The organism is Gemmiger qucibialis, from assembly GCF_027689445.1.
Lineage (GTDB): Bacteria > Bacillota > Clostridia > Oscillospirales > Ruminococcaceae > Gemmiger > Gemmiger qucibialis.
Genome location: NZ_JAQFEN010000005.1, coordinates 137,298 through 194,968, shown reverse-complemented (window position 1 = coordinate 194,968; position 57,671 = coordinate 137,298). Strand labels below are relative to the sequence as shown.

General features: G+C 54.3%; 53 protein-coding genes, 1 tRNA gene and 2 pseudogenes (1 of these 56 only partly in view). 9 read left to right on the top strand and 47 right to left on the bottom strand.

What is annotated here, in order from left to right:
• The 13 genes from PG062_RS09795 to PG062_RS09735 form a co-directional block, all read right to left on the bottom strand.
• Nucleotides 1–1,220 carry the 5' portion of an ATP-dependent DNA helicase gene (locus PG062_RS09795; RefSeq protein WP_270752148.1) on the bottom strand. Its footprint begins 700 nt before the window's first position, so 1,220 of the gene's 1,920 nt are visible here — the first part of the coding sequence; the start codon lies at nt 1,218–1,220; its stop codon lies beyond the left edge, outside the window.
• A gap of 381 nt (nt 1,221–1,601) precedes the next feature.
• Nucleotides 1,602–1,925 carry an HTH domain-containing protein gene (locus PG062_RS09790; protein ID WP_270462240.1) on the bottom strand — a complete coding sequence of 108 codons (324 nt, stop codon included), beginning with the start codon at nt 1,923–1,925 and terminating at the stop codon, nt 1,602–1,604.
• A 539-nt stretch (nt 1,926–2,464) separates the two neighbouring features.
• A complete protein-coding gene (locus PG062_RS09785; protein ID WP_270752147.1) occupies nt 2,465–3,370 on the bottom strand; it encodes a type I phosphomannose isomerase catalytic subunit in 906 nt (301 codons plus the stop codon).
• 216 nt (nt 3,371–3,586) lie between these two features.
• Nucleotides 3,587–5,275 carry a phospho-sugar mutase gene (locus PG062_RS09780; RefSeq protein WP_456298757.1) on the bottom strand — a complete coding sequence of 563 codons (1,689 nt, stop codon included), beginning with the start codon at nt 5,273–5,275 and terminating at the stop codon, nt 3,587–3,589.
• Nucleotides 5,272–6,216, bottom strand: a complete 945-nt coding sequence (locus tag PG062_RS09775) for an ROK family protein (RefSeq protein ID WP_270752146.1) — start codon at nt 6,214–6,216, stop codon at nt 5,272–5,274. The genes PG062_RS09780 and PG062_RS09775 overlap by 4 nt, the downstream gene beginning before the upstream one ends.
• 22 nt (nt 6,217–6,238) lie before the next feature.
• The gene (locus tag PG062_RS09770) at nt 6,239–8,839 is read right to left on the bottom strand and encodes a glycoside hydrolase family 3 C-terminal domain-containing protein (protein WP_270752145.1); all 2,601 of its coding nucleotides are present in this window, start codon (nt 8,837–8,839) and stop codon (nt 6,239–6,241) included.
• Nucleotides 8,840–8,852: 13 nt separating this feature from the next.
• A complete protein-coding gene (locus tag PG062_RS09765) occupies nt 8,853–10,130 on the bottom strand; it encodes an MFS transporter (protein ID WP_270752143.1) in 1,278 nt (425 codons plus the stop codon).
• 3 nt (nt 10,131–10,133) lie between these two features.
• Nucleotides 10,134–11,981, bottom strand: a complete 1,848-nt coding sequence (locus PG062_RS09760; protein ID WP_270752182.1) for a glycoside hydrolase family 20 zincin-like fold domain-containing protein — start codon at nt 11,979–11,981, stop codon at nt 10,134–10,136.
• Between the two features lie 77 nt (nt 11,982–12,058).
• Nucleotides 12,059–15,160, bottom strand: a complete 3,102-nt coding sequence (locus PG062_RS09755) for an alpha-mannosidase (protein ID WP_333559406.1) — start codon at nt 15,158–15,160, stop codon at nt 12,059–12,061.
• Nucleotides 15,161–15,308: 148 nt separating this feature from the next.
• On the bottom strand, nt 15,309–16,298 hold the full coding sequence (locus tag PG062_RS09750) for a glycoside hydrolase family 130 protein (RefSeq protein WP_270752142.1): 990 nt from the start codon (nt 16,296–16,298) through the stop codon (nt 15,309–15,311).
• Nucleotides 16,299–16,402: 104 nt separating this feature from the next.
• Complete coding sequence (locus tag PG062_RS09745) at nt 16,403–17,899, bottom strand: ABC transporter substrate-binding protein (RefSeq protein WP_270752141.1); 1,497 nt, start codon at nt 17,897–17,899, stop codon at nt 16,403–16,405.
• A gap of 146 nt (nt 17,900–18,045) precedes the next feature.
• A complete protein-coding gene (locus PG062_RS09740; RefSeq protein WP_270752140.1) occupies nt 18,046–19,011 on the bottom strand; it encodes a carbohydrate ABC transporter permease in 966 nt (321 codons plus the stop codon).
• Between the two features lie 18 nt (nt 19,012–19,029).
• Nucleotides 19,030–20,001 (bottom strand): ABC transporter permease, encoded by a 972-nt coding sequence (locus PG062_RS09735; RefSeq protein WP_270752139.1) that lies wholly within the window; start codon nt 19,999–20,001, stop codon nt 19,030–19,032.
• A gap of 325 nt (nt 20,002–20,326) precedes the next feature.
• On the opposite strand from PG062_RS09735, the gene PG062_RS09730 reads away from it, so the two are divergent.
• Nucleotides 20,327–21,397 carry a LacI family DNA-binding transcriptional regulator gene (locus PG062_RS09730; RefSeq protein WP_113999103.1) on the top strand — a complete coding sequence of 357 codons (1,071 nt, stop codon included), beginning with the start codon at nt 20,327–20,329 and terminating at the stop codon, nt 21,395–21,397.
• A 101-nt stretch (nt 21,398–21,498) separates the two neighbouring features.
• Here PG062_RS09730 and PG062_RS09725 read toward each other — a convergent pair.
• The 7 genes and pseudogenes from PG062_RS09725 to PG062_RS09695 form a co-directional block, all read right to left on the bottom strand.
• Nucleotides 21,499–21,648, bottom strand: a pseudogene (locus PG062_RS09725) (IS3 family transposase); the annotation flags it as partial.
• A 590-nt stretch (nt 21,649–22,238) separates the two neighbouring features.
• Nucleotides 22,239–23,243: an ABC transporter permease gene (locus PG062_RS09720; protein ID WP_270752138.1), complete on the bottom strand. Its 1,005-nt coding sequence runs from the start codon at nt 23,241–23,243 to the stop codon at nt 22,239–22,241.
• Nucleotides 23,240–24,799 (bottom strand): coiled-coil domain-containing protein, encoded by a 1,560-nt coding sequence (locus tag PG062_RS09715; protein ID WP_270752137.1) that lies wholly within the window; start codon nt 24,797–24,799, stop codon nt 23,240–23,242. Before PG062_RS09715 ends, PG062_RS09720 begins: the two co-directional genes overlap by 4 nt.
• Nucleotides 24,800–24,816: 17 nt before the next feature.
• On the bottom strand, nt 24,817–25,671 hold the full coding sequence (locus PG062_RS09710; RefSeq protein WP_270752136.1) for a carbohydrate ABC transporter permease: 855 nt from the start codon (nt 25,669–25,671) through the stop codon (nt 24,817–24,819).
• On the bottom strand, nt 25,668–26,537 hold the full coding sequence (locus PG062_RS09705) for a carbohydrate ABC transporter permease (protein WP_078785195.1): 870 nt from the start codon (nt 26,535–26,537) through the stop codon (nt 25,668–25,670). The genes PG062_RS09710 and PG062_RS09705 overlap by 4 nt, the downstream gene beginning before the upstream one ends.
• 421 nt (nt 26,538–26,958) lie before the next feature.
• Nucleotides 26,959–28,275, bottom strand: a complete 1,317-nt coding sequence (locus PG062_RS09700) for a sensor histidine kinase (protein WP_270752135.1) — start codon at nt 28,273–28,275, stop codon at nt 26,959–26,961.
• Nucleotides 28,244–28,930 carry a response regulator transcription factor gene (locus tag PG062_RS09695; RefSeq protein ID WP_159447036.1) on the bottom strand — a complete coding sequence of 229 codons (687 nt, stop codon included), beginning with the start codon at nt 28,928–28,930 and terminating at the stop codon, nt 28,244–28,246. Before PG062_RS09695 ends, PG062_RS09700 begins: the two co-directional genes overlap by 32 nt.
• A 210-nt stretch (nt 28,931–29,140) precedes the next feature.
• On the opposite strand from PG062_RS09695, the gene PG062_RS09690 reads away from it, so the two are divergent.
• On the top strand, nt 29,141–31,312 hold the full coding sequence (locus PG062_RS09690; protein ID WP_270752134.1) for an extracellular solute-binding protein: 2,172 nt from the start codon (nt 29,141–29,143) through the stop codon (nt 31,310–31,312).
• Nucleotides 31,313–31,584: 272 nt separating this feature from the next.
• On the opposite strand, the gene PG062_RS09685 is transcribed toward PG062_RS09690, so the two are convergent.
• Together PG062_RS09685 and srtB are read right to left on the bottom strand one after the other, a co-directional pair.
• Nucleotides 31,585–33,273, bottom strand: coding sequence for a M23 family metallopeptidase (locus tag PG062_RS09685; RefSeq protein ID WP_270752133.1), 1,689 nt, complete (start codon nt 33,271–33,273; stop codon nt 31,585–31,587).
• A gap of 4 nt (nt 33,274–33,277) precedes the next feature.
• The gene (gene srtB / locus PG062_RS09680; RefSeq protein ID WP_270752132.1) at nt 33,278–34,024 is read right to left on the bottom strand and encodes a class B sortase; all 747 of its coding nucleotides are present in this window, start codon (nt 34,022–34,024) and stop codon (nt 33,278–33,280) included.
• Nucleotides 34,025–34,106: 82 nt separating this feature from the next.
• Here srtB and PG062_RS09675 point away from each other — a divergent pair, with 82 nt between their 5' ends.
• The 5 genes and pseudogenes from PG062_RS09675 to PG062_RS09655 all read left to right on the top strand — a co-directional run.
• Complete coding sequence (locus PG062_RS09675; RefSeq protein WP_205505329.1) at nt 34,107–34,316, top strand: hypothetical protein; 210 nt, start codon at nt 34,107–34,109, stop codon at nt 34,314–34,316.
• Entirely contained in the window at nt 34,304–34,972 is a 669-nt protein-coding gene (locus PG062_RS09670; RefSeq protein WP_270752131.1) for a nucleotidyltransferase domain-containing protein, read from the top strand. The genes PG062_RS09675 and PG062_RS09670 overlap by 13 nt, the downstream gene beginning before the upstream one ends.
• 213 nt (nt 34,973–35,185) lie before the next feature.
• Nucleotides 35,186–35,626 carry a LytTR family DNA-binding domain-containing protein gene (locus PG062_RS09665; protein WP_270752130.1) on the top strand — a complete coding sequence of 147 codons (441 nt, stop codon included), beginning with the start codon at nt 35,186–35,188 and terminating at the stop codon, nt 35,624–35,626.
• A 10-nt stretch (nt 35,627–35,636) separates the two neighbouring features.
• The gene (locus tag PG062_RS09660; RefSeq protein ID WP_270752129.1) at nt 35,637–36,101 is read left to right on the top strand and encodes a DUF3021 domain-containing protein; all 465 of its coding nucleotides are present in this window, start codon (nt 35,637–35,639) and stop codon (nt 36,099–36,101) included.
• A 115-nt stretch (nt 36,102–36,216) separates the two neighbouring features.
• Nucleotides 36,217–36,333: pseudogene (locus PG062_RS09655) on the top strand (DUF3848 domain-containing protein); the annotation flags it as partial.
• 98 nt (nt 36,334–36,431) lie between these two features.
• Here the strand turns inward: PG062_RS09655 and PG062_RS09650 are convergent.
• Complete coding sequence (locus tag PG062_RS09650; RefSeq protein WP_408611410.1) at nt 36,432–38,768, bottom strand: VirB4-like conjugal transfer ATPase, CD1110 family; 2,337 nt, start codon at nt 38,766–38,768, stop codon at nt 36,432–36,434.
• Complete coding sequence (locus PG062_RS09645; RefSeq protein ID WP_270752178.1) at nt 38,765–39,151, bottom strand: PrgI family protein; 387 nt, start codon at nt 39,149–39,151, stop codon at nt 38,765–38,767. The genes PG062_RS09650 and PG062_RS09645 overlap by 4 nt, the downstream gene beginning before the upstream one ends.
• Before the next feature lie 82 nt (nt 39,152–39,233).
• Between PG062_RS09645 and PG062_RS09640 the strand changes: the two genes are divergently transcribed.
• Nucleotides 39,234–39,476, top strand: coding sequence for a type II toxin-antitoxin system Phd/YefM family antitoxin (locus PG062_RS09640; protein ID WP_078785336.1), 243 nt, complete (start codon nt 39,234–39,236; stop codon nt 39,474–39,476).
• Nucleotides 39,473–39,850: a type II toxin-antitoxin system death-on-curing family toxin gene (locus PG062_RS09635; RefSeq protein ID WP_270752128.1), complete on the top strand. Its 378-nt coding sequence runs from the start codon at nt 39,473–39,475 to the stop codon at nt 39,848–39,850. Before PG062_RS09640 ends, PG062_RS09635 begins: the two co-directional genes overlap by 4 nt.
• A 37-nt stretch (nt 39,851–39,887) precedes the next feature.
• On the opposite strand, the gene PG062_RS09630 is transcribed toward PG062_RS09635, so the two are convergent.
• The 23 genes from PG062_RS09630 to PG062_RS09520 all read right to left on the bottom strand — a co-directional run bounded on the left by PG062_RS09630 (nt 39,888) and on the right by PG062_RS09520 (nt 57,626).
• Nucleotides 39,888–40,724, bottom strand: coding sequence for a VirB6/TrbL-like conjugal transfer protein, CD1112 family (locus tag PG062_RS09630; protein ID WP_256273105.1), 837 nt, complete (start codon nt 40,722–40,724; stop codon nt 39,888–39,890).
• A 33-nt stretch (nt 40,725–40,757) separates the two neighbouring features.
• The gene (locus tag PG062_RS09625) at nt 40,758–41,078 is read right to left on the bottom strand and encodes a hypothetical protein (RefSeq protein WP_270752127.1); all 321 of its coding nucleotides are present in this window, start codon (nt 41,076–41,078) and stop codon (nt 40,758–40,760) included.
• Nucleotides 41,075–42,832, bottom strand: a complete 1,758-nt coding sequence (locus PG062_RS09620) for a VirD4-like conjugal transfer protein, CD1115 family (protein ID WP_408611411.1) — start codon at nt 42,830–42,832, stop codon at nt 41,075–41,077. The genes PG062_RS09625 and PG062_RS09620 overlap by 4 nt, the downstream gene beginning before the upstream one ends.
• Before the next feature lie 39 nt (nt 42,833–42,871).
• Nucleotides 42,872–43,687: a DUF4240 domain-containing protein gene (locus tag PG062_RS09615; protein ID WP_270752177.1), complete on the bottom strand. Its 816-nt coding sequence runs from the start codon at nt 43,685–43,687 to the stop codon at nt 42,872–42,874.
• Nucleotides 43,688–43,692: 5 nt separating this feature from the next.
• Complete coding sequence (locus tag PG062_RS09610; protein WP_270752124.1) at nt 43,693–43,998, bottom strand: hypothetical protein; 306 nt, start codon at nt 43,996–43,998, stop codon at nt 43,693–43,695.
• 82 nt (nt 43,999–44,080) lie between these two features.
• On the bottom strand, nt 44,081–44,995 hold the full coding sequence (locus PG062_RS09605; RefSeq protein ID WP_270752123.1) for an ArdC family protein: 915 nt from the start codon (nt 44,993–44,995) through the stop codon (nt 44,081–44,083).
• Nucleotides 44,996–45,736 carry a PcfB family protein gene (locus PG062_RS09600; protein ID WP_270752122.1) on the bottom strand — a complete coding sequence of 247 codons (741 nt, stop codon included), beginning with the start codon at nt 45,734–45,736 and terminating at the stop codon, nt 44,996–44,998.
• Nucleotides 45,733–45,984 carry a DUF4314 domain-containing protein gene (locus PG062_RS09595; protein ID WP_270752120.1) on the bottom strand — a complete coding sequence of 84 codons (252 nt, stop codon included), beginning with the start codon at nt 45,982–45,984 and terminating at the stop codon, nt 45,733–45,735. Before PG062_RS09595 ends, PG062_RS09600 begins: the two co-directional genes overlap by 4 nt.
• A gap of 20 nt (nt 45,985–46,004) precedes the next feature.
• Entirely contained in the window at nt 46,005–47,321 is a 1,317-nt protein-coding gene (locus PG062_RS09590) for a relaxase/mobilization nuclease domain-containing protein (protein WP_270752119.1), read from the bottom strand.
• A 17-nt stretch (nt 47,322–47,338) separates the two neighbouring features.
• Nucleotides 47,339–47,647 carry a plasmid mobilization protein gene (locus PG062_RS09585; RefSeq protein ID WP_113999134.1) on the bottom strand — a complete coding sequence of 103 codons (309 nt, stop codon included), beginning with the start codon at nt 47,645–47,647 and terminating at the stop codon, nt 47,339–47,341.
• A gap of 83 nt (nt 47,648–47,730) precedes the next feature.
• Entirely contained in the window at nt 47,731–48,069 is a 339-nt protein-coding gene (locus PG062_RS09580) for a hypothetical protein (RefSeq protein ID WP_270752118.1), read from the bottom strand.
• Between the two features lie 87 nt (nt 48,070–48,156).
• Nucleotides 48,157–48,906 (bottom strand): DNA-methyltransferase, encoded by a 750-nt coding sequence (locus tag PG062_RS09575; protein WP_333559410.1) that lies wholly within the window; start codon nt 48,904–48,906, stop codon nt 48,157–48,159.
• A gap of 66 nt (nt 48,907–48,972) precedes the next feature.
• Nucleotides 48,973–49,572, bottom strand: coding sequence for an LbetaH domain-containing protein (locus tag PG062_RS09570; RefSeq protein WP_270752114.1), 600 nt, complete (start codon nt 49,570–49,572; stop codon nt 48,973–48,975).
• 2 nt (nt 49,573–49,574) lie between these two features.
• Nucleotides 49,575–50,285 carry a hypothetical protein gene (locus PG062_RS09565; RefSeq protein WP_270752113.1) on the bottom strand — a complete coding sequence of 237 codons (711 nt, stop codon included), beginning with the start codon at nt 50,283–50,285 and terminating at the stop codon, nt 49,575–49,577.
• Entirely contained in the window at nt 50,282–51,121 is an 840-nt protein-coding gene (locus tag PG062_RS09560) for a DUF6017 domain-containing protein (protein WP_270752112.1), read from the bottom strand. The genes PG062_RS09565 and PG062_RS09560 overlap by 4 nt, the downstream gene beginning before the upstream one ends.
• A 68-nt stretch (nt 51,122–51,189) precedes the next feature.
• Nucleotides 51,190–52,134 (bottom strand): DUF3991 and TOPRIM domain-containing protein, encoded by a 945-nt coding sequence (locus PG062_RS09555; RefSeq protein ID WP_270752111.1) that lies wholly within the window; start codon nt 52,132–52,134, stop codon nt 51,190–51,192.
• Entirely contained in the window at nt 52,134–53,318 is a 1,185-nt protein-coding gene (gene metK, locus PG062_RS09550; protein WP_270752110.1) for a methionine adenosyltransferase, read from the bottom strand. The genes PG062_RS09555 and metK overlap by 1 nt, the downstream gene beginning before the upstream one ends.
• Nucleotides 53,319–53,331: 13 nt before the next feature.
• The gene (locus PG062_RS09545) at nt 53,332–53,739 is read right to left on the bottom strand and encodes a DUF3846 domain-containing protein (protein WP_270510891.1); all 408 of its coding nucleotides are present in this window, start codon (nt 53,737–53,739) and stop codon (nt 53,332–53,334) included.
• Complete coding sequence (locus PG062_RS09540; protein ID WP_270752175.1) at nt 53,720–55,660, bottom strand: SpaA isopeptide-forming pilin-related protein; 1,941 nt, start codon at nt 55,658–55,660, stop codon at nt 53,720–53,722. The genes PG062_RS09545 and PG062_RS09540 overlap by 20 nt, the downstream gene beginning before the upstream one ends.
• The gene (locus PG062_RS09535) at nt 55,593–55,820 is read right to left on the bottom strand and encodes a DNA cytosine methyltransferase (protein WP_333559404.1); all 228 of its coding nucleotides are present in this window, start codon (nt 55,818–55,820) and stop codon (nt 55,593–55,595) included. The genes PG062_RS09540 and PG062_RS09535 overlap by 68 nt, the downstream gene beginning before the upstream one ends.
• Nucleotides 55,821–56,003: 183 nt before the next feature.
• Nucleotides 56,004–56,276, bottom strand: coding sequence for a plasmid segregation centromere-binding protein ParR (locus tag PG062_RS09530; protein ID WP_270752109.1), 273 nt, complete (start codon nt 56,274–56,276; stop codon nt 56,004–56,006).
• A complete protein-coding gene (locus PG062_RS09525; RefSeq protein WP_270752108.1) occupies nt 56,273–57,202 on the bottom strand; it encodes a ParM/StbA family protein in 930 nt (309 codons plus the stop codon). The genes PG062_RS09530 and PG062_RS09525 overlap by 4 nt, the downstream gene beginning before the upstream one ends.
• Nucleotides 57,203–57,551: 349 nt before the next feature.
• Nucleotides 57,552–57,626 (bottom strand) — tRNA-Cys (locus PG062_RS09520).
• Between the last annotated feature and the right edge of the window lie 45 nt (nt 57,627–57,671).

The following is a 57,671-nucleotide window of genomic DNA, read 5'->3' as shown; positions in this document are numbered from 1 at the left end:
CTGAAATCTCCGGCTGCAGCCAATGTGCCGGAGGTCAGAATCGCGGGTTCGCGTGTATTCCACAGCGCACTGCGGAGCAGCTGCGGTACGCGGCTGCTGGCTGCGCAGAATGTAGGCTGACCGTCGGCATCGTAGTCGATGTATAAGATGCGCGTCGGCACTTCCAAAAGAAAAAGGCGCAGGAGACTTTCGGCTTCTCCCAGCCTGTTCAGCAGGTATCGCGGCACATCCGGCAACCCGCCAGCATTTTGCAACAGTGCTATACAGTCGATGAGAGCAGCGCGGCGGAACGGTGTAAGCACGAACGGTTCGCTCACTTTTCTTCGCAGCTTGGAAAACCCCTGCGTGCAGGAGAACGACAGCGTAAGGAACGCCGTCCGCAGCTGTCTGGCAAAATCCTTGTAGTGCGCCTGTTGTAATAAAAGGCACAATTCATCCATGGCGCGCGAGGATAGTGTTTCCGTGTACATCTGACGGGCGGCATCGGGCAGTTTGTGTGCCTCGTCCACCACCAGCGCCTGATAGCTGCGCAGGAGCAGCGGCCTATCTTCAAGTCGGTGCGATGCGTCTGCCAGCAAATAATTGTGATTGCAAATTTGGATGTCGGGTTTCATGGAATCTCGCAGATATTGCTGGTAGCGGCAATCCAAGCGCATAAAGCAATCTCGCGGGCAGGACCGCGGCACAGAGATTCGGCAGCGGTCATACCGGGAAAGCTCCGGAATATGATCCATGTCCAAAATGTGCGCAGCAATGTTCAGGCTGTTGGTCTGCCGTTTTCTGCTTGGCTGCACCAGCGATGCTCTTTCGGCAAGGCGGGCATCGCAGACAAAGCGTTCTTTGCCCTTGCGGACAACGGCTGTGATGGGTGCGGTAATGATACCTTCGTCCAGCAAGACAGCGGACAGGTCGGGCAGATACTCAGTAAGGATAGCGTCCTGCAAGGCAACGCTGGAAGTGGAGATAACGATAGGCAGTTTCATCCGTTCGGGACGGTTCATCTGCCAAAGAATACAGCCCACGAGGTAGGCCAGCGTCTTGCCGGTACCCACGCCTGCTTCGCACAGGGAAATTTCCTTATTATATAAGGTATCTAAAACTTCATGGCAAAGCGCGATTTGTTCCTCGCGCACCGCCATGCCGTGCCGGGGTAAAATCTCCCGGAAAATCTGTTCGGCTATGTGGTGGGATTCCGCATAGCCCGTTGGATAGGTTTGCATTTTACACCCCTGTTTTCCATCCCGTTTAAAGCAAAATGATGGGCAGCAGGCGCTTGGGGTCCTGCTGCCCACGATTTGCCCTAAACGGCAAAAGTAGATAGTTAAGAAACTGTGCCACATTTGCCGCCCGCACCCCTGACACCGGGAACACAACAGGCAGGCCACTGGCAATGGCCGTTCACTGACTTTGCCGGAGTCTTACTGCTTACAACTCCGGCTCGGTCACCCCCTCTGACGCGGGAGGCTGCAGGTGTATCATTATAGCCTTTTCCTTGGCAACATATGGTTTTGCCAAACCGCCCATCGGGTCTGCCGGAAAAGGAACGTGCCTGTTATGCTGGGTATTCAGTTGTCAAGGTGCTGGGGAACGGACTATATCCGCTAAAGAGAAAAGCGTCGGAGAATGGAGTGTGCCGCCATACGATCTTCTTCTGTTTCTGCCTCATTGTACTTCCTGCGAAGCCACTCAATTTCTATCGGTTTTAAGTATGCTGTATGAGAATTGGGTCTGCGGTTTATAAGAAAAATTCCTCCATGCGGACCGGGCTTCGTGTCAATTTCGTAAAAGTCCATAAGGTAAACAATATCATAATTGATTGTGCGGCGAGAAACGCCGAACCGTTTCGCAAAATCATCGATGCTATATTTTTTATATGTATATAAAAGCTCAATAATTTCATTGCGGCGTATTTCGACGTCAGACACTCCATCACCTCCTCTCATTTCTCTAAACCCCATCTTAAATGTAATTAGTGCAAAAACCTTGCACTAATTATTTGAACTTTTTGTGAATTTTTGAAGTTAAAAAAACACCGCCGATTTCAGTAAAGGAATCAGCGGTGTTTTGCATTAGAAGTTTTTTATTCCGACTATATGCCAATAGCGGAAAAGTTTCTGTCTCAAACAGAGAGATTCAGTGTAAGTTCTTCAATGAAATATCTCTGTACTAGTTTTTCTGCTGTTTGCAATGTATCAGGTACAGCATAAAATTTATAGCAATACCGCACAATTCCCGCCTGACGGCTTAAGCACCGTTCCGGCGGCTGCCGCACCTTGCTCGCCGTATCGGTACTTAGAATTATGCGGTATTGCCTTATATTACTTCACCTATTATTATGTGTATCCTTACCAGCTTGCTTTTATAAACTCTTTCATCTGTTTTGCTTGCGTATCCAGCACAGATTGATTTCTAAGTTGCGGTGTTTTTCTATCCCGATGTTTGCTGCCAAGCGAATAGTCTTACTTCACACCCTTGTCACCAAGGTCTGACAGGTACCGCGCACGGCATAGTTGCCGCTGCCTGCGGGCAGGAAGAAGCTGTCGCCTTTCTTGACGACCACGGTCTCACCACCGCAGGTCAGCTCACCCTCGCCGTCTGTGACGAGCAGCGAAACAAAGCTCTTCTCGTCCGCTGTGTCCTCAAACGCGCCGTTCTTGGCATCCACGGTGAAATATTCACCCTGCGCCAGATGGCTGCCGAAGTCATGCTTGACAGGTGGGGTGCGCAGGGTCACGTCCAACGCCTTCTCCACGTGCAGGGCGCGTGGCTTGCCGTCCGCCCCCACACGGCCGTAATCGTACACACGGTAGGTCACGTTGGAGTTCTGCTGTACCTCGGCAATGACAATGCCCTTGCAAATGGCGTGCAGCGTGCCGGCCGGAATAAAGAAGCAGTCACCCTTGTGCACCGGCACGGCGTTCAACACCTCGGTCAGGGTGTTATTCTTGATGCGCTCCTCAAACTCCGCCTTGGAGATTTCATGGTCAAAGCCATAGTACAGGAAGGCACCCGGCTCACAGTCCAGCACATACCACATTTCGGTCTTGCCGTACTGATGCTCGTTTTTCAGCGCGTACTCGTTGGAGGGGTGTACCTGAATGGACAGATTGTTCTTTGCGTCAATGAACTTTGTCAGGATTGGGAACTGTTCAAACTTCTCGCAGTCGGTGCCAAGGCAGCCCGGGTGGGCGGTCACATAGTCCGCCAGCGTTGTGCCGTCCGCCAGATAGCTGGGACCGTCCGGGTGGCAGGAAAGCACCCACGCCTCGGCCAGCGGGTTCAGATCGCTCTTGATGCCAAAGTCACTGCGCAGGCGGCTGCCGCCCCACAGGTAATCCTTGCAGCTGGGAGTCAATTTCAGTATATTCATATGGATCTCCTTTACCTCAAAATTTCATTTTTTACTCAGGCATCTTCTGTTTCCTGTTCTCGCAAAAAATAGCACACAATAAACGCTGACTGTGTCATGCCCAGCCAGAGTAGAAACACCGCATTCCAGCCTCGGCTATGCCGCCGATGCCCCGTGCGGTCGCAGCTGCACCAAAATAGGTTATGGCGCTCAGCACAGGGCGCTAAAATCTTCACTTTAAGCAAACCACTTCTCGGCGTCTTTCACAATTTCACATTCGACCTTTTCAGCAGCTTCTCTGTTTTCGGCACTGACAGAAATGTAAATTTTCAGTTTCGGCTCCGTGCCGGAGGGACGCACGACAATAGAGCAGTTATCTTCCAGCAGGAACTTCAGCACTTCAGACTTGGGCAGCCCGTCCAGGCCATAAGCATAATCCAGCAGCTTTACAACCTTCTTACCGCCAAACGCTTTGATATTGCCGCGGAATGCCTGCATAATGCTCTGCATCTTGGCAAAACCGGCGCTGCCGTCGAACTCGTAGCTGTGCAGGGTGTTCAGGCAGTAGCCATAGGTCTTGTACAGCTCGTCCAGCTTATCCAGCAGGCTGATGCCCTTGGTGGCGTAGTAGCTGAACATCTCGCAGATCATGTAAGCACCGTCCACGCCGTCCTTATCGCGGACGTAGGAGCCGGTCAGGTAGCCGTAGCTTTCCTCAAAGCCGAACACATAGCTGTCTGCCCTGCCCTGCTTTTCCAGCTTGCCAATCTGCTCACCGATAAACTTGAATCCCGTCAGCACATTGATTGTCCGCAAACCATAATGGGTGGCAATCTGTTCCCCCATATCCATCGTCACGATGGTCTTAACCATGACCGGGTCGGCGGGCATCTTGCCGTGCTTGACACGCTGGTTGCAAATGTAATCCAGCAACAGCATACCTGTCTGGTTGCCCGTCAGCAACTCGTACTCCCCTGCCTTGTTCTTGACGGCGATGCCCACACGGTCACAGTCGGGGTCGGTGGCAAGCAGTAAATCCGCATTGCACTTTTTGGCATACTCCATGCCCAGTGCCATAGCTTCTTTAATCTCCGGATTCGGGTACGGGCAAGTCGGGAAGTTCCCGTCCGGCTGCTCCTGCTCCTTGACCACGGTGATGTTGGTGTAGCCCATCTCCTTCAGTGTGCGGGTCACAGGCTTCAGGCCGGTGCCGTTCAGCGGGCTGTAAACAATAGCCACATCCTTATTGACTTCTTCGCCAAACAGGACAGACTGATTCTTGACCTCATTTACAAAGGCAGCGTAGACCTCATCCGGAATATACTTGACATTGCCATTTGCAAGACCAGCCTCAAAATCGCTGTACTTTACATCCGCAAAGATATCCAGCTTTTCGATTTCAGCCAGAATTTCGGCAGCTGCCTCGGTCGTAATCTGGCAGCCATCTGCGCCGTAAACCTTGTAGCCGTTGTATTTGCCGGGGTTGTGGGAAGCGGTGACCATGACACCCGCAGAGGTATGCAGATAACGGGTCGCAAAGGACACGGTAGGCACCGGCATCAGAACAGGCCAGATACTCACCTTGACCCCATTGGCTGCAAAAACACCAGCAGCGACTTTTGCGAACACGTCGCTCTTGATGCGGCTGTCATAGCCGATTGCCACAGAAGGTTCTGCAAAGTTTTTCTTCAGATAGTCAGCCAAGCCCTGCGATGCTTTTGCGACCGTGTAAATGTTCATGCGGTTGGTGCCCGCACCGATTACGCCGCGCAGACCACCCGTGCCAAAGGCAAGATCACGGTAGAAGGCATCCTCGATTTTGGCATCATCCAGCGTTTTCAGTTCGGCGGCAACATCGGCATCTGCCGTTGCATTAGCAAGCCATCGCTCATATTCTTTTTTGATGTCCATCTTAATTTTCCTCATTCCATGCGGCTTTTGGCCAGCAGGGCTGCACCGATGACCCCTGCGCGGTAGCCCAGCGTACAGGCTGTAATGCGGGTATGTTTTTTGGCAAAATCATGTCCGAACACCATGGGCTCCACGGCGGCACGCAGCGGCTTCAGCAGGTTTTCACCCTGGTTGGCTACACCGCCGGACAGCCCGATGACCTCCGGGAAAAAGATGTTAATCAGGTTGGCAATGCCTACCGCAAGATAATGAATGTAGGTATCCACAACCTGCTGTGCGGCGGCATCCCCCTGCGCAGCGGCATCAAATGCCGTGCGACCGTTCACGTCTTCCGGCTTTGCGGCCAGCACGTTCAGCGCACTTTCCGGGTGGGCAAGCCGTGCTTCTTTTGTCATGCGGATCAGTGCGGTGGCACTGGCCAGTGCCTCAAGGCATCCATGACGTCCGCAGGTGCAGCGCGGGGCGTCTGCTGTATCAAGAATCACCATGTGTCCGGCTTCGGAGGCGGCGCCGGTGTAGCCTGTCAGCAGTTTTCCGTCCAGTACAACTCCTGCGCCAACGCCGGTACCCAGAGTAACGACAACCGTACTCTGTGCGCCTTTAGCGCAGCCCGCAAGAGCCTCGCCCAATGCAGCAACATTTGCATCATTACCAACGGCAACCGGCAGACCTGTCTTTTGCGCCAGATATTCCTCCATTGCAAAATCATGCCAATCTAGGTTGTTGGAATACAGCACCGTTCCGCCGTCCACAGTTCCCGGGCATCCGACACCAACACCTGCAACGTCCTTTCCCTCCGCCAGCTGCAGGCACAGCGCTGCAATGTCATCGCAGACAGCTTCCGCCGGGCGCGGCAGGTTTGTGGGGGTGTTGGCTTCGCACAGAATTTCACCCTCGCTGTTCACAAGTGCGGCCTTGATGTTTGTGCCGCCAAGATCTACGCCCAGATACAACATACGCCGTTTCTCCTTCCTTGCTTTACTCTACGGTCAGGTCGGCGCGCAGCAGAATATTCTCTGCATTGTCGCCAAGCTGGAGTTCAAATTTTCCGGGTTCTACCCGCCATACATAATCAGGACCAAGGGTACGCAGCTGCTTTGGTCCGACAGTCAGTTCCACCCGACGGCTTTCACCGGGCGCAAGCGTCAGACGGCGGAAAGCTGCCAGCTGGCGCTCCGGCTTTACGACGGAGCTGAACATATCCCGCACATACAGCTGCGGCACGGCATCGCCGGTGTACTTGCCGGTATTGGTGACCGTGACACTGACAGTGACCGTGTCCTGCGGGTCGATCACGCTGCGGCTCAGGGCCATATCGCGGTAAGCAAATGTTGTGTAGGTCAGACCGTAGCCAAACGGATACAGCGGCAGCCAGTCCATCTCCACATAGCGTTTTCCGCCGCCGGGTCGCCGGCTGTAATGGCAGGGAATCTGCCCGACACTGCGCGGGAATGTGATGGGAAGCCGTCCACCCGGGGCTGCATCGCCAAACAGTGTTTTTGCAATAGCGGTGCCGCCCTGCTCACCGGGGAACCACGCCTCCAGAATGGCAGGCAGATGATCGTTTTCCCAATTCGCCGTAACGGGGCGTCCGCTTTGCAGCACCAGCACCACAGGGGTTCCGGTTGCATAAACAGCCTGTACCAGCTCAAGCTGTCTGCCGGGCAGGTTCAGGTCGGTGCGGTCAAAGTTCTCGCCGCTGGTCTCCTCGTTGTCGCCCATGCAAAGGATGGCGACATCCGCTTTGCGTGCAGCTTCTACTGCGGCGGGGAAATTTTCCCACCCGGCGCTGTACCCGAAAATCACGCGGGCGCCCCGCCGGTCATTGACAAACTCAATGCGGATTTTATAAGTGCGTCCGGCCTCAAAGTGGAAATCCAGTGCCTGGTCAGCGCTTTTATCTTTGCCCCAGCCATCAATCAGCAGTTTGTCATCCACGTACAGGCGCATACTGTCCTGCGTGCTCAGACCGATACAACCATCCATAGTTTTCGGCATGATGACCGAACCTGTCCATGCTACGCTGAAGCAGTTGGCATCAAGCTCCGGATGGGGCAGTGCAAAAATCCAGTTGAAGTTGACGGTGCGATCCGTGCGAACCTGCACCGGTTCGCCCTGCGGCACAGGTCCGTTATAATAGCGACCTGTCAGACCGGCTTCGCCGTTTTCATCGCGCAGCATGGACGGATCAAACGGGTGCAGCGCCTGCCCCAGAAAGTTGCAGCCGCGCTCATACAGCACCTCGGTTTCGGGGCTGACTGCAGCACGGATTCCATCCAGCACAGAAACCCCGCCTTTACGACCGCGTGTTTCGGTATAGTCGCCGTAAGAAACCGTATCAGCCGCCGGACCGATGACTGCCACGCTGCGCAGGTCTTTTCTGAGCGGCAGCAAGCCGTCATTTTTGAGCAGTACGATGGATTTCTCTGCTATTTTTTCCGCGGTAGCCAGATGTTCCGGGCAGCGCAGGATTGTATCGGCGCGTTTTTCGTCCGTATAAGGATTTTCAAACAACCCCAGTGCAAATTTCATACGCAGCACACGCCGACACGCCGTATCCAGCACCGACATCTTCATGGAACCGCTTTCAATCAGGTGGGCAATCGCTTTCTGCCAGACATCATGCGGAAAGTCGTAAAGCTGCAAGTCTACGCCTGCTTCCAGCCCAAGGCGGATGGCCTCCTCCGGCGTTTCGGCAATAAAGTGCCAGTCATACAGGCGGGAAACCGCCGTCAGGTCGCTGCGGACAAACCCCGGCATACCAAACTGCCCGCGCAGCACATCCGTTAACAGCTCATGGTCCATGGATACCGGAATACTGTCGATGGAGTTGTAGCTGCACATAGCGTCACACGCTTTGCCGTCCGCAAAAGCCGCTTCAAAGACAGGCAGGCAGTCGCTGAATACATCGTGCCGACCCATGGTGCAGGGGGCGCAGTTCAGACCTCCCACAGGGTTGCCGTAGCCGACGTAGTGCTTGGGTTCGGCAGCCACAGCGTCCGGTGCCGTCAGGTCTGTCCCCTGCATACCCAATACGGTTTCGCGTGCAAACTCAGCACAAAGGTATGTATCCTCACCATAGGATTCTTCCGCGCGACCATACCTCGGGTCACGAATCAAATCCATAACGGGGCTGTATGTTTCGTGAATCCCGCAAGCCCGGGACTCTGCCGCAATGGCGTGTCCCATCTCGCGCCCGAGTTCAGGCTCAAAGCTTGCCGCCAGACCAATTTGCTGCGGAAAACTGGTTGCGTTGTTTGTCATCAGCCCATGCAGTGCTTCCTCGCTAAAAAGGTATGGGATGCCAAGACGTGTGTTTTCTATGGCATACCGCTGCACAACATTGGCTTGGGCAGCAGTCATACCGCGCAGTTGCACACTGCCGACACTATTGTGCTGCATCAGTGCATCAAACCGCTGCATATCCACGGCTGTAACCTTGCCGTTTTCGTCCTGCGTTGTAAAATCGCCGGAATAATACTGATCTGTCTGCAGGATCTTTTCTTCAAGGGTCATCCGGCTCATCAGGTCGCTAATGCGCTCTTCTGTCGAAAGATCCGGGTTCTGGTATGGGTACATCTTTTTTCTCCCTTTATGTTACAGAGGGCAATTTTCGCCCATTTATAATCAGGTTGGCAAAACCGCCGATGCCTGCCACAAAAAACAGCAGCGAAATTGAGCTGTCCCCCATAGATTTTTCCAGCATGGGCTGGATGGCGGTTCCCACTGCGGCCGATGTGCAGGTGGCAATGCTGCTCATGGCAGCCGTTACGCCAAAGTAAGCGGTTTTGCCGCTTTCAGGACTCAATGCAAATTGCAGGTTTGTGCTTGCCAGTGATGCGCCGCCTGCACAGCCCGCCGCAACGACAATCAGAACCGGCGCAACCAAATGTGCAAAGGAAGGGCGCACAAAGGACCAGCTCAGCGTGCAGGAAAGATTCAGGAATGCAGTAAGCCAAATAACGCAGTTCCACGCAGTGCGGTCGGCCAGCCGCCCCCACACCCAGCTGCCTGCCATGCCCACAACAGCGGACACGACACCCACCGATGTGATGAAGGTGTGGCTGAGCCCCAGCACCCGCAGCTCATACACGGAAAGGAACGGAGAAGCAAAGCCGCCAGTCAGCCCGCCGATGATGCAGTAAAAAAGCAATGGACGGTAAGCAGGGTCGCGCACTGGGCGCAGAATATCCGCCGGGCGCATTTTGGAGGTGAATTTTACCGGGTTCTCTCTTACCGAAGCAAGCAGAACGGCATCCACCACAGTAAGCGACAGGCTGACAATACCGATGATAAGAAAGCCGGTATAGCCCTGCCCCTGTTCCAGATAATAATCCAGTACGCGACCAAGTGCAAGTGTTGCCGCGCTGGAAACGCAGGTTCCGATAATGCTCTTGACGGCGTAGAACTGACCGCGCCCGCCTTGGGGGGCGATGCCCAAAACCATGTGTTCCAGCCCCGGCGTAACAAGCCCCGCAGAGAAAAAGCCGATGGTATAAAGCACCAGCACCACAGCGCGGGCATGACCGGGGTCCGGCAGAGCCAGCGGTATCAGCAGGATGCTGCTGACCGAAAGCCGGAACACCACGCACATAAGCCATATAGCCAGTTTGCGGTGGTGCATCCGTTCAAACACAAAGGGCGAGATAAACTGCAGTACGCACCCGAAAGACGGTATCATGGCCGCTGCGGCGCATAAGGATACGGACGCCCCAAGGCTGCTCAAATACCCGGCCAGAAAGTTGCCGGTGGCAACGGCATAAATCACGCCGGCCACTGCGCCTTCGGCAATAATCCGGTAGCGACCCATTTCCAGTTCATTTTCGGTCGGTGTATGCGCAGGAAAAAACAGCTGATAAAGCCAGCCCATGGCTTACCTCCCGGCAGGCGCCTCCACGGTTCCGTAAGCGCGTCCGCGGAGAAGATCCGCGTAACGGCAGATTAGGTTTGTCAGAACCGACAGGCTGCTTTCTTTGCTGACCTGACGCCACTGCGCACGGTAGCGCTGCAGCCAGTCTTCCAACGCAGCTGCCATGGCATCTGCTTCGGGGCCGTGCGGGCAGCCTGCATTGAGCCATGCGCCAATACGGTTCCACAGCACAATGATGTCTGCCGTCTGGCAGAGTACCTGTACAATCTGCTTTTTGCCGGCAGGAAGGTTTACCGCAGCTGCAAGGATATCTGCCTTTGCCTTTTCTACGGCGCGGTTGGCATCGTCAATCCTTGTAAAGTCCACCTCGGAAAGGATCTCGGCGCGGGTTTTCTCATCACATTCTATCCAGTTGACGGTATTCCGCCAGTCAAAAACTTCATAATCCTGCAGCTTTGCCATCAGACCGGCAAATTGCCCGGTGGTATCGCCGTAATACAGGCGGGAAACCGCTTCGTTCAGCTCGTCAAATTCCACAGGCTCTGCATTCCAACCGAACGCTGCGCCGTACAGGATGCCCGGAATCGTCAGGCGCGGGTCATTGACATGACCATAATCGCCCCAGTCCGTGTTCAAAAGGCCGATGGCGTTGTACTTGTGTGCATGGTGGCACATGGTACGGATATTCATGTAAGAATTGTACATCAGAGGCATCCAACGGTTCCAGCCACAGACGCCGGGGCAGGCGTACTGCGTAATCCCGCTGGCGGCAATATCCCGGATCTCATTTTCCCGCTGATGCGGCAGATAGCCCCAGTTCAGGCAGATGGTTTCCTTGGGCAGCTCGGCACAGCTTTCCGGGAAGCGCCACATGATGTCCCCCCAGAACTGCGGTGTTACCCCCTGCGCAACAAGATATTCGCACAGCGCCTTCACATGGCTGAGATACAGGCTGCGCTCGCTCTGCTCCTCGGCGAGTGCCTTGCTGCGCCCCTTGCCCAAATCGAACGTTTCGTCATCACAGATATTGAATTTGCTGCTGCGGAAAAGCGGGCGGTATTCGTCAATCAGCCCTTTTACAAACCCCAGCGCATCGGGATTGGATACGTTCAGGGTATGGTGATTCCCTGCATAGGTATAACTGAACGGAATCTTTTCCGAGTCAGGCAGCTCGCAGAGGTCGCAACAGGTTTTTGTGCTGAGAATACGGTACATATGCCCGAAGGTAGACAAGGAAGGAACGAGTTCAATGTGCCGGGCTGCGCAGTAATCATCCAGCTCCATGATCTCCTGCGCGGTCAGCGGCGTATCCTCACGCCATGCTTCGCTCAGGTCACGGAAAAGATAGGTGTGCTCAATATAAAGCTGCCATTGGTTGATCTTGTAGCGGCAGAGAATATCTGCCACCTGTTTCAGGTAGTCCAGCTTCGGGACACGTCCGCGGGAGCAGTCCTGATAATAGCCTCTGTTGGCAAGATCGGGCCAGTCCTCAATTTCCAGTGCGGGCAGTACGGCTCCGTGCTGTTCAATATACTGGCACAGTGTCTGCACACCGTTGCAGAGTGCTTCATCGCTGCCGGCTTTCAGCGTGATGCATTCCGGCATAATGCTCAGCGTGTAACGGTTTTGCGGCAGGGCGGTATCCACCGTAAGTACGGCGTCACCTGCCCGGGGCTTACCGCGGGTGAACGGCACTTCCAGCCCGGCGTACTCCCGCAGGCAGCCCTGCAGCATCTGTGCATAAAGCAACGCGGCGGGTTCGGTCTGCCACAGGGTGATTCGGCTCTGATTGTCCAGCATATGAACCCCTGCAGGGTGTTCGATCTTATGTGGATTCGGAATAAACTCCATCATCATTTCCTCCAAAAAAAGGCACGGGCGGCGGGCGCATTGCCAACCGCCCGTGCAGAATGTTCGGACTTTGTTATTTAACGGATACGAATTGTCTTGATTTCATACGGCTTTACCGTAAAGGTAATCTTGCCGTCTTTGACTTCAACCGGCTCGCCGTCGGGCTGTTCCAGACAGTTGCAGCTTTCTGCCGCATGGAAGGGAAGGTTCCAGTCCAGGGTGACATTTGTCAGGCTGTTCTCGCACTCATACATACGCACAATGGCACCATCGCCATCCTCGGCGCGTTTGATGGTTTCCAGCACCACATTGGGTGCATCCAGTCCGGCAAGGCTGAAGCTTTCGCCCGGCTTTCCGCCCTGCACAGCCAACGCGGGCTGGTTCAGGAAGAACGCCTGCGGCACCGTGCCGGCCGCCTGCCATTTTTCGGCGTGCGGATAAATGGCATATGTGAAGTGGTGAACTTCCTGATCCGTGGTAGGATTCGGTTCAATACCAGACTTGATCAAGGTCAGCCCAATCACAGAATCTCTGACAGAGTGGCCGTACTTGCAGTCGTTCAGCATACTGACGCCGTAATGTCCTTCGCTCAGATCCATCCACTTCTGACCGCAGCTTTCAAAGCGCGCACGATCCCAGCTGGTGTTGGCGTGCGTCTTGCGGGTCAGGTTGCCATACTGAATTTCAAACGTAGCTTCGTCAGTATGGACATTTACCGGGAAGTGGACCTTCAGCAGGCTCTGGTGTTCATGCCAGTCCACGGTTGTAACAAACTCAATCCGGCGCTGCTTTGCATAGAAATGGATATCCTGCACCAGGGTGGAGTTGCTGTAATTGCGTTCGATGTGCAGTGTGGCGCGCACGGGACCGTTCTCCGTCCATGTGAAGTCCTGCAGGTCGGTGACATCCCAGAACTTTTCGGTATAGAAAATATCGATATCCCAGTTGTCATAATAGATGGGCTTATCCTCATATACGCGGAAGAGGTTGCCTGCCTGACCGGGCTTGAGCACTTCGCGGCGGTTCTCTTTGTCAAAGATGCCGGTCATCTGACCGTGTTCATCAAAGGTGACAGTATAGAACGGGGTGTCAATCTTATGTCCATCGGTCGCAATTTCAAAAGGCGCAGCCGAAACCTGTGCCGGTACGACCGCAAACGTTTTGCTGCCCTTGGCAGGCAGGTTGTTCAGGAACGCCACGGCACCATCGGCTGTTTTTTGTACGGGATAGATATTGCCGGCTTCGTCCTGCAAAGCCTCTGCCTTGCAATCACCCAGTTCAACCACATCGCTGCGGACAAAGCCGGTAGTGTTGTACACGGTAATGCCTTCCCCGGCGGGGGTCAGTGCATCCAGGCGCTCCTCGCGCAGTGCCGTGATTTCGGCTTCCATCTCGGCATACTCTTTTTTGGTGACTTCGTATACTTCGTGGATGGAGGAACCGGGCAGAATATCATGGAACTGATTGATGAGGATTCCATGCCACAGCTTGTCGATTTCTGCCTCTGGGTATGCGACCTTGGCTTGTGCCAGCAGGCTGAGCAGTTCCAAGTCCATCATGTGCAGCTCAATCTTACGGTTGGAACGCTTGTTGCGCGCCATGGAGGTGTATGTGCCGCGGTGATACTCAAAGTAGAGTTCACCTTCCCATGTGGGCAGGCGGCGGTTGTCCTTCACACGCTCAGCCAGCTCATCAAAGTAGGTGCGTGCAAATGCCTGACGCACTTTGGGCAGTCCCTCGATGCCCTTTTCCATACGGGTGGAGGTTTCCAGCATGGCGCGGGTCGGACCGCCGCCGCCGTCACCGTAACCGTAGGAAATCAGGATATCATTGTTGATGTCCTTCTGCTGGTAGCGGTGCCAGCCGCCGATCAGCGCATCGGGATGCAGGATGCCGTTGTAAGTCGTGAAGAAGTCGTTCTCGCTCTGACCGACCCCTAGCGTTGTAACAAGGTGGGTCAGGATTTCGGTGCCGTCAATGCCGCGCCACTTAAAGGTGTCGTAAGGCATTTTGTTGAACTGGTTCCACGCCAGCTTTGTGGTCATGAAATAATCAATGCCGCACTTTGCCATGATCTGAGGCAGCGCGCCCGAATAGCCGAATACGTCCGGCAGCCAGAGAATGCGGTTATCCACACCGAATTCTTCCTTGAAGAAACGCTTGCCGTACAGGAACTGGCGCACCAGGCTTTCGCCGCTGGTCAGGTTGCAGTCTGCTTCAACCCACATACCGCCTTCCGGTTCCCAGCGTCCCTCTGCCACGCGCTGTTTGATCTGCTCATACAGTTCGGGGTAGCGCTGCTTCAGGAAGTAATACAGCTGCGGCTGGCTGGACATAAATTTATAATCAGGGTATTCATCCATCAGTTTCAGCACAGTTGCAAAGCTGCGGCAGACCTTTTCCCGGGTCTGTGCCACAGTCCACCACCACGCCACGTCAATGTGCGTGTGACCAATGCAGCTTGCAATGACTTCCTCATGACCGGCAAGGTCGGTATAAAGCGCTTTTGCCAGATACCGGCGGGCAGCAGCAATGCTCTGATAGAAACTCTCGTTATAAGGTGTGCGCAAATCAATCAGATTGACAGCCTCGTTCAGCACGCTTTCCAGATCACGGCGGGCTTTGCCGTCCTCTTCCAACCGGGGAAAAGCCTCCAGCGGCACAACCATATCGTAGTAAAGACCCTCAATTTCGGGGTCGATTTCCCGCAGATCTACAATCAGGTTGAATTCGGTATGCAGGATTCCGGTGTAGGACTGCAATTCCAGACGGTACTTTTGACCGCCCTTGGCGCAGCGGTCCAGCAGGATGTCGCGGTGGTTCATATCCACGCCCTGTGTCACCTTGCCGTCCACAAACAGCAGGAACTGCGGGTTTTTGGCATCGTCCCACTCATCAATCTGGGTGCAGACGTGCATCCACAGCGGTTTTCCGTCCATTTCCTGCGGCACAGCCACATCCGCGCGGAACCAGTAATGCTTGTCCGGTCCGTACCAATGCATGGTGCGGCTGTCAAAGGGTTCAAACGGTGCAGGGTCTGCATCGGCATCTTCCGGGCGCAGGAAGTTGCCCGGCTTTATGAGCCAGTCGCTCGTTTCAAACTTCTGTTTTACAGAAAGCTTTTTCAGCTCATTGCAGATACCTGTGACGCGCTTGTCAAGAAAATCAATGGTGCGCATAGGTCTTTCCTTTCCCTCATAACGAGGCTTCCAGCAATTCAAAGCTGGCTGTTTTTTGCATTTTTGTTTGCGTTAGTGGAACGTATCTACACCGAAATCGTAGTATCAGCAAAATGTTATCCTGTGGCATCTCTTTGCCCCTTTAACATCAGAAAGAGTTCTTCTTGATATAGTCCAATACACGATCCACAGTGGTGAACGCCAGACCGGTCACGGTATCGGCACAGCCGTAGTACATCGCAATACGACCGGTCGCGGCATCCGTCAGGGTGGCGCAGGGGAAGGTTACGTTCGGCACGTCGCCTACACACTCATACAGCTCATGAGGAGCCAGCAGGTAATCCTTGCCGCGGTATTTTACCTTCCACGGCTCGTCAATATCCAGCAGAGCAGCACCAATGCGGTATACATAGCCGTTGCAGGTGTTGATAACACCATGGTAAATCAGCAGCCAGCCCTCATCGGTTTCAATGGGGATGGGGCCGGGGCCAATTTTCATGCTCTGCCATGCAGATTCATCGCCTTTTACAGCACCCATCATAAAGCGGTGGCGTCCCCAGTATACCATATCCTCGCTCTGGCTGACAAAAATATCGCCGAAGGGGGTATGCCCGGTATCGCTCGGGCGGCTCATCATCATGTAGCGCCCCTGAATCTTGCGCGGGAAAAGGACACCGTTACGGTTGTACGGCAGGAAGGCATTTTCCAGCTGGTGGAATGTCTTGAAGTCATCCGTCCACGCAATGCCGATGGTGGGTCCGTGGTAGCCGTTGCACCAGGTCACATAGTATTTGCCGTCCATATAGCATACACGGGGGTCATAGCGGTATTCACGGGTTGTGACCTCCGGGTCGTCCCCTACCAGATGAATCGGGGTATCCTCAATATCCCAGTGCAGACCGTCCTTGCTGAAGCCTGCGAAAATATCCATGCTGATGGACAGGCTGTCGCAGCGGAATACGCCGGCAAAGCCATCCTTGAAAGGCACAACGGCGCTGTTGAACACGCTGTTGGAACGGGTGTTGCCGTCACGACCGATGATGGGGTTTGCATCATAGCGCCAGAAAGGGGTGCGGGTGTTTGCAGGCGGTTCCTGCCACGGAATATTGGGCAGTGCGCTGCCGATGATTTTAGCCATACTTGATTCTCCTTGTGTACTTAAAATAAATCGGGAGCGGGAACTCAGCGTTCCGCTCCCGAAGGTTTCCCTGCCTGCAGGGATAGTATTTGGATTTTTAAAGATTACTTATTGGTAGCCATGAAAGCGTCAACCTGGCTCTGTGCCTCAGCAACGATCTTGTCAAAGCCGGCAGCGCGCAGTTCTTGCATCATCTGGGGAACCATAACTTCGGGATCAGCCGTACCGGTCAGCAGCTCGCCCTTGTAACGCTCTGCAATCTGGATGCAGTTTGCCAGTTCATCAGCGATGGGGGTGGTGTCGAGAGTGAAACCAAGCAGGACAGAAGGCTCAGCCTTTTCGTTCAGCTCTTTAACTTCGTCGAACTGGTTGAAATCGAAATCGTCGGTCGGGGTGATAGCGAAGAAGCTGCCCTGGGTGTAACCTGCCATAGACCAATCCGCGTTGTTCTTATGGACGAAGGTTTTGCTGTCATCGGTGTAATCCCAGTTGTCGCCCTGAACGCCGTAGTAGAACAGGTCACGGACGTAGGTGTCGGTGTTTACCAGCTGCAGGAATTCCAGTGCCTTTTCGGGATGTGCGCAGTTAGCGGAGATGCAGTTCAGAGAGCCGCGGACAGTTTCATTGGAGACGATGGTCGGGCCCCACTTCTGGGCAACGCACTCAACGCCGAGCTGCGGACCCCAGGAAGTGATTGCCGCACCGGACCAGCCCTGTGCAATGGAGCAAGCCTTGTAGTTTGCATCTTCGGGACGGGTTGCAGCGTCAGAGTTGATGATACCTTCGTTGTACCACTCATGGAAGGTTTTCAGAATCTGCTTGACGTCATCCTGCTCAACAGTAGCAACAACCTTACCCTCGCTGTCATCATAGCGCACACCCAGGGGATACAGACCGGCGCCAAGCTGGTCATACATATAGGACTGGTAGCCGCCGCCGTTTTTGTTCAGAGGGAAGGAAGCCTCGCCGTCAGTGTCCTTGATAGCCTTCAGGGGCGCAGTCAGTTCATCCAGATCGGTGATGCCCAGCTCCTTGGTATAGTCATAGCCGGCAGCCTCGATCTTTGCCTTATCCCAGACAACGTACTCGCTCTGAGAAGAATCCTTGTAGGTAGGCACACCATAAACACGTCCGCCCACTTCGCAGGCTTTCCAATAATCTTCCGGAACGGAAGCGTACAGTTCAGGAGCCGCTTCCTTGACCATATCGGTGATATCCAGGAAAGCACCGGTATTGACGTCGTTGTTATAGGTGTTGACGTTGGTGAACAGGATGTCGTATTCACCGCTGGTGTTCACAATAACATTGCGGCGGGTGTCCCAGTCGCCCCAGGAGATAACCTCCATGTCAATGTTGACGCCGATCTTATCTTCCAGATACGGGTTAATCTGTGCCAGCCATGCATCGTAGTTAGAAGGCATGCCAGAACCAACGGCCACCCACTTCAGGGTAACGACTTCATTGGAAGGAGTAGCCGTAGAGGTGCTGCTGCCATCGGTGCTGGTGGAGGCAGAAGTAGAGGAACTGCCGCCGCAGGCTGCCATGCTGAGGGCCATGGAACCGGCCATGCCCAGCGCAAGCACTTTGTTGAACTTTTTCATCTGTTTTTCTCCTTTGCTTGTGTAAAGTTGTGTATCTTCATTCCCCTTATAGGGGAACAGAACCAAATGTGGTGGGAAAATTGAATGGGCCTATTTGTTAGCATCGATGTTCTTATACAGTGTTTTTCTTTTTCAGAGTCTTTCTCTTAGCCCTTAACCGCACCAACCGTCAGACCGGAAATAAAGTACTTCTGGAAGAACGGATACGCGCACGCAATGGGAATGACGATAATGATTGCGATTGCCATACGAACGGATTCGGACGGCATCGAGTTACGGTACTGCTGCAGACTCAGACCTGCGCTGGGGTTATTGGCGATGTACTCCAGGTTCTTCATCATGTTGTTCAGCAGTGCCTGCAAGGATACCAGCTTGGAATCCGAAATATACAGGGCAGACTGGAACCAGTCATTCCAGTAGCCAAACGTCAGGAACAGTGCAATGGTGGCAAATACTGGCTTGGAGATGGGCACCACAATACGCCAGAAAATTTTCATCTGGGATGCGCCGTCAATCTTTGCCGACTCAATGATGGAATCCGGTACCGTTGTTCGGAAGAAGGTCTTGCAGATAATAACATTGAAGCTGCTCATCGCCAGCGGCAGAATCAGACACCAGATGGTGTTGTTCAAACGCAGCATATTGGCAACAACCACATAGTTTGCAACCATGCCGCCATTGAAAATCATCGGGATGAACACCATCCAAGTGAAGAAGCCTTTGAGTTTATAGTTCGGGCGGGAAAGCACATAGCCAATCATTGTGGTCAGCAGCACACCCAGCACCGTACCCATAACCGTGACCACCACGGAAATTATGAGTGAATTAAAAATCGTTCCGCGTTCATTCCAAAGGAACGTGTACGCCGCCGTGGAATATGTATCCGGGAAAAGCCTGTACCCGTACTTTGTGATAGAATCCGTGGAGGAAACGGAAATCATAAAGACGTAGAACACCGGAAACAGACAGACGAAGGAAAGCAGTACAAACAGAATGTTAAAGCAGGCATTCGTTGTTGGCTTAATCTGGTTTAAGCGGAACTTCGCACGAGCTTCCTCTTTTTCCAGCTTTTTTTCTTCGGCCTTTATCTTATGCTTTTCTGCCAGAGTCATTTGTGTGTTCTCCCTTCATCAAATAATCGCGCTTTCTTCATCAATCTTGGAAACGATGAAGTTGGCAACCAGAACGGTCGCGCAGCAGCATGCAGCCTGGAACAAACCTGCGGCAGCAGTTCTGCCGATTGTCACATTGCTCTGCAAAGCCTGGTAGACATAGGTGTCAAATGTGCTGGCAACGTTGTACAGTGAGTTGGGAACACCCTGCGTAACCTGATAGAACAAGCCGAAATCGGAATAGAAGATGTGGCCGACATTCAGAATGAACATCATAACGATGATGGGTTTCAGTGCCGGCAGTGTAATATATTTGGTCTGCTGCCACTTGGTCGCGCCGTCCAGCGTTGCCGCCTCGTACAGCGTACTGTCAATGCCGGTAATACTTGCAAGGTAGACAACCATATTATAGCCCATGGATTTCCAGACCTGCATGAAAGTCAAAATCAGCGGCCACCATTTTGGCTGAGAATACCACATGATTTTATCGCCGCCAAGAGCCTGAATAATGGTGTTCATCAGGCCTTTGTCAGGGTTCAGAAAAGCGTAGACAAAGTAGCTGACAACAACCCACGAAAGGAAGTACGGGAAGAACATCATCGTCTGGTATGCTTTAGAAGCAATGCGGCTGTAAATCTGATTGATAAGCACAGCCAATGTAACCGGAATTACAATGTTCAATACGATAAATAAGATGTTATATAACAGCGTATTGCGCAGCAGCATGGCAAAGGTGTTGCTGGTAAGGAAAAATTTGAAGTTGTCAAACCCTGCCCAGTCGCTGTGGAACAAGCTGTAAAGGAAGCTCTTTCCCGGAGTGATCTTGAAGTTTTTGAAGGCGATAATCAGACCGAACATGGGCAGGTAGCAAAAGACTGCGTACCAGATGGCTGCCGGAAGCCCCAGCAATGTCAGCTCCGTGTCATCACGCGTCCAACGTTTGCGGCGTGGCTTCGTTGAAGCTGAAACTGCCGACTTATCCTTTTTCATAGAATGTGCCCCTTTCTTTCGGCGAACCAATTGTTAACAACCGTCAACAGTTCATGTTAACTCACCGTTAGCTTTACAGTCAACTTTTGTTGCTTTTATTAACCCAATATTAACATTTGCTTTTGTGTCTGTCAATCGTCGTTTTGCACAAATTGCGCATCGTTTTATTGTATTCGTGTATTTTAACGGATTTCGCCCTATCTTTCTGTGCATAATAGCCAACATTTTCAACATTGAGCATTAGCAAAAGTTAACATTTAGTGTTGCCTTTCTCTTGTGATTGTGCTATACTTTCTATAAACTAAAAAAACGGAGGCTTTCTTTCATGAGCAAACCAACCATGCAGGATATTGCCGATGCTCTTTCTGTTTCCAGAATCACCGTATGGAAAGCGCTAAGCAACCGTCCCGGCGTTTCGGATTCTATGCGTGCCCAAATCCATCAAAAAGCCACCGAGATGGGCTATTTCCACACTCCCTCTCAGGATACCACTGCGACCGTCTCTGCTCAACTGCCTCCCCACACACGCACCGTAGCGGTAGCCGTGTGCCGACCGGAGTCCTCTCTTTTCTGGATGCAGATTATCCATCAGATTGCCAAAGATCTTTCCGAGCATAATGTCAACCTCATGTACACATATCTTCCCACAAATTACAAAGCGGGCTATGTGTTGCCGGAGCCTTTGACAAACGGTACAGTAGATGGTGTCATTGTACTGAACACGTACTCTGCGCCCTTGCTGCGGCTGTTATCCTCTTTACCTATACCAAAGGTTTTTCTGGACACGGTTCCTTCTGTCCCCTATAACCAGTTACATGGGGATCTGCTCATTATTGAGGGTCGCGACCTTATCCGGCAGATTACAAGCAATCTGCTCCGTCATGGATGCCGAAAGCTCAGTTTCATAGGCGATGTAGAATATGCCCAGACAAACAAAGAACGCTACGAGGGATTTCTGGATGCGCTGCATGAGCATGGGATCATTCCAAACCCCAGTCTTTACCTTACCGGGTCATTGGGTCTTCGTACCCATTATGAGGAAATCAGTCACTTTCTGGACTTTTTGCCAACCATGCCGGACGGTATCGTCTGTGCCAGCGACTATATTGCTCATTTCATCCAGCGTTATCTTGAAGAAAAAGGGATAGACCCTGAAGGACGTATCGTACTGACGGGCTTTGACAACAACAGCGAATATTTGAACGTTGCCGACCGTATTACAACAGTCGATGTAAAGCCGAAAACCATCGGTTCTCGCTTGGCCGCCAAGATTCTTTTTGTGATAGAACACCCGAAAGCGGCGCCCGAAGTCAGTTACGTTTCTTCCGAAGTGCTTTACCGCGGCGTGCTGGCATCCGATCCAAAAGCTTCAAATCCTGACGAGTCTATTCTATAAAGCAATCAGCTACATGGTTTTTTCACCAAATAAATAGCAGGACATCCGCGGTTTTGAGGTGATCCCAAAAAGTCAGGGCCATATTTTGAAGTAAAAATTGTTCAAGCAGCCGAAAGGGCTTGTTGTCTGTGAATTGCAGGCGGCAAGCCCTTTTGTTTTGCTCTGATTCTGCGGTTGTTGTAGTAATCCAGATATTCGACGAGTTCCTGTTTGAAGTGCTCCATGGACTGAAATTTTTCCAGATATATAAGCAGATTGATATATGCCTACCGGCTGGCAGCTCTTGTCAGCCCCTGTAGCATAGAACGACGGAGAGCCTTCCGGCGTTTGGCGTATGCCATCCAAATGGACAAGAACACAATGGTTTTTGCTTTCCAAATAGATGATGTCACGTTCTTCCTTTTCGTAGTCCGCCAGTATCCCTCTGATGGCTCTCTTTACTTTTTCCTCCTTGCCAGGAATTGCCTTCAAGTACTGCGTCCAAAGGGAACGTGCCGTTTCCCAATAGAGAATATCCCGTACAATGAGAGTGTACCTCGGATCATGTTCAACAAGCGGGAACCGATTATATCCGCAGGATAAACTGCACACTACACTATTGTGGGAATTGCAGTAATTGGGAAAAACAATGCAGTCGAAAGAACTATCTCTGCTGGCATCCAGCAACTGTTCCATATTCCAAAACTCATAAATACGACTGATACGGTCTGAAAGTCCTTTATCATGGTACAATATCGTCTTTATCGCTTCGATAGCAATCCCTTTCGGGTCACAAACTGCGATTATCATAAAAATCCACCTTATCTTACAAATATTATCCGTAAGATAAGGTGGATTGGTTTCATAAATTTGTGGAGTTTTTTTGCTGCCTGCTGAGCATCAGCTTTCCGGCCGCAGCATTGGCGAGCGTTGCGGCAATGAGAAGCCCCAGCGTGTTCCATTTGGCGAGGACATCCTTGGCACAGGGGTTCAGGGAAAAGCCGGTTTCTATGGCTTTGCCCACTGCGGGCAGCAAGCCGCCCCAGTAGGAAAAGTCGCTCCACCGGGCGGGGGTGATCCAGGGCGGGAGCAACCGTAGCAGGGCGGACAGGACGAGCGCAAGCAGAAAAGCGCCGCCCAAAACAAACCAGCACGTTTCCTTTGGGCACCCCCTGCGCACCCGGCCGCCCAGGGTGCGGGCGGCGGCCAGCAGCACCAGCCCCGCCGGGCAGAGGGCATAGGCCGTCAGGGCGGCCATCCAGGGGAAAGGGAAATAGAGGGTCACCTGCTGTGCGATCCCCGCCGCACGCAAAAGTTGCTGCACCGTCTCCACCGGCGGCGCAGCGTAGCCGCCCCAAAACTCGATGTTGGAAAAGCCATGGTCAAGGCTTTCCCCGCACAGGGCCAGGCTGGCGCTGCTGCGAAAGAGCCCGCACACGCGGTAGATGTCTCCTTCTATCTCCAATTCCTGCCCCAGCACGTCCTCGCTGCCCCAGAGCTGCCACGCGGCAGCGGTTGAGACCGCGCATTTGCCATTCTCCTGCGCAGCGGGGAACCGCCCCTCCAGAAGCACGGCAGGATACACCGCGTCATACTCGCCGCAATATAGAATGGCAGTGATCCCGCAGGTTTCCCAGCGGCTTTCCGCCGATCCCTCTGCCTGGCTCCAAAAAGCGGGAACAAGCGCGCTCGCCCCATCCTCCTGCCGCAAAGCAGACCGCAGCGCTTCCAGCTGCCGCCCCGTGACCGGCACGTCGGAGCGCACCGAAACCAGCGGATAGGCTGCCCACAGCCTCCCCGCAAACCAAACAGCGATCCCCCAGGAAACCGCGCATGCCAAAAGCAGCACCGCCTTTCGAATCTTCATCCCGCTGTACGCACACGTGCGCCCTCCTGCAAGCTCTTCGTTGTGGCGGCCACCACCGGCGCACCGGTCGTATAATTCCGCAGGGCCGCCAGCTCGTTGTTGCGCTCCACGACCTCCACATAAACCTTGCGCACGATGTTTTGCAGCCCCAAAATAGTGTTGCGCTCCTCCACCGAATAGACGAAATCCCCGCCGTTATCACTGTGAAGGGCGCTGACCGGCAGGCAGCAGTCATATTCCGTCTCGGAAAGCCGGATTGTGAGTTCCGCTTTTCCCACCTGCCAATCCGACCCGGTCAGCGCAGCGGAAAGCACCACGCCTCCATCCTGCTGAGAAACGGACGAATTGATTTTCACGCTTTCGGACTTTGCTCCCTGCATGACCGTCACCGTAACGCCGGCGGTATCCTGCACCGCGTCCTCGGCCTCCAGCGCAAATCGGATCTGATACCCTCTTTCGGGGTCGGAAATGCTCCCGCCCACCTGGCCGCTGGTCTGCCCCTGCATAAGCTGCAGAGATTCCACGGTACCCGTCTGCGGCGCACAGAAGACGCCCTCCTGCTCGTCCAATTTTTTCAGCGTCTCCACGCTACTTTCCATTTCCCGGATCTGTTCCGCCAGAACCGTGGCACTGGCCGCATTGGCGGCGGCTGTTTCACTGGCGGCTTCCACGCTTTTCTCGTAGGCGTGCCGGGCGTCGTTTCGGGCCTGCTCCGCCTGTTCGGCGGCCTGCGCAGCCGTGCGAGCCGCTTCTTCCCGTTGGCTTTGGACGCTTTCCAGCGCTGCGTCCGCCTCGTTGAGCCGGGCTTCCGCTTCGGCCAGTGCCTCCCGGTTTTGCGTTTCCTCTGCCGTAAGCTGCGTCAGCTCCGCTTCGATCCGGCTGATGATTTCCTCGTCCGGCGATTCTTCCTGCTGCAGCAACTTCCGCTGTGCCTGCTTCTCTGCGATCTCGCGGGCATATTGGGCGGCCTTTTCCTGCCGTTCGTTCAGTTCGCGCTGCAGGGCATCCCGCTCGCTGCCGGCGTTCGCTTCTTTCTCCTCCCAGGCTGCCGCGCTGTTCTCCGCTGCCTGGTAGGCGGCCTGCAGGGCCTGCTGGGCTTTTTCCAGATCATAGCTGTCCGCCGCCACCGGTTTGGTAAGCCGGGCATATTCCGTCTGTTTCTGCGCAAGTTCTGCCTGAAGGCTCCGCAGCTTCTGTTCCACATCCTCCCGGCGGAGGGCCGCTATTTTGTCTCCTTCCTGTACAGCCTCCCCCTCCGAGACAAAAACCGCCTCCACCAGCAGCCCTTCGGGCAGATAGAACAGGCTGCCCGCCGCCCACTGAATGGTTCCTGTCGCCGTTAGGCTCTGGGTGATGGTATTGGGCGCCGGCGTGGAGAGCTGCACCTCTGGCAGCAGCGCGCCGGATGTTCCGCGGGCAAGCAGCGTAAAAGCCAGCATCCACAAAAAGAAAAGCGCGATCTGCCGGGGGCGAATCGAAAACCTGTTTTCCTCCGGCGATACGGCCTGCGGCTGCGCCGGTTCCTGACGAACGGCAGAATCCCTGACGATTTTCACAGAAAATGTCTCCTTCCTTATGCCTTGATGCCTCCGGCCTGGATGCCCAGTTCCAGATAGGTTTGCCCATACAGGAACACCAGCATCGCCGGAATCAGCGAGAGCAGGCTGGCCGCCATGGCGATCCCCAGGTTGTCTGTCACAATATCGTTCATATACATGGAAAGCGGCCAGTTGGATTGGGATTTCAGAAAGAGCAGCGGCTGCTCCACCGCGTTCCACCCTTCGATAAAATTCAGCACCAAGGCGGCAAAGATTCCGGCATATCCCAGCGGAACGCCGATCTTCCAAAAGATCTGCCAGGCCGTTGCGCCGTCCAGCTTGGCCGCCTCGAGGAGTTCATTGGGAACATCCTGAAAGCTGCGGGTCATGATAAAAACCGGGAACGCCGAAAACACCCCTGGCAGGATGACGGACAGCGGCGTATCGTAGATTCCAAGGCGTGTGGCGATCAGGTAGTTGGGTACCATCAGTACCTGAAAGGGCAGCACCATCAGCGCAATGTACCCGAGCAGCAGGAAACGCCTGCCCGCAAAGCGCAGCTTGGCAAACGCCCACGATGCGGGGGCGGCGACCACCAGCTGACCGGCGATCTGTGCAAAGGCCAGCAGGCAGGTGTTCCAGAAGACCGAAAAAAACTGCGGGGTGTCCAGCAGCAGCTCCGCCAGCGGTTGGAGCGTCGGCCAGGAAGGCAGGATCGTCCACACCGCATACCCGCCGTCTGCTGTGTCCAACAGGGCCGGCCCCAGGGCGACTGTCAATTCGTCCGACGCCATCAGCGCACCGCCGACGGTAAACCACAGCGGCCAAAGGACGGTGAAGGCCAGCAGGCCAAGGATCAGCACCGGCAAAAGAGGCTCCTTTTTTCTCATTCCTGCCCACCACCCCAAAAGTGATACAGTAGATACACGACGCAGCCAAGCCCCAGCGCCAGCAGCACGGCGGCGGCAGACAGCTTGCCGATGTCCAGCGACAGGAACCAGTTGTTGAAGAGGTGCTGCAGCAGATATATGCTTTCCTGCGGGTAGTTGCCTGCCACCAAGTAGGCCTCCCGAAAGACCTTAAAGGAGTTGACCAGGCTCAGTATGGTGGTCAGCACCACCGTTGGCAGCAGATTGGGCAGCGTGATAAAGACAAAGGTCTGAAAAGGGGTGGCTCCATCCACCGCTGCCGCTTCATACAAGGGCCGGGGGATGGTCTCCAGACCCGCCAGCCACAGCAGCATATCGTACCCGTTGTTTCGCCAAAGGTAGGTGAAAATCAGCACCCAAAAGGCCGCGCTGCTGCCCATAAAGTCCACGGGCCGGCACCCCAGCCCCACCAGCAAGCCGTTGACCAGCCCCTTGCCGGAGAAAAGCGCCCTCCATAACACAACGATGCTGGCAACAGGGATCGCATAGGGGAGCAGGAGGACGCTTTTGAAAAAGACCGCCCGCCGTTTTGCCGCGCCAAGCAGCACCGCACAGAGCAGGCTGACGGCCAGCAGCGCCGGGATGCAGATGCAGAGAAAGCGGCAGGTGTTGCGGACAGCCAGACGGAACGCAGTATTTTGAAAGAGCGCCCGGTAGTTCCCCCACCCGACGGCCCGGCTGCGCAGCGGGTCCATAAAGCTGGCCCGAACCGTTTCGGCCAGTGGGAACAGATAGAACAGGCACAGCCCCAACAGGCTGGGCAGCAGAAAAGGCAGTGCCTGCCAGCTCTCCCTCCGGCGCAGGCCAGTGACCTTTGGCCGTTTCATCGCCTTCACCTCCCTGCCTACACTGTAGCACAGGGAACCTGAAAAAAACCTGAATACCTTTCTGCCAAAACAGCTTTTAGGTCTCATCCAATTGCGCCAAATGGTCGATTGGTTCGATCTGCGCTTTGATTAATTCTGAATAATACTTCCCAGCTTTCTGCAGTTCCTGATGGGAACCGGATTCGACTAATCTGCATATTGGCGATTCACATCCTATTCCGTAAATTGCCCTTGTTATAGCACGGATTTCATATCAAAGTGCTCATTCGAGCGAAAACGCGCGTTTCTTTCATCGAAAATCGACGATGCCGACGAGTGATTTCTTGTTCGGTATGTACACAAAAAGTGCTGTGAGAAAACCAAAAGGCTCTCACAGCACTTTTTACAATGATGCGACAAACGGTTGTGGATTCTGCCAATATCACGCCTGTGGGATCGTGACCTGCAGCGTAGCGCCGCCGCCCGGCGTATCCCGGATCGTGATGCTGCCGTGATGCAGCGCCACAAGCTTCTGCGCGATGCTCAGGCCCAGACCCAGGCTGGCATCGCCGGTTTGCGGGTCTGCGCGATAAAACTTTTGGAAAGCCCGTTCCTTATCCGCAATGCCCGGCCCCGTATCGGCCACCGACAGGCAGACCGTTCGCCCCGCCGCCACGGCGGAAAGTTCGATCTGCGTACCGCTGGGGGTGTGCTGAACGGCGTTGGACAACAGAATGGCCATCACCTGCTTCAGCGCGTCCTCGTCTGCCCGAATGGGCGGCAGCGCGCCGTCCGGCAGGCGGAGGGTCAGCCGGTCACCGGCCTTTGCCGCCACCGGCTGCCATGTCTCGTAAACTTCCCAGAGAAAGGCCTCGGTGTCCAGCTTTGCCGGCATGATCTGACGGGCAGCGGTCTCCAGACGGGAAAGGGATAGAAGCTCCTGCACCAGCTGCGCCATCCGGTGCGCTTCTGACAGAATGTTGGCGCGGTATTTTGCCTCCTCGCCGCCGGAAGGCAGCAGTTCGGCGCTGGTGATGATCACTGCCAGCGGGCTTTTCAACTCGTGGCTGGCCGCCGCCAAAAACTCCCGCTCCATCCGCTCGGCCCGCCGGGCGGGCTGCATGGCCCAGCCGGTCAGCGCAAAGGCCAGCGCCCCCAAAGCCAGCACGCCGCCCGCCGCCACCGCTACGTACAACAGTTGCATCCTGCCCCATTCCTGCCGGAAGGTCGCGGCATCCTGAAACAGGTACATCTCGATCCAATTCCCACTGGCCGTGGGGATTGCACAGTATTCCGCAAACCAGAGGGCACTCCCGTCCCGCAGGGTGTATGCCTGCCGGACAACCGTTTTGGCCCACAGGCCGTTCTGCCCATCCACGCTTTGCCGCGCCTCTTCCAGCATTGGTTCGCTGAGAGTGAGCAGCGGTGCGGCATCATCGCCCTGCAGGTAGGGATTCTCGATGGGGGCTCCCTTCTCGAATAAGGCAGGCACCAGGCGGTTTTCCACCGCGCTGCTGTAGATTGCCTTATGGTCGATGGTCTGTGTCTCCAGGATCGGCTGTTCCAGGGCGGAACAGAGGGAGGCGAAGGCCAGCCTATGCTTCTCCTCCAGGGCGTTCTTTCCCTGCCGGGCGGCCACGAAACAGAGGGTAGCCACCACCATGGCGGCAAACAGGATGTTCACCGCTACGATCTTCCACCGCAGAACGTCCAACGGCGCGGCCGATTCAGCGGCCTTCTTTTTCTTCCACAAGGGCATACCCAACACCTCGAACGGTCCGCAGGCTCATCTTGGAGTGGATCTGGGCCAGCCGCCGGCGGAAAAAGCCGATGTAATTGTCCAGAATGGCCTCCTCCACGTCGGCGTCCGCGCCCCATACGCGGGCAAACAGGGTGGCTCGTGCCAGCGCCTGACCCTTGCTTTTCATAAACAGTTCAATCATAAGGCCCAGCTTTTTGGAGACCGCGATCTCCTCCCGGCCACAGGCCAGCAGCAGCGCCTTGGTGTCGTACACCAGATCCCCGTACCGCAGCACCACCAGCTCCTCGATGGGGGCCTGCCGCCGCAGGTTGGCCCGGACACGGGCCAACAGCTCCCGGCTGTCAAAGGGTTTACCCAGATAGTCGTCGGCGCCGGCATCCAGGCAGGTCACCTTGTTTTCCACGGCGGTCAGCGCCGTCAGCATCACCACCGGCGTCATGATCCCCTTGCGGCGGCTTTCCCGCAGGATGTCCGGCCCGCTTTCGCCGGGGAGCATCCAGTCCACCAGCGCCAGGTCGTAGGCGTTCTGCTGCAGATAGTAAGCGCCTTCCTCCCCGTCGGTGCAGGCTTTCACCGTGTAGCCCTCTTTTTCAAGGATTTCGCACAGCATCCGGTTCAGTTTCCGGTCATCTTCGATCACTAGCAAGTTCATGTATTCTACCTCCCGGGGCATATCTCGTAGGCCGTATCAAAAGCGGCAGATTATTTAATTTATAGCACAAATTCTCCCGGAGCGCAACCAAGGCCGGAAAGAGCCGCAGGCGCATTCAGGATTTTTTCAGGTTTTGTGTGGTACAGTGGTATTACCAAAATTGCCAGGGCAGCGGCCGCCTGCGCCGCCGCCCCGTCAGGAGGAATTTGTATGAACCGAATTCGATCACGGCTTGCGCCGCTGGCCGCCCTCATGGCTTTGCTGCTGGCGCTGGCAGGGTGTTCCGCCGCTCCTTCAACCGAGGAGCCGGGAACGGCCTCCCAAACGAAGTACGCCACGGGAAAATACACCCAGACGGAGGTCACCCCCGCGGTGGACAGCGGCTTCGCTCCCGCCAAGCTACAGATGCTGGACGGCGTTCCCACGTTATCGCTGTATAATGACGCCCAAAACACCGCAGCGGCGTTTTCCTGGACGGGGGATGGCTGGGAAACCATCGATCCCTCCACCGTACAAGCCTTTCTGGACGGGCTGGACAAAACGCAGGTGGAAACGCTGACCGCCTGTTACGGCGGCAGCGGCCGGTGGTGGGTGGCCGCCGCCGAGACCGGCGGCGCGTTGACGCTCTACCGCGTCGATTCGCAGGGAAGCGTCCGCACAGTGTTGACAGATACGCCGCCTGCCGGCGGCACCGCGCCCTACATCACCGACTTTGCCGCCGCCCCGGGGTATGCGGTCGTCTGCCTGGCGGACGGCGCAGGAAGCTGTGTTCTGCAGATTGTGGACGGGCAGAGCGGGGATATTTCCGCCACGATCCGTCCCAGCGTTGTGGATTATACCTTTGCGGTATCGGGCAACCGGCTGTATCTGCGCAACCGGAATGCCGGAACGATGGATGTCTATGCGCTTCCTTCCGGTGAAAAGGCCGATTCCTTTGCGATTGTTCCTGAGGCACAGGAGGTGGCCGCCTATGCGGTGGACGGCGAGAACCAGCAGATCGTTTTCCTCACCATGGACGGAGTTTTTCAGGCGGGCTTTGGTTCCTCGGTCAAGCAGGCCATGGTGCAGGAAAAAGGCTTTGTCTACGCCGCACCGCAGACCACCGACTATGAGATTCTCCCGCTGGGGGATGCCGCCTTCCTGGTGTCCTGCCTGCAGAACGGCGCGCCGCTGACTGTCCTGATCCGGTTGGACGCCACCCTGCCCACACAGGCAGCGCAAAGCCTGTATATTTGGGCGCTGGAGGACAGCGATGTCATCCGCAGCGCCGCCGCGGTCTTTGCCAACCAGTACCCGGATTGTGACGTTCAGTTGGAATTTGGCCGCGATGCCACCAGCCAGGCCCTTTCCGACGAGGATATCATCAAGAATCTAAACACCCGTCTGCTGGCCGGTGAAGCGCCCGACGTGCTTTTTCTGGACGGCCTGCCCATCCGTTCGCTGATGGAGAAAGGTGTGCTGGCGTCGCTGGATGGTGTTGTTTCGATGGACGGATACTATGAAAACATCCTGACCGCCTACTCGCTGGGCGGCAGGCCCTACGCCTATCCGTCGGTGTTCCGCGTGCCGGTTTTTGTAAGCGGCAGCAGCGAGATCAACGTGGATGACTACGCCTCGCTGGCGTCGCTGGCCGCGCTCTATCAGGAGCAAAGCCTGATTTTTAACACCTCCTACGAGGATATTTTTGATTCCTTCTATATTGCCTCCAGCGCCGGGCTCTTCCCGGAGGAGAAGCGCATTGACGAGGACGCGCTGCGCGCATTCCTGCAATCCACCAGAGAGATGATCGATGGCCAGCAGATCACCGCCCAAACCAACGAGTATGTGATGGCCAGCGGCAACGGACAGAGCGTGGCCCAGTCGGAGTTTGCCATGAGCCTGATCAAGGTGGCCGAGGGGAGTTACCCCTGCGGTACCGGCGTTGTAAGCAGCCGTTCCGACGCGCTGAAGCTGTTTTGGAGCTCCCCCGCCGTTGCCATCCGGCCGCTGCCCGGCAGCGGCTTTGAGGCCAAAGAGATCGTTTCCATCCCGGCTAACGCCGCCAACCCCACACTGGCAAAAGCTTTTGTCCAAATCATGCTGACAGACCCCGTTGTGCAGTTGAATTCCCTCTACAAGGGCTTCTCGGTACAGCGGGATGTGGAAAACGCCTATCTGGCGCAGACCATCGCGGACGGGGAGCAGACCTACGCCGCCGACCCGCTGACCTGCGATTGGGATTCCCTGATCGAAGAGCTGGGCGCGCCGTCCGTCAGCTCTGCCACGATTTATGATGTAACGCATGAGGCTGCGTTTGACTACTACGGCAACGAGATCGACCTGGACACCGCCGTCCAGCGCATCGAGGAAAACCTGGGACTCTATTTTTCCGAGCAGCAATAAGCAAAGCAGTAGCAGCATCGCCGAATCATTCTACTTGGCATTATAGCGGCGTTGTGTGGATGCTTTTCAAATGGCGATTTTCAAAGTCTTACTGCTATAATTTAATTTCTTTTTTCTTACGTTTACAAACCGTCCGCTGTTTTCTCCTTACCCTTCGGGGTGATAGAAGAAAATGGCCCCGGAAATTTATCAAGGCATTGTTGCATACCAATCCGGTGATTCAACCGCAGCATGGACACTCGTTCAAAAATTCACATGTTTTTCTTTACAATTTACATTCCGAAATACCTCATTGCGTCTGTCCTGCTTCCGTTTACATGTACCTCTAAGTGCAAATGGCTGCCTGTGGCTCGCCCAGTGTGGCCGACATAACCGATGACCTGCCCGGCCTGCACTTGTTGGTCGGTGGTGACACAAATGCTGGAGCAGTGTGCATATAGTGTTTCCAGTCCGCCGCCGTGGTCGATTTGGATGTAGTAGCCGTAACTGCCGCCCCAGCTGTCAAGACTGTTGGCAACAGTGACGGTGCCATCTGCGGCGGCAAGGATGGGTGTGCCCTCGGCACAGGCAATGTCGGTGCCAGTGTGGGAACTGACCTCTCCAGTGATTGGGTCTACACGGTGACCGAACTGCGAGGTAATCGTACCCGCAACCGGCAGCGGCCACTGCAGGGTGCCTGTGGGGGTGCGAGTGCTGTCCGGGTTCATAAGTTCTCCACCGCCCTGTGCAAAACCGCCGAGCAATTCTGTCCACAGTTCCTCATACTGCGGGTCTTGCAGGAGTTGCAGATAGGAGTTCTGGCGGGTGGTGAAATGATAATCTGCCGCCATCTCGTCGGGTGTTTTGTGGGTCAGTTCGATTACGAGGACGGTTTCGGTTATCTCCGTGGTGGTAGGATTGCCTTCCTCGTCAGTAGTTTCTATAACAGCGGTTTCCGCACGGGTAGCGTAGTCCACTGCGTTCATTGCCCACATAGTTTCCCGCAGTTTATCCACCTGTTCCTCTGTCAGCGCCGCAACAGGTGCGCCTTGTTCATTTCCTGATACATACGAAGAAAAGACCGCCAAGACATCTTGCCAGCGGATGTAGTATACATCATCGTTGGCGGTAATGTCTTGGCGGTCGTGCTGTACCGTGTCGGAGATTTCTTCCAGTCTGTCGCGGTATTCTTCCGTCAGGGTTTCTACGGCTTCGCGCACGGTTACGGACGCTGCGTTGGGGGCATCGGCGGCAAAGAAAATGCCGTAAGCCGAGCCGGACACAAACGCCACAAGGCTGATTACGATAATAATACTAAGCGCCACGCTGATGCCTACGGCAATGGTCGCAACAAGGCTGTGGAGGCTGGCGAGAAAGTGTCGTATGGCCGAGCGTACCGCTGTAACCGTCCTGCGGGTATTGCTGGCAGCTTTCTGGATAGCAAGCTGTACTTGGCGGGTGCGGGTCTGCATCTGCGCTTGGGTCGTCACACTGCGCACAGTTTCATTTGCGGCGGTTCGCAGTTGGCGCTGACCTTGTGTCACGCCGCAAATGTCGCGCGGCGCGGTTTTGGCGGTGATGGCTTTTTCTTTCGCCCGCTGTCGGGGCAAATCTGCCCCACGGCGCGGGCGTTGCGCCGCATCGGGCAGCGTGCCGCACTCGGCTTGTTTCGGGCTGACACCGCGCTCACTGGCGGCGTGGGCGTGGGCGGCAGCTTCCTTTTGGCGGCGCTGTCGGGCTTGGGTTTCTGCCAATTTCCGCCCCTGATGCCACACAAAAGCTGCTGCCTGTTCCGCCGCCGAACCTGCAAGGTCTGTCGGTTCCGGCTGTCGGGGGTCGGTGTCATTTTCCCGCGCGACGGTACGGGACTGCTCCTTCGTTTTTCGCCACGCCGCTTTTAGGGCGGCTTTCGGTATCGTCCCCGCCGTACTTTTGGGGGTGCGGTTGCGGAGGATTTGTTTATTTTCTTTTGGCGTTCTCATACTCTCACCTTGCTTCGGTTATACGCTTTGCCACAACGACCACCCTGCTGTTCTTGCCGGAATCATCGCAAGTGGACAGCGTAAGCAGCTTGTCCCCATAAGCAGCCGTCACGCCGGTGTCGTACAGGGCAGCGCCCTTGCAGGCGTCCACATAGGCGGCAAACTCCTGCGGTGTTTCGGCATCGGTACATTGATAATAGGCGAACAGGTTCTCAGCCTCGCCCCGAAATACCGCCATCACGGTATATTCTGCCTGTGCCGTCAGGGTATCAAATCGGATAATTCTGTGCTGCTCCCAAAAGGATTCGCGCTTGTATTGCAGTAAATCAGAGAACATAGTGCCGTTCTTCATGTTGTGTCCGTACACAAGGATGTTGTCGGATGGCGTTTGCAGGTCGCAGTTTGCCTGCACATACGGGCAGCCGTGCGGGGAGTCAGCTTTTTCAAAGTTGTGCTTTAGGTAAAAGTCGGGGTCATGCTTTGACTGCATGACCGGGTAGTTGATGTTGGTTCCGTCAATCTGTATCCACCCGGCGAGGTCGCTGTTTTGCGCGTACAGCGCCTGATACTGCGGCAAAAAATCATTCCCCCGTGACGCGGCGTCATCGGGGAATTCTTCTGTCTGCGCGGCAAGCTGCCGATATATTCGGCTTTGCGTACAGGAGTCGGCGGCATAGCGGGCAATACCTGCGGTACTTGCAAGAAAAACAGCGGTAAGGGGTAAAATCAGGAAGCGGTAGAATTTGAACATAGGGTGTCCTTTCTCGGAATCGGTTTGCAAAGTAAAAACGGACGATGTATAATACAGATATGTTTTACGACTGCGGGGTGTTATGATGAATTTGTATCTCAGTGCGGCGGAATACGATTACCACACGCTGCTCAAGGTAGCCGAGATGGCAGGGCTTGCGGGAATCATCGGTTTTCATGAGGCCGGGGACGGCTATCTGGTGACCTTCCCGCAGGGGGAAAATGTTCAGGCTTTGATAGATGACTATAAGGGACGGCTGCGGGATTTGGAAAACAATATTTGGCAGCATTAAAACAGGTATATAAATCGGAATTTGATGAGGTGACTTTGTTGGAGAAAATCATTGAATATATTGAGCAAAAGTATAACCCTCTTTCCATCATCCTTTATGGCTCATATGCGAACGGAACAAACAATCTGAACAGTGATTTTGACGCATTGGTTATTTCTTATGACCATGAGCAATTCCATGACACATCTTTCGTTAACGACATTCAGTTGGATGTTTTCGTATATCCTGCTTCTTATTTTGATGGAGAATTTGATTGCAATAATTTTATCCAAATTTTTGATGGAAAGATTATTGTGGATAACGAGGAACGAGGAAAAACGCTCCAAATGAAGGTGCTTTCGTATCTACAAAATCGTCCCCAAAAAACAAAAGCAGAAATGGATGCAAATGTCGACTGGTGCGTCAAGATGCTTGCGCGAGTAAAACGATACGATGCTGAAGGGATGTTTCGATGGCATTGGGTGTTGATTGACAGTTTAGAGATATTTTGTGATATCCAGCAGCATCCTTATTTGGGACCAAAAAAGGCATTGAAATGGATGGAGAAAAACCATCCCAGTGCTTTCGTTTGCTACAAAAATGCACTTGATAATTTCAGTATAAATAGCTTGGAAAACTGGATTGCATATATAAAAAACGCTAATGGTACAACTTAATATATTCCAGTTTGTCGAACTGAATATAAGGATGATCCGTCTGCGGTATGGGAGCATCCCCACACCGCAGATACTTATCATCCGCCCATGCAGACCAGTATGAGATTCCTGTAAAAAATACCACCTATGTTCTTAAAACAACCACCTATCGAGCATCGGTAGAAATCGGTTCTTGATTTTCCTATACTGTAACCGTAGCGAGGAGGTGAACCGATGCAAATTGAAATCAAGATAGACGAAAAATGCAAAGAGCCAAAAATCATCGTGATGACGGACAAAATGACCGATGAAGTCAATGCAATCATAAAAAGACTGTCAGACGAGCAACCGCAGGTCATTGCCGGCTTCAGGGACGATGTGGTCGAGGTTCTGGAACCGTCTGAAATCTACCGTGTTTTTGCCGAATCAGGTAAGGTGTTTGCCGAGACAAATCACGGCGAGTATGCGCTCCGCCTGAGGCTATACGAGGCGGAACAACGGCTTGACAGCAAGACTTTTGTCCGAATATCAAACTCGGATATTATCAATCTGAGAAAGGTCAAGAGCTTTGATTTGAGCTTTGTCGGGACAATTTGCATCACGCTTTCAAACGGTACGGTTACTTATGTTTCACGGCGATCCGTTGCCAGAATCAAACAACTGTTAGGAATATGAGGTGGCAGAAATGAAGAAAAAACTGATTGGACGAGGTGTAATTGGTTTCCCTGTTGGCATTGCAATCGGATATGTCATTACGGTGATTATCTCAATCTGCATTGGGGATGGCTTCTTCTATCCGGTCACTCCGGAGCTTGTGAATAAAATGGGGAGCGAACTAAATGCAGTTCTCATTCAAACCGGTCTGAGCGGAATAATGGGCACAGGCTTTGCAATGGCTTCTGTTATTTGGGAGATCGATTCGTGGAGCCTTGCAAAGCAAAGCGGGATTTACTTCGCAATTGCTTGCGTGATCATGTTCCCTATCTCTTATTTTGCCAACTGGATGCCCCATTCGACCGCTGGAATTCTGTCTTATGTAGGCATATTCGTAGCGATCTTCCTCGCTGCTTGGGTAACTCAGTATTCTGTGTGGAAAAGGAAGATCAAAAAAATGAACGAAGGCATTAAGGATAATAACGATATGAATTGATCCCGCCGTTCTGCATCCTGCGCCTTGTTTTAACAACAGAATAAACCACACACATAGCCGCTTGGTTTTCAAAAGAAATCAGGCGGCTATTTCTATTTTGAAGGAGGTGTTCGCTATGAACGAAACAGATTACAACGCTCGCCTTTATGAGAAAATGAAAGCCGAGCAGGACAAATATCGGGACTGGCTACTGCATCAGGAGCCGTCCGAAATTCTCAATCATACCTACGAATGCCACAAAGCGAAACAACGAACGCTGTTTGACAACTTCCAGTTTGTAGCATCCCTGTGGACCGCTTCGGCGGTCCTCTATTTTTGTGTTGCATGGCTTTACTCCCTTTTCTCAGATGGGTTGGTCGACATCAATTTATATAGCTTAGTATTTTTGGGGAAAGAATTTGTGAAAGGCACGATGTTGCCCGCACAGCGAATCAGCCCGCAGCCTGCGGGGACGTTGGTGACGTAGCCCAGCTGGTTGTCGGAGATGTTCAGCAGCTTCGCCAGTTCCGCGCGGTCGGTGGCGCTCTGGTTCAGCATTACCAGAAACTCCGAGTTTGCCAGCATCAGGCGGGCGGTGTCGGAGCGCAGCAGTTCGTCCACATTCTGCGTCAGCCCGGTCACAAGTCCGTTGTACTTGCGGATGCGTTTCCACAGTTTGTAGAAGAAATTGGCGCTGTACTCGTAGCGGAACAAAATGTAAAACTCGTCGCAGAAAATCCACGTTCTGCGCCCCTTTTTCCAGTTCTGAATCACGCGGTTGTAAATCGCATCCAGCGTCACCAGCATCCCCAGCGGCATAAGTTGCTCGCCCAATTCGCGGATGTCGTAGGCAATGATCCGCGCCTGTGTGTCCACATTGGTGTGCCGGGCAAAGGTGTTCAGCGTGCCGGTAATGAACAACTCGGACGAAAGCGCCAGCCCCTGCGCTTCGGGTTCGGGCTGCATTTGGAGCAGACGGTAAAAGTCCTGCAGCGTGGGCGGTGTGCCTTTATAACCGTTGCGGATGTAGGGCAGGTACACTTGCTCGGTGCAGCGACCGAGGATGGACTTTTCTTTCGCGGTCACCATGCCGTCACCGATCAACTGCTCGAACAGCGACAGCACAAACTCCGACTTGCTGACGATGGGATTGCGCTCATCGCCGTAGGCGCGATCCATGTCCAGCGCGTTGATGTGAGTATCGGACGTGGCCGAGATGCGGATGACCTCGCCGCCGAGGGCTTCGGTGAGGTAGTTGAACTCACTTTCGGGGTCTAAGACGAGGATGTCATCCTCGGTGGAAAGCGCGATCTGCACGATTTCTTCCTTGGCGCTCATGCTCTTGCCGGAACCAGACACGCCCAAACGAAAACTGTTGCCGTTCAGCAGCAAGCGGCGATCCGCCACGATCATGTTCTTGCTGACGGCGTTCTGCCCATAATACAGACCGTTCGGCTGCATGATTTCCTGCGCACAGAACGGAATCAGCACGGCGGTGCTTTCGGTGGTGAGCGTGCGCAGGGCTTGGATTTTTCGCAGACCATACGGCAACACCGTGTCCAGCCCGTCCTTCTGCTGCCAGCGCAGCGTCGAAAGCTGGCAAAGGTGCTTACGCGCCGTGGAGTAGAGCGTTTCGGTGTCGCTGTCGAGCTGCTCCTTATTGTCCGCCAGATGCACCAGTGTCACCAGCCCGAACATCATTCGTTGGTCGCGGGTGGTCAGGTCGTCCAGCATTTCTTTGGTTTCCTTGCGCTGGAGTTCCATATCGTAAGGAACTGTCGCGGCAAAATTGTTGTTGGCGTTCTGGCGGCGCTGCCAGTTGGCTACATTCGTTTCCACTCCCAGCAGTGTGCTTTGCAGCTGCCGGGCGGCTTCGTCCGTCGGCACCGGCAGGATGTCGATGGATAACATCAAGTCGCGGTCAATGTCGCAGAGTTCCGACACAAAGCTGTCCTTGATGTAGCTGGCATAGTCCTGCAAATACAGCACCCGACCATAGCGGGCATCCAGCTTGAAATGGTCGGCGGAAAACTCCATGCTGTCGGGGCAGAACCAGTCCTTGAAATGCTGCCCGCGTTTGGCGTGTTCGTGGATATTGAACTCCGCCGCAGCCTGTTCCCCGCCCTTGAAAAAGTCGCGGAAAATGTGCAGGCGCTCGGTCAGTGTCAACTCCTGCGCCACCGAGGAAAGCTGGGCAAGGTGCGTCACCAGATCCGTGCCGACGCGGGCAAAGTAGCTGCGGGCTTCGTCCGCGTTGCGCTTTACCACGCTTACGGTCAGATAACGCTCCCGCACAATGCTGTTGCTGGTGCCGGTGACCTGTGCGGTCAGCATCTGGTTGAATTCGTGGCGGTATTCATCCAACCCGTCATCCTTGTCTGGCAGCAAGACGCTGCGCTCAAACTCGGCCTTGTTGATGCGTCGGTTGTAAATTGTGATTTTTGCCGATGCGCCGGAGTCGAGGGCGTTCAGCAGTTCCGAGTAATCAAGGAACATACTGGTTTTGTCCTCTTTGCTGGCGATGGCGTAGTTAATGTCGGTGAACGACCATGTTTTGGAATATTGGTTGCCGACTTGGAAAATTCCATCCGCAAAGATGCGGCGGATGGGGATGGCGTCCTGTACACTGAGCGGAATACGGAACTTTTCGCGTTCCATCTTCTGCGCTTTTGACAGGGTTTTAATCAAGCGTTATCCTCGCTTTTCTTCATAGGCTTGCCTCTCTTTCGTTTCATGCCCGCACGGATGGCGGGCTGCATGGCTTCGTAGTAGTAACTGTCGGACTTGAACATAAGGCGTTTCGGGCAGAGGATTTCAGACTTGAACCACGCCCAAAGCACCTGTTCGGCGGTCATGCCGTGGTAGGTGAAGAACCCGCAGGCGGCAAAGGGTGCGGCACCCAGAATGCACATCCAGCCGATTTCTTCGGTGCCGACATACGGCTGCAAGGCAAAGTAAATGCCTACTGCAACACCGACCGCCAGCACCGAGCAGATGAATTGCCGCGTATTCAGCCCGAAAAAGATATTTTCGTGGTAGTCGCGGACTTCTTTCGGTATTTTGATTTCGATACTGCATTCCTTCTTTCTTTAATAAATAGGTTGAATTCATCCTATAATTCGTGTATACTATATGTAAAGGAGGCGTTGAATTATGGTTATTAACACAGACAATCTTGTATCCATCACGGAGGCCAACCAGAATTTTTCCCGTGTAGCACGGATGGTTGATGAGAACGGCGCGGCGGTCATCTTAAAGAATAATGTCCCGCGTTATGTGCTAATGGAGTTCAGCCAAGTCGAGGACGAGCAACAGGCGAAAGACGAGGACATTCTCGAAATCTCCAAGCGCCTGATTGCCAAAAACAAGCAAGCCTATGAGGTACTTGCCAAATGAAAACGCTGAGCAAGGAACAGGTTTTGCAACTGCACGATGCCTTGCTGGAAGAATTTGGCGGCACTGCCGGTGTCCGTGACGATGGTTTATTGGAATCTGCTTTGAATGCTCCTTTTGCTACATTCGGCGGGCAGTATCTATATCCATCCGTACAGGCAAAGGCGGCACAGCTTGGATTTGGCTTAGTCTGCAATCACCCATTCACGGATGGCAACAAGCGCATCGGCGCCCACGTTATGCTGGTTTTTCTGGCAATTAACGGAATTGAACTTGACTACACGCAGGAAGAACTGATTGACATTATTTTGCAAATTGCAAGCGGTCGTGCAAAGGCAGTGGATTTGCTGGAATGGATTCTCTATCATCAGGCATAATATTTGCGGCGCACCATAATGGTGCGCCGCTTTTGCTTTACAATCCCATAATTTCCTTAACAATGCGGTCACAGCCCTTAATTGCTCCCACCAGCACCAGCAGGTTGAACGCCAGTTCCCCAACGTAAGTCCATACCGCCGTCACCACAGATGCACCGGTATCCACGGCGGGCGGGCTGGACGAAATGGCGGAGAAAATAATGCAGGACAAGGCAATCACCACGCCCTGCAAACAAACGCCCGCATAACTGCGGATAAAGTTCTTGCCCACGCTGCTGGTGGGTTCACCCGCAAAGGTAGACAGCGGTATCGGCGCAATGGCGGCGTACATCCACAGGCTGAACATTCTGCCGTAGACCGTCAGAATCATCGTGAACGACAGCACCGTAATCAGCAGCCCGCCGATCAGTGTGACCGCCCACAGCGGAATGGAATCCCAAAAGCCCACGTTATTGATGGCATCGATCAACTCCTGCGGCAGCGATACGCTGCTCATACCGGAGCTGCCCGATTGGGTGATAATCGTGGACACCATGCCCTGCACGATGGAGAACACCGCCAGCATCAATTCCAGCCCATACGTCACCGCACCCTTGGCCAGCGCAAAGCGGATGAACAGCTTGAGCGCGTGTTCAGGCTTTTTGACTTCCACAAAGCTGCCGCAGGTTTTCATAACGCCTACGGCAAAAAACAGCACCAGCAGCCCATAACCGATTGCCTGCAACGCACCGTGGATGCCGGTCATAACGCCCCAGACCTGCCCGCCTTTGAATGTCTGCGGACTTTCGGTCAGCAGCGACCAGATTTCCGCCAGCTTGTCGTTCCATGTGGAGAGCGCGGCGTTTAAGTTGCTGACGATCCATGACTCACCCACAGGGCATCACCGCCTTTCCTCTTGGTGCGGTCCTCACGCGGTAATGAGGTCGAGGATTTCCTTGGCGAAGGTAATCACCAGACCGCCCGCCAGCGTCAAAAAACCTTGACTGCGCTGGCTGGGGTCGTGGCTCTGCAACGACAGACCGACCTGCACAATGCCCCACCCAAGCAGGATGAGCCCCACGGCGCGAATCAGCGAAAAGATGAACGTGGAGAGATTCTCCACGACCACCAACGGGTCACTGGCAGCAAAGGCGGGCAGGGCAAAAACAACGCCGCACACCATGACGGCGTACAGCGCAAACAAATTGAGAGAAATTTTCACGTATTTTTTGTTATGATTCAGCTTCATTTGGGCCTCCGAATTCTTTGTATGGTTGGCTTCATCTTTGCCGCTTCGGCGGGCAGAAAATCGTCCATATCCAGCAGTTCATAATTTTCGGGTGCGCCGGGCAGATCCTCCAGCGCATTGCCGGCGGCGGTATAGTCGTAGGGAGCTGCGCCGCCGTCCTCGGTGTAGCGGATGTTCGGATGTTTGAGCAGATTATACTTGAAATCCACCACAGGGCGCTCCCCTCGGATGAACAAAATGCATTTGCTGTTGTCCAGCAACCGCACCTCGTCCGGGGTCATGAGGTCGCGTCCAGATTGCTGGTGGTTGATGCTGTAACTGCCGCTGCGGCCTTTGCTCTGGTTGTAGCTGGTGGTGGAGATGGTTTCCTTTCCCAGCAGTTCCGAGACATACTTGTGGGTTTCCTTTTCAGTGCCGCCGAGATAGAGAAACTCATCACACAGACCGACCAGCGATTCCCAATCGTCCTTGTACATGGCTTTCAGCTGCGCCATGTTCTGCACGATGATGGAGCAGAAAATGGCGCGGGAACGCATAGTGGCCAGCGCCGACAGGAATGTATCTTTCGGCAAAGAAATGTTCGCGTACTCGTCCATCAGGCAATGCACCGGCACAGGCAAGCGTCCTTTGTGTACGCGGTCTGCTTGGCGGTACAGCGTCTGGATTAGCTGGGTATAAATCATACCGACCAGATAGTTGAGGGATTTGTCCGAATCCGGGATGCAGCAGAACAGCGCGATTTTGCGCTCGCCCAATTCCTGCAAGTGCAGTTCGTCCGTCATCGTCAGCTTGGCGATGGACGGCAGATTGAATGCAGCCAAGCGTACACCCACGCTGACGAGGATGGATTTTGCGGTCTTGCCAGCCGCTTGTTTGAAAATGCGGTACTGCTTACAAGCGATGCTGTCGGGTTCACGCATTTCCAAGCGCTCGAACAGGATGTCCAGCGGAGATTGGTAGTTGTCATCGTCCTCATGGACTTCGGCGGCGGCTATCATCTCCATCACCATAGAGAAGTTTTGTTCTTCGGGCGGAGCCTCGTGCAGCAGGTACAGCATGAGGGCTTGGAGCAGGGCTGTTTCGGACTTGGTCCAGAACGGATCGCTGCTCTGCGCATGGGGTGGCGTGGTATTTTGAATCAGATTTTCTATCAAAGTCAACACTTCACGGTCATCATGCACATACACAAAAGGGTTGTAACAGAACGATGCGGCAGGGTTTATGAGGTCAAAAACAAGTACCTCATATCCCTTTTGTTTCAGCAAATTGCCGGTCTTACGCAAAATTTCAGCCTTGGGATCTGTAATTACCATAGAGCAGGCACATTCCAGTACATTCGGCACACCATAGGTTCTGGTCTTGCCTGCGCCGGAGCCGCCGACAATGAGGATGTTCGTGTTATGCTTGTGTTTGTAGCCATCTATCCCGATGTGGAAATGTTGCGTCAGCAGCAGATTCGGCCCTCGCCTGTCCATGTAGAACTTGTTCAAGCGGAACACATCGCCCCACGCCGCCGAGCCATGCTCCGCACCGGGGCGGGTATTCCTCTGATCCGTCACGGCCACGATAACCGCTACCGCATAAATCACCGTAAACACCAGCAAAAAGCGCAGGCTGTCGCTGCTCCAAGACAGATCAAACGGCTCTGCCAGTGCGCTGTCCAGCGCATCCAGCAGAGCCGTTATCCTCATGCCCGGCTGCCAGCGGCAAGCCACCGCCAGTGCCGCCCACCAGACGAGGGGCAACGGCAGCAGCCAGACCCACCAAGGATTCTTTCTTCCCGGCGTGGTGGACTACCTTTCCTCACCGCGATGGTGCAGGCGCGTTCGCTGTTCCGCATCCCACGCCAGCCGCTTCTTCCAAAGTTTGGGCAGAGTGCTGGCAATGTCAGGGCTTAGCTTTCCTTGCCGTGGTTGGGGCGTTTCCTCGCGGATACTTTCTCTCAGATAATCCCACTCCCACCTGCATGAAATGTGTTCCAGATAAAACTTATCGTAGCTGTCCAGCCCGCTGATGTCGATGTAGTGCTGTACTTCAAGGCCGAGCAGGTAGCGGTCAAATGCCTGTTCCTGCTTACGGTTCGGATAAAGCAGCACACGCATGATTTCTGCATCCAAGGCTCCAGGGGGTTGTAACAGAGTGGGGTATTTGCGGCGCAGTTCCTTGGCGATACCTTCCTGTGTAAAGTAGGTTGGCAATGCTCTGCCCACAAAGGCAAAGCTTGTTAGATACCCGCAATCTTCCCATTCAGTGTCGTTGAACGGAATCTTGAACTCGGCAAGCGCATCAGGCTCTTTCAGCGCCTGCCGAAAGACATACTGTCCTTGCAGAATCAGCCAATTTTTGAAATAGTCGAATCGGTCATCCGAGGTACCGCCGTTGATGATACAGGCCGCGGCAATCAACTGCGGGCTGTTTGCTATCCTGCGGTATTCCTGCCACGCGCAGTCGAAGCCGACTAATTCATCCGGGGACAGCTTCAAAAGCTGCTTGTACAGGGATTCCCGCAGCGGTTCGGCTTCCAGCGCTGGTACTATGGCTCTGGCGTTATCAATGATCTTCCAAAACTTATCTTTCGTCATAGGAATGTTCTCTTGCCAGTTCTGCATCTTCTTCACCAGAGCAGCAGCGGGGTGTGGGCGTGGAGCAGCCGCGCCAGCGCGTCATCCACGGCATCGGTATAGCCGCCCTCAGCCAAGCGCTGGGTACGCAGCTGGTTGAGCGCTGCTTTTGCCAGCCGATACTCTGCTGCTGACAGCGTCAGCTTGCCGCCTGCGGGCAGATCGTTCACCCGAAGAATCAGCCGCCCGGTAACTTCGGTGCTGCCGCCGTTGGCGCGCTGGCCGTAGTAGACATCACCCAGCGCCCGGAGCAGGATGCTTTTGTTGGCACGGTCAAGTTTAACTTTACGTTCTGTCATTGTTTTTCACCATCCTTTGCTCACAGCATATCATAGAACCGCCGCAATAGCTATCCGTCATTTGAAAACAAACGGAAAACAATCAGCCGCGCTCCCGCTGGCGAGATTGCTTCTTGGCAGACGGCACGGCAACAGCGTATTCTGCGGTGGGCGGTTCGCGGGACTGTACAGCCAGCGTGCGACTCAGACTGCGCAGCAGCCCACCACCAACGATGTTCACATCCGTCAGAAAGCCCCGCTGCTGTTCTTTGCCCAGATTGCCGTACAAGGCAACCACGCGGTCAAAGTTGAAAGCGGCGGTGTCAAGCCCATACCGATGTGCGACCATGTAGGCGGCACAGTAACTCGGCGCAGCGTAGGCTTGACGGTTGTAGGTGTAATCCTTGTGAAAATCTGCCTGTGCGCACTCCCGAACGACGGCGCACAGCGTCGTGCCTGCATCCATGCCGTTGCGGACATAAATCGTGCGGTTCTTGGAAACATACTGCGCTTGGATGCCGTCTGGCAGACTGTCCGAGATTTGGATCGGCACCGGGCTGCTCTCGATGGCCGCGGCGACCAGTTCATCCACTTGGTAGTTAGCGGGCGGTGGCACAGGTCTGCCGCGCGTCTGTGTAATGTCGAACACCTTGCCGATATTATACCCGGAAGCCTTTCGGCCGTTATTCTCGTACACCTGCCCCACAATGGCCGTGTAACCTTCCTCGCCGGTACGGATATGCCTTCCGGCATCCTTCCATTGCTGGAATGTGCGGGCGTCCGTGATGTCGGCGTTCTGGCCGGAGAGCAAAAGCTGGTTCGGCAGCGAGTTGCGGCATTGCGACATGAAGTTGAGAAATTCCTGCAAGGCCGGGGCATCTGCCAGTACCTCACCCATGCGGGCATCCACCTGCACCCAAATCGCTTCACGCTCGGTTTTCTTCATGGCAGCGTATTCTTCCTTAGAATACTGCGGTTCTGACGGCGCTACGTTGTTGAGATATTTATTCAGGTCCATTTACAGTGTTTTCTCCTTTCGCTTGATTTTTACCGGCATCCTAGGCATACGGTTTTTCGGCGGCTCAACCTTGCGGCGCAGGTAGGCGGTGATGTCGCTTAATTCCATGCGCACGCTGGGGCGCTCACCCTTGGCCCGAAGCTGATCGGCGCGCGGCGACGGCGAGTTTGCAAAAGATTTGCTGCTGTCGGAGAAAGGCTCGGACGGACTGGCGTTCTCCGAGCCCTGCGGAAAACCCATGTTGAACTGCTCCTCGTCTGCGCCGACCTCAAATTCTACCGCGCCATCCTCGGTCTGGACGCGCTCGGTTTCCGGGGTAGGCTCGCTGCGCTCCTGCTGTACGGTGTCGATAAGTTCTGCCGTGCCGGTGTCCACAACAGCAAGTTGCAGCTTGTCGATGATGCGGTTGGCCTTGGAAGCATCATCCTGTAAAATGGCGATCTCAATGTGGTCGGGGTCCATCTTGTCACGGATGGGGCAATACAGCAGACCATGCGCCTTGGAGGCGCGGGCAAAATCGTGCATACGGTCTTTGTCTACCGTGAAAAATTTCAGCGGCTTCTGCTCTTTCAGCAAACGGATTAGGTGCGTTTTGCCGTGGGTCTTTTTACTGTCGTGCAGCACTGCCTGTGCGAAAATAAAGAAGTTTTTCGCAGCGGTGCCGGAGATGCGCAGGGCAAACTCTGCACCCTCCAGCGAGTAGCGGACGACCTGGTCTGCGGGTTCAGAGCCGTAATTCATCTGGCATCACCGGCCTTTTCTTTGGACGAGGGCAAGCGGCTGAACGAGTCCACGCCGGGGATGAGGGCAAGACTGCGCCCGCAGTCCCAATTCATGTGGATTTGTCCGGCATCATCGATGAAATCAACGGTTCCCATAGAGCCGGGAGGCACGGCCATCTCATCTTCCATACAGCTGAGTTGCAGCCGCGTGCCGGGCGGGTACTTGCGGCGCAGGTGTTCGATGTAGTCTTTGTTGGGGTATTTCATGGGCATCCTTCCTTTCAAGATTATAGTGTCAAATCAATGTTGGGGCGGAGGTCACGCTCGTGTTCCTGTTCGCGCTGTTGTTGTTCGGCGCGGTCACGGCGGGCTTCGGTGAGGTGCTGCTGCACCTCGATTGAATTTTCTGCAATTTTGCGGCAGAGGCGTTCTTCTTGGCGAAGCTGCTTTAGGGCTGTGTTGACTTGCTGGATGCGTGGGCTGTCCGGGTTTGTTTTGTACAGCGATTTTCTTTCTGCAGTGAGCTGGACAATTTCACCCAGCTTGGCTTGTCGGTAGGTTTCCAGCTGTGCCAGCGTGTCAATGTTGTTCTTAGATAAAAACTCCATCTGCCGGATGCGCTGGTCCAACTTGTAGGCATCCTGCCGCACGGCATAACTTGGACGGCGCGGCTTGCGAGGGAGCGCACCCAATTCGTACAGGTAACGATAATACAGCGCCCGCAGGCCGGTCAACTTGCGGCGTGGCTTGCCGCTGCGCAGACGGCCATGTTGGATTGTTGGTGGATTTTCCACATAAGGGCGGTAGCTTCGTGGATACAGGATGTGCGTCTGGATTGCTTCGGGGGTATACCTCTTGCCCAGCGTTTTGAATCGAACAAAGCGCTCTTTTCCGGGCGGACGCAGGATGGGATACTTGCGCCCCATGCGTACCTCATAGCCATTGCGCTCCAGCGCGTTAAGAAACTGCCGCCATGTAAGGCTTTGTTGAATTGCTTCGTCCACATCCTGCCGGATGGCAGTGCGCCATGTGGGTTGGTTGTTTTCCTCCGCCCTCCACTTTTCATATTGCCGCTTTCCTCGCAGCGATTCCGGTGTTTCAATGATGGAAAGCCCATACTTTTGGCAGAGCGCGTCTGAAAGGGCGCGTACTTCGGTATAGTAACTTTTACTGTTGCTGTGGTACTTCTTTCCATCCTCCAAGCTAACGGCGCTCCATACAATGTGGTTGTGGTAATGCTTAGTGTTCAAATGCGTTGTCACAATTGCTTGGTATTTCCCAAGCAATAGCTGTTCTGCAAATTCGACACCGATCTGGTGCGCCAGTTCTGGAGTTACCTCCCCTTCTGCAAAACTCTGGACAAGATGGTATCCCTGCACACCGGTTTCTTTGTGCCAGCGAAGCGTATTTAATCGCATATCTTCAAAGGCGCTGGTGGTTGTACAGCCCAGTCCTGTTTCAAAACAGGCTGATTCGGTTTTATCCCGGTTTGCCGCATAGTCCACAGCTTCTTCCAGTGATTTCGGTGTCGTTTTTGATTTGTTTTGTACATAGTCCACTGTGCGGTCAAGGCGGCGCACAGGGATCACGGATGTGTAAGCCATTTTTCATAGTGACTCCTTTACCAGTTTTCTTTTACTTCCCGCCAGACCTCTTGGGTTAGCCGGGTCATTTCATCCACACTCCCCTGCCCTGCTGTTCCGGTACTGTTGGCACGATGGGCAAGCTGATTTGCATTGTTGCACAGCCCTGCCACCTTGCGGAGTAGATCGGCATGGTGCGTGCAGGGGCGCGGATGGATTGCTTTTCCTGCAATGAGCGTGCGCAGGTATTCCTCTCGGTTCAGACTGCTGGCCGCAACCTGCCGATTCAAGAATGATAATTCATTCTCATCGACATGGAATGAGACAACAAATCTGCGTTTACGCACGGCAGGGGTTTGGGGCATCCCCAAAATGTGCGTCTGGTCGACCAGACGCTATGCTAGCAAAACACGACACCCCGCAAAACGGTTCATGACACAAGGTCGTTGCCCTCCGAAACGGCTTTCTTCAAACCGTCCAAGGTCGTGACAATGCGGTTATACTTCTGTGCCAAACCGATCTGCGCGTTGGTGGTTGCATCCTGATTGCGGCTGCAGACCACCAGCATCGGGCAGCGCAGCAGCTTATCCCTTACAATAGCGGTGTACTCGCTGCGTTCTACGGCATCTTCCAGCACCAAATACTGGCTGTCCTGCAATTTAGGGCATACCGGCAGGTAGCCCAGCAGGTATACCTCACGGCAATAATTGCGCAGGTGTTTGGAGGTTGCGCCCTCGCTGGCGCAGATAAAAGCCCAAGGTCGTTTCATTTTCGTGGTTCCTTTCTGAATTTCGGAAGTGAATCAGATTTGATTCACTTTTCGGTATTTCTTGCAAAATAGTGAATCAGAACTGATTCACTCGGCATTTTCATCGGCTGCAAGGACAGTTTTCGGCCGTTCGGTGCTGCGTTGGAAGTAGGCGTCCGACATTTCGATGCCGACAGCCTCATAGCCTTCCTGCACAGCGGCCAGTACTGTGGTGCCTGCCCCGGCAAAGGGGTCAAGGATGCGCCCGCCCGGCTCGCAGATCTGCACCACATCCCGCATGAGCTGCAAGGGCTTTTCGGTGACATGGATGCGGTTCTGGGGATTCGGGTAACGGAACACGCCCGGTAGACACCCAACATTTCTCTCAAGCGGCATTTTGCCGTTGGACCCCCACACGATGTACTCAGACTGCTGGCGGAAGCGTCCTTTTTGCGGGCGGCTGGCGACTTTATCCCACACGGCTACACCGCGCCAGGTCCAGCCCGCCCACTGCAAAGCCAGCGTCATGGCGGGCAGCTGCCGCCAATCGATGAACAGGCAGACGGGCGCACCGGGCTTGGCAATGCGGCGGGCGTCCTGCAGCCATGCCGCCGTCCAGAACATCCAACTCAGCTGATCCATCTGGTCGGAATCGAAGTCGGGCAGCGCCTTTTCTTTGCTCATGCTGCTGTACTTTTCGTTGGTGCTGCGGTTCTTGGTGGTCTGGCTGCTGCCGCCGCTGGCATAGGGCGGGTCGGTGATGATGGCATCGAAGCTGTTCGGCTCAAACTGGCGGAGGATCTGCAAAGAATCCCCGTGCAGGATCGACCAGCGGTCACCGCCGCAGTGCTCGGGCATCCGGAAATCAGGGGTGAGAATGTTGAGCGTTTCGGGAGTGTTCGTCAAAGGCATCTTCCTTTCGTTTTAGCGTTCATTTTCGTGGTGTTTTGTTTCTTTTGGCGCGGTTGATGCGGTGACTTTCGGCCTCTGGGCAGGCACAACACTGACAGTGTCATCTTTCAGGACAAAGCAGTCCGCCGTGGTATTGTAAAGTTTTACACCTGGCAGCACTATCGCACTGCCCTGACATACCACATTGCCGGTGAGTTCCCCATAGACACGGGCGTTGCCGCCAATCATGGGCGCACAGCGCGTTTGTTCATCGCTGTTTAAGATGGCATTGCCACAGATGCAGCTATTGCCGGAAATATATCCGTCGCAAACAATGGCGTTGTCCTGCACTACGGCATGGTCAGCGATAACCGCGTTGTTTCCGACATAGGCGGAGTCCCTTGCCACGGCGGAATCCGCAAGTATTGCATCTCCGCCGATGTACGAATCCTCGCAGGCAATGGCATCTTTGCCAATCCATGCAAAGCCCTCTTGGTCGAGATTATCCTCGGTTTCGACAAAGCCGCCCAAATCACCTTTGTGAACATCTGTACCCACATCGGTCAGCGCCCGGATGCGGTGCAGTTTCGGGTTGTCCGGGTGGGCAATGTCGGTGATTTCGTATTTTTTCATCCTCATCGGGCGTCACCTCGGTTCGGTTTGTTTCTGGTTTTGGGCGTCAGTTCGGTTTCGACATACTCGGAGATAACGTTGAGCGCTTTGTGGTAGCTGTCGCAGGACATAACGCGGTTACACATTTCCTTGGCCTTGTCGCTCTGCCCGGCATTTTTCAGTAGCAGGGAGGCGCGACCCATGATGGCGAAAATGTTGCCGTCCTCGCCAAGCAATTTCATCTTGGGGCGCTGGGTCATCTGCACCTGCTCTTGAGTTTTCTCAAAAGTTGGCGTCATCTTGAATCCATCTTCCTGCCAGAAATGAACAGCCAACGTGCCATCCTCCACACGAATATCCCTCTGTTCAAAGCCCTCACCCCAGCCGTCACTGTACTGGCCGGAGATGTAGTTGCACAGGACGGTCTGCTCATCATCGAGCAGAGCTTCTTTCAGTTCCACGGTCAGACACCCGCACAGTTTGTTGCCGCAAATTTCAGCAGACGGCACAGCACTTACCACCTTGCTGCGGACAGAATCGTCCTCGTGGTAATACTGCATCAGGTCACCGTTGAAATCTGCAATGTCCTTTTTCACAGCCTCATCAACAGCGTCTGCGTATTGCAGCAGGTCATGGCCGTCCATTGGATAGCCTTCGTACTCGTTGTAAGATTCGTCCTCCCAGTCAGGTTCATCTGGGAAAAATTCCGCAGTCAGCGGAGAATAAAACTTCATTTCCAATTCACATCACCTCGGTTTCTGCCGTACAAATCATGGTTGATCTGCGCGGCGTAGTAGTTTTCAATCGTCAGCGGCGCATTGTAAAGCGCCGCCAGTAAGTATTTCTTGATATTGCGGATATGCGGCGGGTTGTCTTTCAGGCTGTCCAGCACATACTGGATATGCTGAGCTTCAAGTTTCAGGAATCTGGACTTCACTACCTCTGTCGGAAACTCGTCCCCCGCAATACGGATACTGCTGCGTTTGGAACAGACCGTGTCCAGCATGAGTTCCACCAGCTCATCCAATCGAATCCTATCTGCCGGATTGTTCTTTGCCAGAATGTCATACTCAATGTTTTCCCGAATCAAATCCCGATACTGCTCCCGTTCGTCTGCCGTGCGGATAGGATTAGATACGTTTTTAGTTATTTCTTTCTTTTGTTCTTTAGTATTTAATTGTGCAGGATTTGCCTGTACAGGTTTTTCCCGTTTTGGCTTTGCCTGTTTTGGTTGGGCACACTTAGGCGTTGCTTCTTCGGGACCTTGTTCCGGGGGCTGTGGCTGCTCTAAAACCGTGTACTCCATACCGCGCATCTGACCGTTCTTGTCGCGGATGCGGCGGCGGATAATATAACCCGCTGCTTCTAACTCGCGCACGGTGGCGCACACGCTGTCCACACCCTCTTTGCAGATGGCTGACAGCCCTCGCGTGGTATAATCCCAATCTTCGGGCAGAGACAGCATCAAAGATAAAAGCCCCTTCGCCTTGAGCGAAAGAGCCTTGTTGCGCAGATGATGGTTGGACATAATGGTATAATTTTGCGTCTTTTGTACACGGAACACAGCCATAACGATTTACCTCCTGTTTATGCCCTGTAAGTGGGCGAACGATTTCTGACTTTCATGTTGATCTCTCTCTATCGGCAAACTGCGCGGTGGGCGGCAGTTCTTGCCATCCGATTGTTTTTTGCCATATCAGCGTAATCTCCATTCTCGATGTTGGGCGGCAGGTCATGCACGGTGTATCGGTCAGCGTAGATTTTCCGAATGCCGACACTCGCCATGCGCCCTTTGGCATCGTTGTCCAGCCGCAGTTCTATCGTGGTGATCTCCGGGTGCTGGCGCAGAAATTCCTGCAAGGCCAGCGGTTCTTTGCCGGAGGATGAAACCCCGCCCAACGACAAACGGTATTTATCTGCAGCATCGCCGCAGAGCGTCATCTCGGCCATGGCATCTATGGCGGCTTCAAACACGGCCACGGTAGTGCCGGGCTGCATCGGCGGGATGCAGAATCCGTACTGTTTCTGACTGCCGGGAGCCTCCCTCTTGAACGGTTTCCCATAGTCATAAATACCGCGCAGAGCAGCATATTTCGGCACACCCTGCGGGTCTTTGCCCAAGAAAACACAGTTGTGATATTCTGCACTTTCGTACAGAATTTTTCTCTCAATACAGTATCGGATGGTAGGCAGTGAGATGCCGCGCCCCAGCAGATACCGCGTTACACGGTCATTGGTGGGAGCTTTTCGTGGAAGCTTAAACGGCGGGCGCTCGCGCTCCACCGCTTCATGCTGCACGGGGATGTACATCGGGCTTTCCTCGCATAGAAGCCGGACGGCCTCCACAAATGGAACACCCTCCACATAAATCATGTAATTCAATGCAGACTTTCCGCCAATGTCCCGGCTTTTCCAGTGCCAGACGCTCGACTCGGCGTTGATTTTGAAGCTGTCATGCTCGGCCAACTGGTACTCGCCGCGGGCGCTGCTTTTCACGAGCGAGTTGGGGCGATATTTTTGTAAGAATTCAATCGCCGACATCCGTCTGGCGGCGGCAATCTGCTCTTGTGTTACGCCGGGCATTACTGAATGTAAGAGATAAAGTCGCTCATGTTATCGACCTTTTCCCACGGGAAATCCTTGCGGCCAAAGTGACCTCCTGCGGCTGTATATTTGTAGATTGGGTTCGTCAGGTTCAGCTGCTTAATAATGCCAGCCGGGGTCAGGTCATACGCCTTACGCACGGCGGCAGCCAAACAATCATCTTCACAGGCGTCACAGGTGCCAAACGTATTCACATCCACCATAACCGGCTCGGCCTGCCCAATGGCATACGCCAGCGTCACCTGACAGCGTGTTGCAAGGTGTGTAGCAACAATGTTTTTGGCAATGTACCGCGCCATATACGCGCCGCTGCGGTCTACTTTGGTCGGGTCTTTTCCGCTGAACGCACCACCGCCGTGGGGCGCAAAGGTGCCGTAGGTATCCACCATGAGCTTGCGCCCGGTCAGGCCAGTGTCGGCATCCGGGCCGCCCTGCACAAACTTTCCGCTGGGGTTCAGGATGATTTCCGCATCATCGGCGGGCATACCGTCAAAGACCAGCGGGAACACATACTCGTCCAGCAGATCCGCCAGTTTGTCAATATCGGTATCCTCTTTGTGCTGCACAGAGATGACCACCGTAGTGATGCGCACAGGCGTATCACCGTTGTATTCCATCGTAACCTGCACCTTGCCGTCCGGGCCGATGTCCGGAATAACGCCGGTCATGCGGGAGATTTCCAGCAGCGTCACAAGGCGCTGGGCGGCAACCACAGGCATCGGCAGATATTCGGGTGTTTCGTTGCAGGCGTAACCGACCATAACGCCCTGATCGCCCGCGCCGAGGGTGTCCTCGTCCTCTCCCTCAGCCAATTCCGGCTCGACAGCGCCCGCAATGTCGGGACTCTGGTCGTGGATGTAGCAGTCGATTTGGTACGCCTTCGGGTCATAGCCGACATCGCGCAGGGTGTCGCGGACGATGTTGAATACATCCGGCTTAGCGCTGGTCGTGATTTCGCCCGCCACAATGATGTGACCGTGGGTTGCCATGACCTCACAAGCCACGCGGCTGGCGGGATCATGCTGCAGACAGGCGTCCAGCACGCTGTCGGCAATGAGGTCGCACAGCTTGTCGGGATGCCCGCGCATAACGGATTCTGCGGTGTAAAAGCGAGGATGCTCGTTTTCCTGCATGGTTTCGGTGTTTGCAAAAATGTCGTTCATAGGTACTTTCTCCTTATCTTTCGTAGCTTTCTTTTGTGTTCGGCGGCGGGGTCATAACACGGGCGTATTCTTCCGGCGTAGTGTGTTCCACACACAGGGTCTTGCCCAGCAGAAAAAACAGCTGCGGATCGTGGTACATTTCCTCGTAGTGCTTCATCTGCTTGGGCGTAAGGTCGGTAAAATCATCGCGGGTCAGACCGCAGATGAAAAATGTGCCATGGATAATGTCATAGTCACCCAGCATACGGTTCAGCGGCAGGTTTTCTGCAATACCGTTGTCGTTGCAGACAATGCCGACACGGTCCCGCCAAGGATACACGACCTCGATGGTGCCGCCGACAACTGCCTGCTCGGCTTCAAGGGTGTGTTCAATGTCTGCTTCGCGGGGGTATTTTCCGGGTTCAACGATCAGAACTTTCATCGGCATCCTCCTCATCAGAAGTTTCTTTCAGCGCTTTTTTCCGCTTAACGGTCAGCAGCACGATACCTGTCGCAGACGCAAGGGAAACGACCACGATAGCCAGCAGCGGGAAACCATCTCCTGTCTGCGGGAGGGTCTGCACCTTGCGCGGCGTAATAACCGGCGTGGGAACAGGAGTGGGCGCCGGGGTTGCAGCGGGCGTCGGCTGCGGTGTGGGAGCAGGGGTTGGTGTTGGCGTGTCCTCGCGGGGCGTAGCTTCGTCTATCATCTGAATCAGGCGTTTGTCGGCGCGCACCCATTCGGCATCCGCATTTTCGCGGACGAAAAGAAAAATCCCGTCATCAACGGTTTCCAACTTGAACTGCACCGAGTTAGCAATTTCAAAGCCGGCCGGGGCGGCATCTTCGGTCAGGGTGTAGATGTACTCTTTGGCTTCGCCTGACAGCTTGATAAATTCATCCGAAATGGGAACACGATGCGTTTTGTAATCTGTCACCCAAGTGTCAATAGCTTCACCGTCTGCATCACGGATCGTCAGCGTAGCGCCCGGCAGCAGATTGCAAGCAATGTCCGTTTTGTCGATATCCAACACAGGCGCATCCTGCAAGATGACAGTGGCCTCATCCAGTTTTGTCCAATCATCGTTGGATTTCACATAGACCTTATTGACCTGCTCTGTACCTTCCTGCACCAGCTTGAACACGATGCTTTCGGCTTCGGCATAGCCGTCCGGGGCACGTTTCTCCGTCAGGGTGTACTCTTTTTCAAGTTCCAGACCTCGCACGGTGTGCGGCACTTTGCCGGAGGTCCAGCCCTCTACCAGATTGCCGTCTGCATCACGGATTTCCAGCTTTGCACCGGGCAATTCTTTACTGTTGGTGATGTCCTGCTTGGAGATAGCTACGGTGGTGCGCAGGTTTGTGTTTGTTCCGTCCACGACCTGCCACGCGATTTGCTGACCTTCGTAGGTGAAGGTAACTTCCATAGGGGTGCTGTCCAGCAGATACCCGGCAGGGGCCTTGACCTCGACAATTCGGTATCTGCCGCTGTTCTCGCGGTTGGTACTTCGCGGACCTGCAGGGTCAATGTAATATTCGCCGCGAATCGGCACATCCACATCAAACCAAGTAAAGCCGCTGGCATTGGTGGCGCTGCCGGTGGCCAGCTTTGTACCGGCGTCCAGCAGCTTTGTACCGTCCGCGGAATAAATGTCATCCACGGTGTAGAGTTCATACACCGCACCGGGCAGATAGGTCAGCGCCTCTCGGTCCTGCTTGTAAATGCCTACACCGATTTTGCTGACCTTATCGCCGGGCTTTTCGGGAACAGGCAGCACACGGGCATTTTCAAACACAAGCGTCTGCCCATTCTTGTGGGCATTCGAGGCGTCCTTGACATTCACAATGCTGTACGAACATTCCTTGTCGCCGTCCTGCTCGTGGCTGACAATAGTTTTTGCCAGCACAATGTCATTTTTCTGGTTGTCCCAGCCGAATTCCACAGTGTAGCTCTGCTGGGTCAGCACAAAACCATACGGTGCTTGAACCTCGGTAATGGTGTACTTGCCCAGCGGCAGGGTCACAGCCACTTCGCCTTTGGTGCCATCATGGGAAACTTTCAAGAAATCATAGGTTGCCTGCGTGCGGGTGGGGCTGAATTTTACTTCATCCACCTGACCTTCCGTGCCGGTGGTAATAGTTGCCACCAAATCGCCGGATTTGTACCAGTAGGTACCTTGGCGGTCGGGTGTGGCAATGTCGGCTGCAGCGTGAATTTCGTACACCGCTCCTGCGAGGTTGTCCTGCGTGTAGATGAACTGTCCATCTTGGTAGTCGGTCAAGACGTTGCCCAGCTTACGGATGGTAAGCTGACCGAGTGTTTCGTGATTGCAGTATGGTGCTGGGGTCGGCTTTTCGGGCATCTTCAATGAACCACTCTCCCTTCGTGTCAAACAGGGCGTTGTAACTGCGGTTGGCGTATTTGTCGATTTCGCAGTGCCCTACGCATGTAAAGCCCCCGGCACGGGTCAGTCCTTCGCGGAAACCGCCGATGCCGGAGAACATATCTACGAACTTGATCAAGGGCACAACTCCCGATGGGGATGTTTGCCGCATCTGCGAAGGTGCTTAATAGGCGCCCCTCATCAAAAACAAAAGCAGCCTGTCACAGGCTGCACCGAACAAGATTTTTTTACCGTTCATAATGTATAAACCTCCTTTTGCCTTCTACTTTTCTACCTATTATTAAAACATTGGAATCACCCCCTACAGTGAATTCAGGAAATCGAGCGCAGAGTCTGGTATAGCATTCTCTGACAGTGGGCTTGGAACAGCGTTGGTTATGTTGACTGCCTGCAACTCCTCCCGCACCACCTTGCGGATGCTTTTCTCCAGCCTATCCGTCTGTTCTGCCGCAAGGATACTCTGCACCAGAAACTCTTTGCGTTTGGCAGGCGGCACCTGCTGCAGCAACGCCCACACGCGGCGGTGCTGCGGGTCGCTAAGGTTCGGACGGAAAACGTACTGCGGTCGTTTCATGCCTCGCTTTTACGGCGCGACACGGCGGTCAACGCGCGCTCGAATCCGACCGCGTTCACTTTGTCGTCCAGCAGGAAAATCGTCTTACAAAGCCCGTCTTTGGGGCTGAGGTGGCGGCTCACCACCGATGCGCCGCCACCCAATAGCACGGCGGGGATGGCGTGCAGGTCGAAGCCGGCTTCCATAGTGGCAGACAGCAGATGCTCTGTGTACTTGCGACCTTGTTTGTTCACAATGTCGCGCACCGTATCGCTGACCGTGCATGGCTGACCCGCCAGCATATTTTCGATTTGGGCATCCGTGAGGGACAGCCCGGTTTCGCGCCGCACCTGCTCCCGGATGTCATCTACGCAGCGGATCATGCCGAGTTCCAAGCTGTGCGCGGTGTCGGCCACAGGAATGGCATTGTCTATGCGCATAAGGTCCACCGTCCAGCCGCCGAGATCCATGAGGAGCATGGACGGCTCGTCCTGCAACAGCCCGGTTTCGGTCATGAGGGCGGCATAGCCCTGTGGGAAGACAGCAACTTCTTCGATGGTGATGCTGTACTCCACGCCCTCGAAGCGGAAATTCACAGGTTGCTTGCTTCGCAGCAGATAATCTTTGAACTTGGGTTTGTCGCGTCCGAAACTGGTCAGCGGCAGACCCGCCGCAATGCGCACCGAGCATTCGGGCGGCAAACCGCGCTGCTGAATCTCCTTTGCGATAGCTGCCAGTGTCAGCAGGTAGTAGTTGTCGTTTACAGTTTTGTCCCGCTGGATAGGCTGCCGCCCGGAGCCACAAACAAAAAAGCACCCGCCAAACTCTAAGAGTCCTTGGCGGGTGTAGGGTTCGTGTTCTCCGTAGCTTGTCAGTCCTGCCGGGAACGAGCAGTGTGCTGTTTTGATAGCATAGTAGCCGTGGTCAATACCGATAATGATGCTCATGGTGAGAATCCTCCTTATTATAATAGGTATAAAATGGAAAACCTGAAAACAAACTGAAAACTGCCTGGAAAAACAAAAAATCCCCGCAGCCAACAGGAAATTGGCTGCGAGGAAATTGAAAACATTCTGAAAACAGCAGGATTTATTCTGTTTTTTCTCAAAAAAATTGCCCCCTCCCCTGCCAAATTCCAGAAAGCGGCAGGGAAAGTGGGCATCAAGTTGGGGAAACCGCCCTAAAATGGTTGGACAACACTGTAAAGTCGTGTCCAAAAATCGGTTGGCGAAATCGCTGATTTTCGACGATACAGCAAAGAAAAAAGACTATGACATCTTTTTTATCACAGTCTTATGGAGGTGACGGGCAGATTTGAACTGCCGAATGAGGGTTTTGCAGACCCTTGCCTTACCACTTGGCCACGTCACCATAATAAGCAAAAAGCCGGCGTAAACCGGTTTCTTGCTGTTTGTC

Excerpts from the sequence above, each read along its gene's own strand:
- PG062_RS09705 (WP_078785195.1), bottom strand. The coding sequence starts at position 26,537 with ATGAAACGGCCAAAGGTCACTGGCCTGCGCCGGAGGGAGAGCTGGCAG.
- PG062_RS09695 (WP_159447036.1), bottom strand. The coding sequence starts at position 28,930 with ATGAACTTGCTAGTGATCGAAGATGACCGGAAACTGAACCGGATGCTG.
- PG062_RS09750 (WP_270752142.1), bottom strand. The coding sequence starts at position 16,298 with ATGGCTAAAATCATCGGCAGCGCACTGCCCAATATTCCGTGGCAGGAA.
- PG062_RS09530 (WP_270752109.1), bottom strand. The coding sequence starts at position 56,276 with ATGAAACGACCGCAGTACGTTTTCCGTCCGAACCTTAGCGACCCGCAG.
- PG062_RS09745 (WP_270752141.1), bottom strand. The coding sequence starts at position 17,899 with ATGAAAAAGTTCAACAAAGTGCTTGCGCTGGGCATGGCCGGTTCCATG.
- PG062_RS09610 (WP_270752124.1), bottom strand. The coding sequence starts at position 43,998 with ATGACAGAACGTAAAGTTAAACTTGACCGTGCCAACAAAAGCATCCTG.
- PG062_RS09615 (WP_270752177.1), bottom strand. The coding sequence starts at position 43,687 with ATGCAGAACTGGCAAGAGAACATTCCTATGACGAAAGATAAGTTTTGG.
- PG062_RS09580 (WP_270752118.1), bottom strand. The coding sequence starts at position 48,069 with ATGAAACGACCTTGGGCTTTTATCTGCGCCAGCGAGGGCGCAACCTCC.
- PG062_RS09785 (WP_270752147.1), bottom strand. The coding sequence starts at position 3,370 with ATGAATATACTGAAATTGACTCCCAGCTGCAAGGATTACCTGTGGGGC.
- PG062_RS09675 (WP_205505329.1), top strand. The coding sequence starts at position 34,107 with ATGATGAATTTGTATCTCAGTGCGGCGGAATACGATTACCACACGCTG.
- PG062_RS09730 (WP_113999103.1), top strand. The coding sequence starts at position 20,327 with ATGAGCAAACCAACCATGCAGGATATTGCCGATGCTCTTTCTGTTTCC.
- PG062_RS09625 (WP_270752127.1), bottom strand. The coding sequence starts at position 41,078 with ATGAAGCTGAATCATAACAAAAAATACGTGAAAATTTCTCTCAATTTG.
- PG062_RS09545 (WP_270510891.1), bottom strand. The coding sequence starts at position 53,739 with ATGAAAGTTCTGATCGTTGAACCCGGAAAATACCCCCGCGAAGCAGAC.
- PG062_RS09605 (WP_270752123.1), bottom strand. The coding sequence starts at position 44,995 with ATGGACCTGAATAAATATCTCAACAACGTAGCGCCGTCAGAACCGCAG.
- PG062_RS09590 (WP_270752119.1), bottom strand. The coding sequence starts at position 47,321 with ATGGCTTACACATCCGTGATCCCTGTGCGCCGCCTTGACCGCACAGTG.
- PG062_RS09635 (WP_270752128.1), top strand. The coding sequence starts at position 39,473 with ATGAAAACGCTGAGCAAGGAACAGGTTTTGCAACTGCACGATGCCTTG.
- PG062_RS09720 (WP_270752138.1), bottom strand. The coding sequence starts at position 23,243 with ATGAAGATTCGAAAGGCGGTGCTGCTTTTGGCATGCGCGGTTTCCTGG.
- PG062_RS09710 (WP_270752136.1), bottom strand. The coding sequence starts at position 25,671 with ATGAGAAAAAAGGAGCCTCTTTTGCCGGTGCTGATCCTTGGCCTGCTG.
- PG062_RS09575 (WP_333559410.1), bottom strand. The coding sequence starts at position 48,906 with ATGCCCGAGCACTGCGGCGGTGACCGCTGGTCGATCCTGCACGGGGAT.
- PG062_RS09640 (WP_078785336.1), top strand. The coding sequence starts at position 39,234 with ATGGTTATTAACACAGACAATCTTGTATCCATCACGGAGGCCAACCAG.
- PG062_RS09780 (WP_456298757.1), bottom strand. The coding sequence starts at position 5,275 with ATGAGGAAAATTAAGATGGACATCAAAAAAGAATATGAGCGATGGCTT.
- srtB (WP_270752132.1), bottom strand. The coding sequence starts at position 34,024 with ATGTTCAAATTCTACCGCTTCCTGATTTTACCCCTTACCGCTGTTTTT.
- PG062_RS09525 (WP_270752108.1), bottom strand. The coding sequence starts at position 57,202 with ATGAGCATCATTATCGGTATTGACCACGGCTACTATGCTATCAAAACA.
- PG062_RS09555 (WP_270752111.1), bottom strand. The coding sequence starts at position 52,134 with ATGCCCGGCGTAACACAAGAGCAGATTGCCGCCGCCAGACGGATGTCG.
- PG062_RS09570 (WP_270752114.1), bottom strand. The coding sequence starts at position 49,572 with ATGAAAAAATACGAAATCACCGACATTGCCCACCCGGACAACCCGAAA.
- PG062_RS09735 (WP_270752139.1), bottom strand. The coding sequence starts at position 20,001 with ATGAAAAAGGATAAGTCGGCAGTTTCAGCTTCAACGAAGCCACGCCGC.
- PG062_RS09775 (WP_270752146.1), bottom strand. The coding sequence starts at position 6,216 with ATGTTGTATCTGGGCGTAGATCTTGGCGGCACAAACATCAAGGCCGCA.
- PG062_RS09540 (WP_270752175.1), bottom strand. The coding sequence starts at position 55,660 with ATGCCCGAAAAGCCGACCCCAGCACCATACTGCAATCACGAAACACTC.
- PG062_RS09765 (WP_270752143.1), bottom strand. The coding sequence starts at position 10,130 with ATGGGCTGGCTTTATCAGCTGTTTTTTCCTGCGCATACACCGACCGAA.
- PG062_RS09600 (WP_270752122.1), bottom strand. The coding sequence starts at position 45,736 with ATGAATTACGGCTCTGAACCCGCAGACCAGGTCGTCCGCTACTCGCTG.
- PG062_RS09770 (WP_270752145.1), bottom strand. The coding sequence starts at position 8,839 with ATGTACCCATACCAGAACCCGGATCTTTCGACAGAAGAGCGCATTAGC.
- PG062_RS09565 (WP_270752113.1), bottom strand. The coding sequence starts at position 50,285 with ATGAAGTTTTATTCTCCGCTGACTGCGGAATTTTTCCCAGATGAACCT.
- PG062_RS09665 (WP_270752130.1), top strand. The coding sequence starts at position 35,186 with ATGCAAATTGAAATCAAGATAGACGAAAAATGCAAAGAGCCAAAAATC.
- PG062_RS09760 (WP_270752182.1), bottom strand. The coding sequence starts at position 11,981 with ATGGAGTTTATTCCGAATCCACATAAGATCGAACACCCTGCAGGGGTT.
- metK (WP_270752110.1), bottom strand. The coding sequence starts at position 53,318 with ATGAACGACATTTTTGCAAACACCGAAACCATGCAGGAAAACGAGCAT.
- PG062_RS09755 (WP_333559406.1), bottom strand. The coding sequence starts at position 15,160 with ATGCGCACCATTGATTTTCTTGACAAGCGCGTCACAGGTATCTGCAAT.
- PG062_RS09595 (WP_270752120.1), bottom strand. The coding sequence starts at position 45,984 with ATGAAATACCCCAACAAAGACTACATCGAACACCTGCGCCGCAAGTAC.
- PG062_RS09700 (WP_270752135.1), bottom strand. The coding sequence starts at position 28,275 with ATGCCCTTGTGGAAGAAAAAGAAGGCCGCTGAATCGGCCGCGCCGTTG.
- PG062_RS09740 (WP_270752140.1), bottom strand. The coding sequence starts at position 19,011 with ATGACTCTGGCAGAAAAGCATAAGATAAAGGCCGAAGAAAAAAAGCTG.
- PG062_RS09660 (WP_270752129.1), top strand. The coding sequence starts at position 35,637 with ATGAAGAAAAAACTGATTGGACGAGGTGTAATTGGTTTCCCTGTTGGC.
- PG062_RS09685 (WP_270752133.1), bottom strand. The coding sequence starts at position 33,273 with ATGAGAACGCCAAAAGAAAATAAACAAATCCTCCGCAACCGCACCCCC.
- PG062_RS09560 (WP_270752112.1), bottom strand. The coding sequence starts at position 51,121 with ATGGCTGTGTTCCGTGTACAAAAGACGCAAAATTATACCATTATGTCC.
- PG062_RS09690 (WP_270752134.1), top strand. The coding sequence starts at position 29,141 with ATGAACCGAATTCGATCACGGCTTGCGCCGCTGGCCGCCCTCATGGCT.